The sequence below is a fragment of the Herbidospora cretacea genome (genome assembly GCF_001570605.1).
In the GTDB taxonomy this organism is placed as follows: domain Bacteria; phylum Actinomycetota; class Actinomycetes; order Streptosporangiales; family Streptosporangiaceae; genus Herbidospora; species Herbidospora cretacea.
Genome location: NZ_BBXG01000008.1, coordinates 285,341 through 341,718, shown reverse-complemented (window position 1 = coordinate 341,718; position 56,378 = coordinate 285,341). Strand labels below are relative to the sequence as shown.

Annotated in this window: 51 protein-coding genes (2 of these 51 running past the window's edge); 39 read left to right on the top strand and 12 right to left on the bottom strand. The window is 72.1% G+C overall.

The window, feature by feature from the left end; genetic code table 11:
* The 4 genes in view from AW270_RS18440 to AW270_RS18425 are tightly spaced (at most 11 nt apart) and all read left to right on the top strand, a layout consistent with a single transcriptional unit that may run on beyond the window.
* On the top strand, window positions 1-358 hold the end of the coding sequence (locus AW270_RS18440; RefSeq protein WP_061295809.1) for an AfsR/SARP family transcriptional regulator. 629 nt of this gene lie to the left of the window's left edge; the window shows 358 of its 987 coding nt (coding positions 630-987); the start codon falls outside the window, past its left edge; the stop codon is at window positions 356-358.
* The gene (locus tag AW270_RS18435; RefSeq protein ID WP_061295807.1) at window positions 355-2,532 is read left to right on the top strand and encodes a hypothetical protein; all 2,178 of its coding nucleotides are present in this window, start codon (window positions 355-357) and stop codon (window positions 2,530-2,532) included. The genes AW270_RS18440 and AW270_RS18435 overlap by 4 nt, the downstream gene beginning before the upstream one ends.
* Window positions 2,529-3,332 carry a hypothetical protein gene (locus AW270_RS18430; protein WP_061295803.1) on the top strand — a complete coding sequence of 268 codons (804 nt, stop codon included), beginning with the start codon at window positions 2,529-2,531 and terminating at the stop codon, window positions 3,330-3,332. The genes AW270_RS18435 and AW270_RS18430 overlap by 4 nt, the downstream gene beginning before the upstream one ends.
* Before the next feature lie 11 nt (window positions 3,333-3,343).
* Window positions 3,344-4,105: a zinc ribbon domain-containing protein gene (locus AW270_RS18425; protein WP_157522181.1), complete on the top strand. Its 762-nt coding sequence runs from the start codon at window positions 3,344-3,346 to the stop codon at window positions 4,103-4,105.
* Here the strand turns inward: AW270_RS18425 and AW270_RS18420 are convergent.
* The 3 genes from AW270_RS18420 to AW270_RS18410 are packed head-to-tail and all read right to left on the bottom strand — an operon-like array spanning window position 4,102 to window position 6,027.
* Window positions 4,102-4,875 carry an SDR family NAD(P)-dependent oxidoreductase gene (locus AW270_RS18420; protein WP_061295796.1) on the bottom strand — a complete coding sequence of 258 codons (774 nt, stop codon included), beginning with the start codon at window positions 4,873-4,875 and terminating at the stop codon, window positions 4,102-4,104. The genes AW270_RS18425 and AW270_RS18420 overlap by 4 nt on opposite strands.
* Window positions 4,872-5,069: a CDGSH iron-sulfur domain-containing protein gene (locus tag AW270_RS18415; RefSeq protein WP_061295791.1), complete on the bottom strand. Its 198-nt coding sequence runs from the start codon at window positions 5,067-5,069 to the stop codon at window positions 4,872-4,874. Before AW270_RS18415 ends, AW270_RS18420 begins: the two co-directional genes overlap by 4 nt.
* The gene (locus tag AW270_RS18410) at window positions 5,059-6,027 is read right to left on the bottom strand and encodes an iron-containing redox enzyme family protein (RefSeq protein ID WP_061295787.1); all 969 of its coding nucleotides are present in this window, start codon (window positions 6,025-6,027) and stop codon (window positions 5,059-5,061) included. The genes AW270_RS18415 and AW270_RS18410 overlap by 11 nt, the downstream gene beginning before the upstream one ends.
* Before the next feature lie 128 nt (window positions 6,028-6,155).
* Here AW270_RS18410 and AW270_RS18405 point away from each other — a divergent pair, with 128 nt between their 5' ends.
* The 14 genes from AW270_RS18405 to AW270_RS18340 all read left to right on the top strand — a co-directional run bounded on the left by AW270_RS18405 (window position 6,156) and on the right by AW270_RS18340 (window position 21,812).
* Window positions 6,156-7,073, top strand: coding sequence for an N-acetylglucosamine kinase (locus tag AW270_RS18405; protein ID WP_245674755.1), 918 nt, complete (start codon window positions 6,156-6,158; stop codon window positions 7,071-7,073).
* Window positions 7,063-8,538: a glycoside hydrolase family 3 N-terminal domain-containing protein gene (locus AW270_RS18400; protein WP_061295779.1), complete on the top strand. Its 1,476-nt coding sequence runs from the start codon at window positions 7,063-7,065 to the stop codon at window positions 8,536-8,538. The genes AW270_RS18405 and AW270_RS18400 overlap by 11 nt, the downstream gene beginning before the upstream one ends.
* Window positions 8,535-9,425: a MurR/RpiR family transcriptional regulator gene (locus tag AW270_RS18395; RefSeq protein WP_061295775.1), complete on the top strand. Its 891-nt coding sequence runs from the start codon at window positions 8,535-8,537 to the stop codon at window positions 9,423-9,425. The genes AW270_RS18400 and AW270_RS18395 overlap by 4 nt, the downstream gene beginning before the upstream one ends.
* Before the next feature lie 109 nt (window positions 9,426-9,534).
* Window positions 9,535-11,322, top strand: a complete 1,788-nt coding sequence (locus AW270_RS18390; protein ID WP_061295773.1) for an ABC transporter substrate-binding protein — start codon at window positions 9,535-9,537, stop codon at window positions 11,320-11,322.
* Window positions 11,319-12,323, top strand: a complete 1,005-nt coding sequence (locus tag AW270_RS18385) for an ABC transporter permease (protein WP_061295770.1) — start codon at window positions 11,319-11,321, stop codon at window positions 12,321-12,323. The genes AW270_RS18390 and AW270_RS18385 overlap by 4 nt, the downstream gene beginning before the upstream one ends.
* A complete protein-coding gene (locus AW270_RS18380) occupies window positions 12,320-13,216 on the top strand; it encodes an ABC transporter permease (RefSeq protein WP_061295767.1) in 897 nt (298 codons plus the stop codon). The genes AW270_RS18385 and AW270_RS18380 overlap by 4 nt, the downstream gene beginning before the upstream one ends.
* A 5-nt stretch (window positions 13,217-13,221) precedes the next feature.
* Window positions 13,222-14,232, top strand: coding sequence for an ABC transporter ATP-binding protein (locus AW270_RS18375; protein WP_061295764.1), 1,011 nt, complete (start codon window positions 13,222-13,224; stop codon window positions 14,230-14,232).
* Entirely contained in the window at window positions 14,229-15,230 is a 1,002-nt protein-coding gene (locus AW270_RS18370) for an ABC transporter ATP-binding protein (protein ID WP_061295761.1), read from the top strand. The genes AW270_RS18375 and AW270_RS18370 overlap by 4 nt, the downstream gene beginning before the upstream one ends.
* Window positions 15,227-15,991 (top strand): GNAT family N-acetyltransferase, encoded by a 765-nt coding sequence (locus tag AW270_RS18365; protein WP_061295756.1) that lies wholly within the window; start codon window positions 15,227-15,229, stop codon window positions 15,989-15,991. The genes AW270_RS18370 and AW270_RS18365 overlap by 4 nt, the downstream gene beginning before the upstream one ends.
* Entirely contained in the window at window positions 15,988-16,884 is an 897-nt protein-coding gene (gene murQ / locus AW270_RS18360; protein WP_061295752.1) for an N-acetylmuramic acid 6-phosphate etherase, read from the top strand. The genes AW270_RS18365 and murQ overlap by 4 nt, the downstream gene beginning before the upstream one ends.
* Window positions 16,877-18,085, top strand: coding sequence for a serine hydrolase domain-containing protein (locus AW270_RS37805; protein ID WP_061295747.1), 1,209 nt, complete (start codon window positions 16,877-16,879; stop codon window positions 18,083-18,085). Before murQ ends, AW270_RS37805 begins: the two co-directional genes overlap by 8 nt.
* Before the next feature lie 30 nt (window positions 18,086-18,115).
* Window positions 18,116-18,625: a PadR family transcriptional regulator gene (locus AW270_RS18350; protein ID WP_061295744.1), complete on the top strand. Its 510-nt coding sequence runs from the start codon at window positions 18,116-18,118 to the stop codon at window positions 18,623-18,625.
* Window positions 18,622-19,314, top strand: a complete 693-nt coding sequence (locus tag AW270_RS18345; RefSeq protein WP_061295741.1) for an ABC transporter ATP-binding protein — start codon at window positions 18,622-18,624, stop codon at window positions 19,312-19,314. The genes AW270_RS18350 and AW270_RS18345 overlap by 4 nt, the downstream gene beginning before the upstream one ends.
* Window positions 19,311-21,812 (top strand): FtsX-like permease family protein, encoded by a 2,502-nt coding sequence (locus tag AW270_RS18340; RefSeq protein ID WP_061295739.1) that lies wholly within the window; start codon window positions 19,311-19,313, stop codon window positions 21,810-21,812. Before AW270_RS18345 ends, AW270_RS18340 begins: the two co-directional genes overlap by 4 nt.
* Before the next feature lie 103 nt (window positions 21,813-21,915).
* On the opposite strand, the gene AW270_RS18335 is transcribed toward AW270_RS18340, so the two are convergent.
* Window positions 21,916-22,695, bottom strand: a complete 780-nt coding sequence (locus tag AW270_RS18335) for a carbonic anhydrase family protein (RefSeq protein WP_061295734.1) — start codon at window positions 22,693-22,695, stop codon at window positions 21,916-21,918.
* A gap of 601 nt (window positions 22,696-23,296) precedes the next feature.
* Between AW270_RS18335 and AW270_RS18330 the strand changes: the two genes are divergently transcribed.
* The 4 genes from AW270_RS18330 to AW270_RS18315 all read left to right on the top strand — a co-directional run bounded on the left by AW270_RS18330 (window position 23,297) and on the right by AW270_RS18315 (window position 28,265).
* Entirely contained in the window at window positions 23,297-24,286 is a 990-nt protein-coding gene (locus AW270_RS18330; RefSeq protein ID WP_157522178.1) for a hypothetical protein, read from the top strand.
* A 416-nt stretch (window positions 24,287-24,702) separates the two neighbouring features.
* Entirely contained in the window at window positions 24,703-25,254 is a 552-nt protein-coding gene (gene thpR / locus AW270_RS18325) for an RNA 2',3'-cyclic phosphodiesterase (RefSeq protein ID WP_061295726.1), read from the top strand.
* A gap of 646 nt (window positions 25,255-25,900) precedes the next feature.
* A complete protein-coding gene (locus AW270_RS18320) occupies window positions 25,901-27,514 on the top strand; it encodes a condensation domain-containing protein (RefSeq protein ID WP_061295723.1) in 1,614 nt (537 codons plus the stop codon).
* 73 nt (window positions 27,515-27,587) lie between these two features.
* Window positions 27,588-28,265, top strand: a complete 678-nt coding sequence (locus AW270_RS18315; RefSeq protein WP_061295718.1) for a DedA family protein — start codon at window positions 27,588-27,590, stop codon at window positions 28,263-28,265.
* Here the strand turns inward: AW270_RS18315 and AW270_RS18310 are convergent.
* Together AW270_RS18310 and AW270_RS18305 are read right to left on the bottom strand one after the other, a co-directional pair.
* A complete protein-coding gene (locus AW270_RS18310; RefSeq protein ID WP_218009264.1) occupies window positions 28,253-29,716 on the bottom strand; it encodes an alkaline phosphatase PhoX in 1,464 nt (487 codons plus the stop codon). The genes AW270_RS18315 and AW270_RS18310 overlap by 13 nt on opposite strands.
* Window positions 29,717-29,849: 133 nt before the next feature.
* Entirely contained in the window at window positions 29,850-30,683 is an 834-nt protein-coding gene (locus AW270_RS18305; RefSeq protein ID WP_061295712.1) for a helix-turn-helix transcriptional regulator, read from the bottom strand.
* A gap of 149 nt (window positions 30,684-30,832) precedes the next feature.
* Between AW270_RS18305 and AW270_RS18300 the strand changes: the two genes are divergently transcribed.
* A complete protein-coding gene (locus AW270_RS18300) occupies window positions 30,833-31,594 on the top strand; it encodes an SDR family oxidoreductase (protein WP_157522175.1) in 762 nt (253 codons plus the stop codon).
* A gap of 4 nt (window positions 31,595-31,598) precedes the next feature.
* Here AW270_RS18300 and AW270_RS18295 read toward each other — a convergent pair whose 3' ends face one another.
* Both AW270_RS18295 and AW270_RS18290 read right to left on the bottom strand, forming a co-directional pair.
* Window positions 31,599-32,942 (bottom strand): extracellular solute-binding protein, encoded by a 1,344-nt coding sequence (locus AW270_RS18295; RefSeq protein ID WP_061295706.1) that lies wholly within the window; start codon window positions 32,940-32,942, stop codon window positions 31,599-31,601.
* A complete protein-coding gene (locus AW270_RS18290; protein ID WP_061295701.1) occupies window positions 32,939-34,864 on the bottom strand; it encodes a hypothetical protein in 1,926 nt (641 codons plus the stop codon). Before AW270_RS18290 ends, AW270_RS18295 begins: the two co-directional genes overlap by 4 nt.
* A gap of 54 nt (window positions 34,865-34,918) precedes the next feature.
* On the opposite strand from AW270_RS18290, the gene AW270_RS18285 reads away from it, so the two are divergent.
* Together AW270_RS18285 and AW270_RS18280 are read left to right on the top strand one after the other, a co-directional pair.
* Window positions 34,919-35,659 carry a VOC family protein gene (locus AW270_RS18285; RefSeq protein WP_061295697.1) on the top strand — a complete coding sequence of 247 codons (741 nt, stop codon included), beginning with the start codon at window positions 34,919-34,921 and terminating at the stop codon, window positions 35,657-35,659.
* A gap of 23 nt (window positions 35,660-35,682) precedes the next feature.
* A complete protein-coding gene (locus AW270_RS18280; RefSeq protein WP_082801636.1) occupies window positions 35,683-36,411 on the top strand; it encodes a helix-turn-helix domain-containing protein in 729 nt (242 codons plus the stop codon).
* Here AW270_RS18280 and AW270_RS18275 read toward each other — a convergent pair.
* Together AW270_RS18275 and AW270_RS18270 are read right to left on the bottom strand one after the other, a co-directional pair.
* The gene (locus AW270_RS18275) at window positions 36,393-36,971 is read right to left on the bottom strand and encodes a dihydrofolate reductase family protein (RefSeq protein WP_061295694.1); all 579 of its coding nucleotides are present in this window, start codon (window positions 36,969-36,971) and stop codon (window positions 36,393-36,395) included. The two genes, AW270_RS18280 and AW270_RS18275, sit on opposite strands and share 19 nt — an antisense overlap.
* 79 nt (window positions 36,972-37,050) lie before the next feature.
* Entirely contained in the window at window positions 37,051-38,238 is a 1,188-nt protein-coding gene (locus tag AW270_RS18270) for an ROK family transcriptional regulator (protein ID WP_218009263.1), read from the bottom strand.
* Between the two features lie 198 nt (window positions 38,239-38,436).
* Between AW270_RS18270 and mmsA the strand changes: the two genes are divergently transcribed.
* From mmsA to AW270_RS18255, 3 genes are all read left to right on the top strand, one after another.
* Window positions 38,437-39,984 (top strand): multiple monosaccharide ABC transporter ATP-binding protein, encoded by a 1,548-nt coding sequence (gene mmsA, locus AW270_RS18265; protein ID WP_061295685.1) that lies wholly within the window; start codon window positions 38,437-38,439, stop codon window positions 39,982-39,984.
* A complete protein-coding gene (mmsB, locus tag AW270_RS18260) occupies window positions 39,981-41,276 on the top strand; it encodes a multiple monosaccharide ABC transporter permease (RefSeq protein ID WP_061295682.1) in 1,296 nt (431 codons plus the stop codon). Before mmsA ends, mmsB begins: the two co-directional genes overlap by 4 nt.
* Window positions 41,277-41,340: 64 nt before the next feature.
* Window positions 41,341-42,462: a substrate-binding domain-containing protein gene (locus tag AW270_RS18255; protein WP_082801635.1), complete on the top strand. Its 1,122-nt coding sequence runs from the start codon at window positions 41,341-41,343 to the stop codon at window positions 42,460-42,462.
* Window positions 42,463-42,516: 54 nt separating this feature from the next.
* Here AW270_RS18255 and AW270_RS18250 read toward each other — a convergent pair whose 3' ends face one another.
* The gene (locus AW270_RS18250; RefSeq protein ID WP_169807331.1) at window positions 42,517-44,643 is read right to left on the bottom strand and encodes an AfsR/SARP family transcriptional regulator; all 2,127 of its coding nucleotides are present in this window, start codon (window positions 44,641-44,643) and stop codon (window positions 42,517-42,519) included.
* A gap of 187 nt (window positions 44,644-44,830) precedes the next feature.
* Between AW270_RS18250 and AW270_RS18245 the strand changes: the two genes are divergently transcribed.
* The 11 genes from AW270_RS18245 to AW270_RS18195 all read left to right on the top strand — a co-directional run bounded on the left by AW270_RS18245 (window position 44,831) and on the right by AW270_RS18195 (window position 55,700).
* Window positions 44,831-46,240 carry an aspartate aminotransferase family protein gene (locus AW270_RS18245; protein WP_061295675.1) on the top strand — a complete coding sequence of 470 codons (1,410 nt, stop codon included), beginning with the start codon at window positions 44,831-44,833 and terminating at the stop codon, window positions 46,238-46,240.
* Entirely contained in the window at window positions 46,228-47,232 is a 1,005-nt protein-coding gene (locus AW270_RS18240) for an NAD-dependent epimerase/dehydratase family protein (protein WP_061295671.1), read from the top strand. The genes AW270_RS18245 and AW270_RS18240 overlap by 13 nt, the downstream gene beginning before the upstream one ends.
* 11 nt (window positions 47,233-47,243) lie before the next feature.
* Window positions 47,244-48,185 (top strand): UbiA prenyltransferase family protein, encoded by a 942-nt coding sequence (locus AW270_RS18235; RefSeq protein ID WP_061295669.1) that lies wholly within the window; start codon window positions 47,244-47,246, stop codon window positions 48,183-48,185.
* A 10-nt stretch (window positions 48,186-48,195) separates the two neighbouring features.
* Window positions 48,196-49,146, top strand: a complete 951-nt coding sequence (locus AW270_RS18230; protein ID WP_245674754.1) for a glycosyltransferase family 2 protein — start codon at window positions 48,196-48,198, stop codon at window positions 49,144-49,146.
* Window positions 49,143-50,150, top strand: coding sequence for a glycosyltransferase family 2 protein (locus tag AW270_RS18225; protein ID WP_061295664.1), 1,008 nt, complete (start codon window positions 49,143-49,145; stop codon window positions 50,148-50,150). Before AW270_RS18230 ends, AW270_RS18225 begins: the two co-directional genes overlap by 4 nt.
* Window positions 50,147-51,088, top strand: a complete 942-nt coding sequence (locus AW270_RS18220; RefSeq protein ID WP_169807330.1) for a lysylphosphatidylglycerol synthase domain-containing protein — start codon at window positions 50,147-50,149, stop codon at window positions 51,086-51,088. The genes AW270_RS18225 and AW270_RS18220 overlap by 4 nt, the downstream gene beginning before the upstream one ends.
* Window positions 51,085-52,050 (top strand): class I SAM-dependent methyltransferase, encoded by a 966-nt coding sequence (locus AW270_RS18215; RefSeq protein ID WP_218009262.1) that lies wholly within the window; start codon window positions 51,085-51,087, stop codon window positions 52,048-52,050. The genes AW270_RS18220 and AW270_RS18215 overlap by 4 nt, the downstream gene beginning before the upstream one ends.
* Window positions 52,047-53,255, top strand: coding sequence for an endonuclease/exonuclease/phosphatase family protein (locus AW270_RS18210; RefSeq protein WP_061295659.1), 1,209 nt, complete (start codon window positions 52,047-52,049; stop codon window positions 53,253-53,255). The genes AW270_RS18215 and AW270_RS18210 overlap by 4 nt, the downstream gene beginning before the upstream one ends.
* Before the next feature lie 4 nt (window positions 53,256-53,259).
* Window positions 53,260-54,276 (top strand): glycosyltransferase family 2 protein, encoded by a 1,017-nt coding sequence (locus AW270_RS18205; protein ID WP_061295655.1) that lies wholly within the window; start codon window positions 53,260-53,262, stop codon window positions 54,274-54,276.
* A complete protein-coding gene (locus tag AW270_RS18200) occupies window positions 54,273-55,283 on the top strand; it encodes an endonuclease/exonuclease/phosphatase family protein (protein ID WP_061295652.1) in 1,011 nt (336 codons plus the stop codon). Before AW270_RS18205 ends, AW270_RS18200 begins: the two co-directional genes overlap by 4 nt.
* Window positions 55,284-55,403: 120 nt before the next feature.
* Window positions 55,404-55,700 (top strand): hypothetical protein, encoded by a 297-nt coding sequence (locus tag AW270_RS18195; RefSeq protein WP_061295647.1) that lies wholly within the window; start codon window positions 55,404-55,406, stop codon window positions 55,698-55,700.
* Between the two features lie 270 nt (window positions 55,701-55,970).
* Here AW270_RS18195 and AW270_RS18190 read toward each other — a convergent pair whose 3' ends face one another.
* Window positions 55,971-56,378, bottom strand: partial view of a phosphodiester glycosidase family protein gene (locus AW270_RS18190; protein WP_082801632.1) — the 3' portion only. 3,030 nt of this gene lie beyond the right edge of the window; the window shows 408 of its 3,438 coding nt (coding positions 3,031-3,438); its start codon lies beyond the right edge, outside the window; the stop codon is at window positions 55,971-55,973.

Sequence of the window (56,378 nt, the reverse complement as noted above, 5' to 3'; positions counted from 1 at the left end):
AGAGGCGCTCACCGAACTGGAGCACGCCCGCGACCGCGTCGGGGAGTACGGCGGCAGGCTCGACCGGCGGCTCAAGACCCTGTTCCAGGACATCCGGTCCGCCAACCCGGTGCTTGACCTTCCCCACCAGGCGGCACACCCCGTGGCCGTCCGTTCCCCTCAGGGAGTCCCCGTGTCAGACGAGCAGCAGCCCACCCCGCCCGAGCAGCCCATCCCGTCGATCGGGAAGCTCGACTTCCTGATCACCGGCCCCTACGCCCAGGTCACCGGCACGCACTTCACCATGAGCGGACCCGACGCCACCGTCAACCACGCACACGAGATCAACATCCACGAGCCGACGGCAGACGGGCCATGAGCGGCCAGGACGGAGACCGGCCCGACCCAGCGGGCGGAGCCCCCCGTACGGACGACGACAAGGACGACAAGAAGGACGAGGAGCTCAAGTACGAGGATGACGGCCGTCTCGACGAGAGCGGCGCGTTCAGCGCCCGGGAACGCGAACAGCGCCAGGAGAACCTGCGCCGCCTGCACCAGGCGGGCGGCTACATCGGCGCCAACTTCACGATGCCGGGCGACGGCGCCCGGGCCTACTCCGCCGACAACATCAACATCTTCGGCGCCGGCCCCGAGGAACGACCGCAGAGCATCCTGCTGTCCCAGGACGAGCTCGATCGGCTGGCCCCCGAGCACGTGGCGAGCTGCGAGACCCTCGTGGCCCTCGACACGCTGGTCCCCGGCGCGGTGCTGGGCACCTGGGGCCCACCGGGCTCCGGCCGGAAGACCGTCGCGCTCGCCGGGCTGGTCCGCTTCGCCCGGCGCCAGTCCGGCGGGGCGAACGTGGCGCTGCTCCACGTGGGCGACAACCCGCGGCGCCTGCGGGCCGGTGATCTGACCGCCGGCACGGCCTACCTGGTGGACGCCGGCAGCGCGGAGTGGACCAGGACCCGCAACGAGGCGATCTTCCTCCACCTGGTGCGGCTGGCGCAGCAGACGAAGACCGCCATCGTCGTGGTGCTGTCCGACCGGGCTCTGCTCACTCCCGAGCAGCGGGCCAGGTATGTGCACGCCCATGTCGCCCCGTCCGCGATCGAGGTCTTCGAACGCTGTCTGGTCTTCGGCCTGCGCCACGAGGACCCGCGGGTCGCGGCGGCGGCGCGGACGCTGGCCGCGAACCCGCGCGTCCGGGCGGAGCTCGGCCCCGACGCGCGCCCGGGTGAGGGCGCGGCGCTGGCGCATGCCTTCCTCAGCCGCATCCGCGCCGGCGCACGGCCGGAGGACATCCTGGACGACGTCCTCGACGAGCAGCCGCAGCGCCTGCGGGAACGGGCCGCCGGGCTGCTCCGCGGCACGGACCCGCAGGCCGGTGAGTCACCCGCGCACCACCACCGTCGCCTGGTCTACCAGCGGAGCTTCCTGCTCGCGCTGGCGGTGCTCGACCGCATGCCGTTGACCGTGGTCAACACGGTCGCCGTCCGGCTGGCGGAGATGACCGCCGTCCCCGCGCCGGAACGGCTGACCGGAGACGAACTCTGGTCGGCCTTCGACCAGATGTCACCCGACTGGCTCAAATACGCGCAGGCGGAGATCGACGACGGCTGGGGACCGTGGGACCGGCGGGTGCGCTTCCGCGACGCCCACCTCGGCGGCAAGATCCTGGAGGCGGCCTGGCAGGACCACCCGCTCCTGCGCGAGCCGTTCATGGTCCTGCTCGAAGGGCTGTGCCAGAACGCCGACCTCGACGTGCGGATGGCCGGCGCGCAGGCCGTCGGCAAACTCGCCACCTTCGACTACGCGGAAGTCGAGGCGAGATTCCTGCGCCCCTGGATCGCCTCGAACCGGGTGCTGTCGCACTGGTCGGCGGCCTGGGCGCTGGAGTCGGCCGCGTTCGAGCCGAGGTTCGCCGTGCGGGTCAAGCGGCAGTTGCTCTCCTGGGCGACGGAATCACTCGCCCGCCGTTCGGTCGCGGTGCGGGCCTTCGGCACCACGCTCGGCCTGACGTTCATCGACGACGCCCTGCTGGGACTGCGCCGCATCGCGGCCTCACCGGCGTTGTCGCGGGCCGTCGTCCAGTCTCTGCACGAACTCTTCGTGGCCGGAGCGCACGTCCAGGTGGTGACCGAACTGTCCTCCTGGGCGAGGTCGGGTGACGAACGGCTCGCGGGAGTGGCGGCCGAGACGTTGCGCTGGCTGGCTCCCGCCCGAGCCGGAGCCGGCGACGAACTGCCCCTGCTGCTGACGATGCTGGCCGACGGGGACCGCCCGGAACTCGTGGTCCACCTGTGGCGCAACGCCATCGCGGAGCCGCTGCTGCGCGGCCGCACCTGGACGGCGCTGCTCGAATGGGTCGGGATCGCCGACGACAACCCCCATCTGATCGGGGTCGTCGGCGGCCTCGTCGCCGACCTGGCCCAGGACCCGCCGGTCCGGCACGCGCTGCGCTTCTACATGACCTGGTGGGGGACTCGCGCGATTTCCCGGCAGACCACCCTCACCCTGCTCGCCTACCTCGATGGAAGAGACCTCCGATGACGTCCGTATCGACGCGCCCGACCGGCCGGTTCCGGTCGTGGTTCCAGTCACCCGAAGAGGTGGTCGACCCCGTCAGCATCCACCGCATCGACGATCCGTTCACCTTCCAGACCCCGGCCGAGCACGACACCCTGCCCTTCGGGGCGGCGGTCCGCCTCCAGTGGGCGGCCACCGGGCCGCGGACGGAATCCGCGCTGGAGCAGGAGATCGGCCGCCATCGCGAGCGCTGGCGCTGGTTCGTCGACGACACCGTCCGGGGGATCACCCGGGGGCACCCGCCGCACCACGCCGAGGCGGCGGAGGCCGAGGTGAACCGGCGGCTGCGCGGCCTGCGGGTGTTCGACGACGGCGTGCAGATCGACTGTACGGCGGTGACCCGGCTGACCCCGGCGCCGCCCATCCTCGAACTCCGGCAGACCGCCTGGCTGGCCCGCATCCAGAAGGAGGACGAGGCCACGGAGATGCGTCAGACCGTGCAGACGATGAACGAACTGCGACGGCTCTGGCGCGACTTCCTGCACGACGGCCTGGGCGACTGGCTCACCCCGTACGCCGTCGACCTGGCGGAGAGGACCGCCGGGGCCGGTCAGACCACCACCGCCCTGCTCAAGAACCGGCGAGAGGAGACCGAGCGGCTGTTGAGGGTGATCAGGGAGGTGATGGACGCCCAGCAGACCACCGACGTCTACGAGTTCACCGTGCGGAGCGAGACCGTGATGCGCAAGACGCTGGAGATGATGGGGCTGCCGGTGCCCGATCCCGTCGCCGGGTCCATCTTCGACGAGCCGGCGTCGGCGTGAGGGGGTCACCGATGTCGATCGTCACCCAGGAGTGGTTGTGCGGACGCTGTGGCGTTCCGGCTCCCGCCGACCGCTGCCCGGCCTGTGACGCCATGCTGTCCGGGGAAGTGCGCCCGCTGGTGCGGCACGGCGTCGCCCCGGCCGTGCCCGCCCTCGTGGTCATGCTGGTCATGGTGCTGGCGGGGACGGCGTGGTGGGCCTCCGGGCGGACCGCGCCGCGGAACGCGGCGGCGCCGGTCCAGGTCACCCCGGCCGCCCAGGCGGTGCCTGTCACGGAATCACCGGCCGAGCAGGTCGAGTCGCCGACGCCGATCGTGCAGCAGGCCGTCGCCGGGCCGACGGCGAGAGATCAGGCACTGGCGGTCGACGTCTTCCTCTCCCACAGCCAGGCCGCGCGACGGAACCTCGGCGACGCGATCTCCGCCGTGCGGGACCGCTGCGCATCCAGTGGCCTCTCCGTGATCGACGAGGTCACCGAGGCCCGGCGAAGCCAGCTGAGGGAGGTGGAGACCCTCGAGGTGAGCCTGGTCCCTGACGGGACCGCGCTGAAGCAGACGCTCACCGACGCTCTGCGGGCGTCCTACAACGCCGACCGCGAATACCTCAAGGCCGCGCGTGGCTACCTGAACCGGAACTGCACGGGCGGCCTGAGGCTGGCCCCGGGAGAGGCGTACTCGCGATCGGCCACTGTCGCCAAGGGGCGGTTCATCGAGCTGTGGAACCCGCTCGCCGCCGACCACGGGCTGGTGACCCGGACGGCCGACGACATCTAGGGCAGGATCGCGTCCACGTAGCCACCGTCGACCCGGAGCGCGCCGCCCGTCGTGGCCGAGGCGAGCGGTGAGGCCAGGTAGGTCACCATGTTGGCGATCTCCTCCGGCTCGATCAGCCGCTGGATCAGCGAGTGGGGCCGGTGCAGGCGCATGAACTCGCGCTGCGCCTCGTCCCACGGCAGGTCGCGGCTGACCAGGCCGTAGACGAAGTCCTCCACGCCGCCCGTGTGGGTCGGCCCGGCGATGACGCTGTTGACGGTGACGCCCGTCCCGGCGGCCTCCTTGGCGAAGCCGCGCGACACGGCCAGCAGCGCCGTCTTCGACATGCCGTAGTGGATCATCTCGGAGGGCGTCACCACCGCCGAGTCGCTGGCGATGTACTGCACCCGGCCCCAGCCGCGCGCGGTCATCGCCGGCAGGTAGGCGCGGGTCAGCCGGATCGCCGACAGGACGTTGGCGTCGAAGACGCGCCGCCACTCCTCGTCGGTGATCTCCATCGCGGGCCGCGACTCGAAGACGCCGAAGTTGTTGATCAGGATGTCGACGTCCGGCAGGGCCTTCAGCACCTCGTCGGCGCCCGCCACCACGTCGGCGACGACCGGCACGACGTCACCGCCGACCTCGGCCGCCGCCTTCTCCACCCGCTCCGCGCTGCGGCCGTTCACGCCGACGCGGGCCCCGGCGCGGGCCAGGCCGGTGGCGATGGCCAGGCCGATGCCCTGCGTCGATCCGGTGACGAGCGCGGTCTTCCCGGTGAGATCGATGTTCATGACTCTCCACGTCGGTGTTTCGGGCGGTGACTGGTGTCGCAGAACGGAAAGGTCTTGCTGCGGCGGCAGGCGCACAGGGCGACCACGAAGCGGTCCGACCGGACCACCCGGCCGTCGTCGAGGGTGATCTCCACCGGGCCCTCCACCAGGATCGGCCCGCCGGTCACCATCGTCACGCGCCGCTCATCCGGCATGCGGGGCCTCCAGCAGCGAGGTCCGCCCGGCGTCCCACGCGCCCAGCAGGTGGGCGCCGAAGCGGCCCTCGACCAGGTCGGTGGCCTGGAGGCCGAAGACCACGTCCCCGGTCAGCTCCGGTTCCCGCCGGAGCAGGTCGCCGATGACGTCGCGGCGGAGAACCTGCTCGTGCACGGCGTCGGCCTCCACATGCTCGGTGAAGAACACCGTCTCCGCCACCCCCAGGCGCTTGAGGGCCCGCGTCATCCGGGCGGCGCCGGGCGAGGTCGTGATCTCGGCCGCGGCGAAGTGGCCCACCAGAGCGCCGCGCAGCGACCGGTGGAGGCCGAACATCGACATCATGTTGACCACCCCGAGCATCGGGGCCGGGGCCTCGTCGAGGTAGGCCAGGTAGGAGTCGTCGAGGTCGAGCGCCCGCATCAGGCCGCGGAACAGCGTCGAGTGCATGTGGTCGGCCCGGCCGCCGCCGTACTCGTCGTACTCGACGGCGACCATGGAGGCCTTGGCCTGGCCGGTCAGCCGGGGGATGACCCAGGCGTGCGGGTCGGCCTCCTTGTGGTGGTAGATCGAGCGGTGGACGACGTACTCCCGCAGGTGCCAGAGCTCGCCCTTGTCCTCCAGGAAGTGGGAGACCCCGCCCGGGGCGTCGATCATCAGTTCCTCGACGACCGGGTCGACGTCCGCGCCGCCGGCGACGCCGTCGCGCAGGGCCGCCAGGTAGACGCGTTCCAGGTCGCGGCGCAGGCCCAGCAGGGCCGGGTCCCACTCCCACTCGGGGTCCACGGCGTCGAAGCCCTGGTAGTGGAGTTCGTAGCAGACGTACAGGGACAGGTGGAGATCGTCCCCGAACGGGTCGGGGGTGCCGGCGGACGGAAGCGTGGCGCGCGTGTCACCACTGGTCAGCGCCGAGATGATCCCCTCGGAGATCGGGCCTCGCGGCTGGGGTATGTGTCCCATTTTCTCCCCATACCCGACCTGTCGCCGATAACCACGGTCACCGAAGTGACGAGGCTAACAGCGCGGTCGTTGTAGGAAATCTTCATCCTCTTGTACCTTCTTGGAAGGTATTTCCAGGGGGATGAGCTGTGACAGCCTTGATCATCGGAGTCGACGGCGGGGGCACCAGCACCCGGTGCGTCGTCGTCAGCGAGCACGGAGAGGTCGCCGGACGCGGCCTGGCGGAGGGCGCGAACGTGGTCTCCGCCGCCGACCCGGCCGGCAACCTGCTCGCCGCGCTCCGCGACGCCATGCGCGGGCTCGACCCCTCACGGGTCGTCGGCGGCGTGTTCGGCCTGGCCGGATCGGGGGCCGGACGGGCCGGGAAGATCGTGGCGGAGGCCTGGCGCTCGGCCGGGCTGCCCGGCCGCCCCTATGTCGTGGCCGACGTGCTCGTGGCCTTCGCGGGGGCGACCGCCGAGCCCGACGGCGCGGTCCTGCTCGCCGGGACGGGCGCGGTCGCGGCCCGCATCACCGGCTGGGACGTCGCGAAGGTCGTCGACGGCCACGGCTGGCTCGTCGGCGACGAGGGCTCCGGCGTCTGGATCGGCAGGCAGGCCGTGACGGCGGCCCTCCAGGCCGTCGACGGCCGGGGCGTCCGCACCGACCTGGTCGACCGCCTCGACCTGGGCGCCACCGCGACCGAGATCGTCTCCCGGGTCTACGCCATGGTCGCCGACCAGGGCCCGGCCTCGCTCGGCCGGTTCGCCCCCGTCACCGACCAGGCCGCCCGGGACGGCGACGAGGCGGCCCTCACCATCGTCATCGACGCCGCCCGCCGCCTGACCAGGTCGGCCCGCGCGCTCGGGCCGTTCACCGGCCCGCTGGTCCTCGCGGGGTCGCTCCTCACCCGGCCCACCGAGCTGTCCCGCCTGGTCCGCCAGGAGTTCGGCGACGCCATCCCGGCCAGGGACGGCGCGGCCGGGGCCGCCGCGCTCGGGCTGCGGGTCGCCTTCCCGTCGGCCGACGCCCACCGCCGGTTGATCGGGGACGCGCATGCGGCTTGAGCGGATGGCGATGAGCGTGCTCCAGCCGGGGTTCGACGGCACCGAGCCGCCCGACTGGCTGCGCCGGGCCCTCGGTGACGGGCTCGGCGGGGTCGTGCTGTTCGCCCGGAACCTGCCCGACCAGCGTGGGGCGGCCGATCTGGTGGCCGCGATCCGGGCCGAGAGCCCCGACGTCGTCGTGGCGGTCGACGAGGAGGGCGGTTCGGTCACCCGGCTGGAGGCCCGGACCGGCAGCTCGTGGCCGGGCAACCACGCCCTCGGTGTCGCCGACGACACCGCCGTCACCGAACACGTGGCCCGGCGCATCGGCAGGCTGCTCGGCACGACCGGGATCAGCCTCGACTACGCCCCGGTCGCCGACGTCAACGCCAACCCGGACAACCCCGTCATCGGCGTGCGCTCGTTCGGCGCCGACCCGGAACTGGTCGCCCGGCACACCGCGGCCTGGGTCGACGGGCTCCAGGGCGCCGGGGTGGCGGCCTGCGCCAAGCACTTCCCCGGCCACGGCGACACCGTGGCCGACTCCCACGTGGAGCTCCCGACCGTCCACGCGTCGCCCGAGGTCCTCACCGAGCGGGACCTGCGCCCCTTCCGGGCCGCCGTCGACGCCGGGGTGCGGGCGGTCATGGTCGGCCATCTGCTCGTGCCCGCGCTCGACGACGTGCCCGCGACGCTGAGCCGCACCGTCACGACCGGCCTGCTCCGGGGGATCCTGGGGTTCCAGGGCCTGATCGTCACCGACGCCATCGAGATGCGCGCCGTCGCGGCCCACTGGGAGCCCGAGGAGATCGCCGTCCGCGCCCTGTCCGTCGGGGCCGACGCGGTCTGCGCGGGCATCTCCTCTCCCGACGGATCTTCGGTGTACGCCCTCCGCGACGCCATCGTGGCCGCCGTCCGCGACGGGCGGCTCCCCGAGGAGCGCCTGGCCGAGGCCGCCGGGCGCGTTCAGGACCTCGTCGGCTGGCACGCCGCGCAGGCCCCCGCCAGGCGGGCGGCCGCCGCCGAACCCGACGACGACCTCGGGCTGACGGCCGCCGCCGCGGCGCTCCACGTGGTCGGCGAACCCCGGCTCGACGAGGCCCCGCTGGTCGTGGAGATCGTCGCCCGCCCCCACCAGGCCGCCGACAGCGGCACCCCGCCCGGCGTCGCCCGCGCGCTGGCCGAACTCCTCCCCGGCACCCGGGCGATCACCGTCACCGTCGGCGACCCCCTGCCCGACCTGGGGGACGACCGGCCCCTCGTGGTCGTCGTCCAGGACGCGCCCCGGCACGCCTGGATCAGGGAGGTCCTCCACCGCGCGCTGGCGGCCCGGCCCGACGCCATCGTGGTGGAGACCGGCCTCCCCGGGCCGCCCTCCGGGGCCGGATACGTCGCCACGCACGGCAACTCCCTCGCCTCCGCCCGGGCCGCCGCGCGCCGGCTGGCCCACCGACCCCCCGTACCGGAGAAAGAGAGCCCCCCATGAGCGGACCGACGGCCGCGAACCTGGTGGCGAGCGTGCGGGCCGTGCTGCCCTCGCTCACCCCCTCGGTCCGGTCGATCGCGCGGCTGATCCTCGACGATCCCGCGATGGTCGCCCGGAGCACGATCACCGAGCTCAGCGCCACCTCCGGGGCCAGCCAGGCCACCATCGTGCGGACCGCCCGCGCGCTGGGCTTCTCGGGCTACTCCGAGCTGCGGCTGGCGCTCGCGGCGGTCTCGGCGCAGACCCAGTCGCAGCAGGGGGCCGACCGGCTGGTCCCGGGCGGCCTGGCCCCCTCCGACCCCCTCGCCGACGTGATCGCCAAGGTCACCCGCGCCGAGTCGGACGCCATCGCCGACACCGCCGCCCAGCTCACCCCCGAGCAGCTCGGCAGGGTCGTGGACGTCCTGACCACCGCCCGCAGGGTCAGCATGCTCGGCGTAGGGGCCTCCGGGCTGGTCGCGGCCGACATGGCGCAGAAGCTGATGCGCATCGGCCTGGCCGGGCACCCGTTCACCGACGTCCACCTCGCCCTGACGGCGGCGGCGCTGGCCACGTCCGACGACGTCTGGGTGGCGGTGAGCTGCACCGGCGAGACGGCCGACGTGGTCGAGCCCGTCAGGACCGCCCGCGCGGCCGGCGCGGTCGTCGTGGCGATCACCAACAATCCCCGTTCGACCCTCGCCGGGCTGGGCCACCACGTGCTCGTCTCGGCGGGCCGGGAGACCGAGTTCCGGCCCGGCGCGCTCGCCAGCCGGATCAGCCAGCTCCTCATCGTCGACTGCATCTTCGTCGCCGTCGCGCAGCGCACGTTCATCGCCTCCGACGCCGCCCTCCGGGTCACCAAGGACGCCTTGGACACCTACGGTTCACGTCGTCTTCGCAGCTAGATGCCGCTTGGTAAAAATTAACTCCACATCCGTCGCCACGGGTGAAAAAAATTGACCTCTCCGGGACCCGCCCGTATCGTCCAGGGAAACCGGCAACCAGGAGAAGTTCATGAGACGACTCGCGGCGATCGCAGCCGTGGCGGTGATCGCGACCGCCACGGGCACCGCGTGCAGCGGCGTGGGGGGGTCCGAAGCGGGCGTCTACACCACGATCGACGGAGCCAAGCAGATCGACGCCACCGCGCCGATCAACCCGTTCAACCCGCAGGGCAACACCTTCCTCGGCTACGACGCCATGTCGCTGGCCTGGCCCAAGAACGACCCGGTCGACCCCAACCTGTTCTACCCGGGGATCGCCCAGAGCTGGACGACCACGCCCGACCAGAGCGAGGTCGTGATCCACCTCCAGCCGAACGCGAAGTGGTCCGACGGCAAGCCCGTGACCAGCCAGGACGTGAAGACCTCGATCGGCCTGGCCTACACCCAGGGCGGCACGGCCTACGCCGTCGACCCGAAGGCGGCCGGAGCGGCGGCCGACGTGGTCGTCGTCGACGCCCACACGGTCAAGGTCACCCAGGGCGCCAACAAGAGCAACACCTTCCTGCGGAACGTGCTGTCCACGATCGTCGTGCCGGCCCACGTGTTCGGCTCGCTGCTGCCCGCCGACTTCTGGACCCAGCTCAAGCTGGCCAGGGGCAACGGGCCGGCCGCCGAGAAGGCCAAGGCCACGATCACCGGGCTGGCCCAGAAGGTCATCTCCTTCGCCCCGGCCAAGGACGTCTCGGCCGGCCCCTTCGTGCTGGAGCGGGTCAACCCGGGCGAGGCCCTGCTGGTGAAGAACAAGCACTTCTGGGCCAGCGACAAGATCGCCCCCACCCGGGTGAAGGTGCTCAACTACACGGGCAACCAGCAGATCTGGAACTACCTGATCGCCGGGCGGCTCGACAGCGCGCCCTTCACGGCGGTCCCGTCCGGGGTGCTGAACCGGATCCGGCAGACCGACGGCAACGAGGTCGTCAAGGGGTTCTCCCCGGTCGCCGTGTCGATGGCGTTCAACCAGACGAAGGCGCCCTACGACAACGTGCACGTCCGCAAGGCGCTGGCCTACCTGATCGACCGCTCGCAGGTCACCAAGGTCGCCTCGCCCGAGGGCGGGACCCCGTCCCAGACCACGACGGGCATCCACGCCGAGTCGGCCAAGTCGTGGCTCGGCGACGGGATCAACAGCCTCGACCAGTACCACCACGACCCGGCCAAGGCGGCGCAGGAGCTCAAGGCCGCCGGGATGAAGCTGGTCAACGGCACGTGGACGATGCCCGACGGCTCGCCGTGGGTGGTGGAGCTCCATGTGCCCGCGTCGTTCTCCGACTGGGTCGCCGCGGCCAAGGCGATCACCAGCCAGCTCAACGACCACGGCATCCAGGCCTCGGTCCTGACCTCGGCCGACTACACGCTCTACCTCGACGAGCTGGCGGCCGGGAAGTATGACGTCGGGCTGTGGCTGATGGCCCTCGGCCCCGCGCCGTACAACATCTACCAGCGCATCTACGGCTCGGCCAACGGCTGGCAGCTGCTCGCCGGGAACCTGACCCACGTGCCCCCGGGCACCCAGGGCAACTGGATGGGCGGACCCCAGACCCTGAACGGGATCGACCCGGGCACGCTCACCAACCAGCTCAACGCCGCCGACCCGGCGCGGCAGAAGCAGATCGTCGGGACGCTGGCCGAGGTCACCAACCAGAACCTGCCGGTGATCCAGCTCTACGACTACGTCAACACCCAGTTCGTCAACAACTCGCGCTTCACCGGCTGGCCGCCCAACGACAGCGACGTGCTGCGCCTGTCGGCCGGGGTCTGGATGCAGCTCGGCCTGATCAAGGAAACGGGGGCCCGATGAGAAGCGTCGTCCGGCGGCTCTCGGGCCACCTGGCCCGGGGCCTGGCGATGATCTGGGTGGTCATGACGCTCAGCTTCCTGATCATCCGCAACATCCCGGGTGACCCCGTCAGGGGCCAGTACGAGAAGCTCATCGAGCAGGGCATGTCACCCGACGCGGCGGAACGTTCCACCGCCGCCCTCTACGGCTTCCTGCCGAAGGGCAGCCTGTGGAGCCAGTACGTCGACTACCTGAACGGCCTGATCCACGGCAACCTGGGCCAGTCGCTCAGCACGCCCGGCACCGGCGTCGCGACCATCATCGCCTCGGCCGCCAAGTGGACCGTCCTGCCGGTCCTCGGCGGCACGCTGCTGAGCTTCCTGCTCGGCGTGACCCTGGGCGTCTACGCCGCGATCAAGCGGTCGGGCAAGCTCGGCGACGCCCTGTCGATCTCGGGCTCGCTGCTCCACGGCGTCCCGCAGTACGTCATCGCGCTGCTGGTCGTGGCCGTCTTCTCCACGCTCTGGCCGATCCTGCCCTCGGGCGGCCCGGTCGACATCATGTTCACCCCGGGCTTCAACGGTCCCTACATCGCCTCGCTCATCCAGCACGCCACACTGCCGGTGCTGACCTACGCGCTGGCCAGCTACGGCGGCTGGATCCTGGCGATGAAGTCGAGCGTGGCGACCGTGCTGGGCGACGACTTCATCATGGCCGCCGAACTGCGCGGCATGAGCCGGGGCATCCTGTTCCGCTACATCGCCCGCAACGCGATCCTGCCGCTGTTCACGATCCTGGCCCTGTCGCTGGGCATGCTCTTCGGCGGCGCGATCTTCATCGAGTCGATCTTCAACTACCCGGGTCTGGGCCTGTTGCTCGTCAACAGCATCGGCGCCCGCGACTACGCGCTGATGGGCGGCACCTTCCTGGTCCTCACCGTCGCCATCGTGGTCGCCAACATCGCGGCCGACCTCCTGTACGCCGTCATCGACCCCCGGGTCAGGAAGGGAGAGGCGGCATGACCGTCGTCGAGGGAATGCCGGCAACGGTGACGCTGCGCCGCAACTTCTGGCGCGGGGTCGGGCGGGTCATGCGGCGCAAGCCGAGCCGCATGGTCGGCGTCGGGATCGTCGTGCTGTTCGTGTTCATGGGGATCTTCGGCCCGCTGCTCTACCCCGACCCACTGCCGCGCGACGACAACGCCCTGTACGCCTCGCCGAGCTGGGCCCACCCGTTCGGCACCGACTTCGAGGGCACCGACGTGCTCGCCCTGGTCGTCACCGGAACCCGCTACGTGCTGCTCGCGGGCCTGACCACGGCCGTGATCACGGTCGCGCTGGGCACCGCGATCGGCCTGCTGGCCGGGTTTCACCGGGGGCGCTGGGACACCGTGCTCATGCGGCTGACCGACCTCCAGCTCACCATCCCCGGGCTGCCGCTGCTGCTGGTGCTGTCCACGGTGTGGAAGTTCACCAGCCCGGTGGAGATGGGCGTCGTGCTCGGCCTGCTCGGCTGGGGCGGCATCGCCCGGGCCGTCCGGTCGCAGTCGCTCTCGCTGCGGGAACGCGGCTTCATCGAGGCGGCCAAGGGCCTGGGGCTGTCGACCCGCCACATCATCGGGCGCGAGCTGCTGCCGTCGATGGCGCCGTACATCGCGATGAACATGCTCATCGCCGTCACCGGCGCGATCTACGCGCAGGTCGGCCTGTTCTTCCTGGGCGTGCTGCCGTTCGACGCCAACAACTGGGGCGTGATGCTCAACCTGTCGGTCTTCGGCGGCGGCGCGCTGTCGAGCACGGCCGCGCTGCCCTACCTGCTGGCGCCGCTGCTGGCGATCCTGCTGCTGACGCTCGGCATCGTGCTGGTCGTCGACGCGATGGACGAGATCTTCAACCCACGGCTGCGTGAGGAGTAGGCCAGATGACCAGAACTTCCGCGCCCGGCGTGCGCATCGACGATCTCACCGTCGTCTACAAGACCCCCGCCGGGGAACTCCCGGCGCTCGGGGGCGTGTCCCTGTCGCTCGCCCCTGGCACGATCACCGGCATCGTCGGCGAATCGGGCTCCGGCAAGTCGACCCTGGCGCTGTCGCTGCTCAACGCGGTCCAGCCGCCCGGCCGCATCAGCGGCGGCACCGTCGAGATCGACGGCCTCGGCAACGTCGTGGACCTCCAGGGCGAGGAGCTGCGGCGGGCCCGCGGCCGTCAGGTCGGCTACGTCTTCCAGGCGGCGCAGAACTCCCTGAACCCGCTGAAGACGGTCGGCAAGCAGCTGCTCGACCTCGGCCGCTCCCACGACTTCGACGACCTGCCCGCCCTGCTGAAGGACGCGCGGGCGCTGCTCGGCCGGATGGGGCTCGACGGCGGCCGGGTGCTCGACTCCTACCAGCACGAACTGTCCGGCGGGATGCGCCAGCGGGTCGGGATCATGTTCGCCCTGGTGCTCAACGCCCATCTGGTGGTCCTCGACGAACCCACGACCGCCCTCGACATGATCACCCAGGCCTCGATCCTGCGGATCGTCCGCGACGTCCACCACGAGCGCGGCCTGACCACGCTGATCATCACCCACGACATGGGGGTGGCGGCCGAGGTCACCGACAGCCTCGCGGTCATGTACGGCGGGCGCGTCGTCGAGCACGGTCCCACCACCGAGGTGCTGGGCGCGCCGCGGCATCCGTACACGCAGGGCCTGATCAGGGCGATCCCGCGCCTGTCGGGCGACATCGACGAGGCGCGGGCGCTGCCCGGCCGGCCGCCCACCCTGGGCACCATCCCCAAGCAGGGATGCGTGTTCCGGGAGCGCTGCCCGATCCGGATCGCCGTCTGCGACACCGTCGACCCCGTGCCGGTCACCCGGGACGCCAGGACCGTGGCCTGTCACGCGGTCGGGCAGCCCGCCACCCCGGTCACCCCTAAGGAGTTCGCGTGATCACCGCGAGTGGCATCGTCAAGACGTACAAGCAGCGCGGGAACATGCTCGGCGCCCGCGCGGTCCCGGCCCTGCGCGGGGTCGACTTCGCGATCCCCCGGGGCGGCGCCGTCACGTTCATCGGCGAGTCGGGCTGCGGGAAGACCACCCTCGGCCGGATCGTCGCCGGGCTGGAGACCTACGACGCGGGCGAGATCGTCATCGACGGCACCCCGATGTCGTCGCTGAAGCCCCGGCACCGCGAGCCGTTCTTCCGCCGGATCCAGCTCATCCACCAGGACCCCTATTCGGCGCTCAACCCGACCCGCACCATCCACCAGACCCTCGCCGCGCCGCTGGCCCTGCGCGCCAAGCAGACCGGCCGCGACAAGGCGTGGATGGAGCAGCGGGCCGCTGAGCTGCTGGCCCTCGTCGGGATCGACCCCGGCTACGTCCTGCCGCGCTACCCGCACCAGCTGTCGGGCGGCATGCGGCAGCGCGTGGTGATCGCGCGGGCGCTGACCGTCGACCCCGAGGTGCTGGTCGCCGACGAGTCGGTGTCGATGATCGACGTGTCGCTGCGGCTCGGTGTGCTGTCCCTGCTGAAGGACCTGCGCGAACGGCTGAACGTCAGCGTCCTGTTCATCACCCACGACATCGCCACCGCCCGCTACATCGGCGGCGACGGCGAGCTCTACGTGATCTACCGGGGCCAGGTCGTCGAGAGCGGCCCGACCGAGAGCGTGATCTCGGGGCCGATCCACCCGTACACCCAGTCGCTGCTGTCGGCGATCCCCGTCCTGCACGGCGTCGAGCGGCCGGGCCCCGAACGGGTCGTCCCGACCGAGGCCCTCGACGAGTCCCACGCCGACAGCGGCTGCCTGTTCGCCCGCCGCTGCCCGTTCGCCACCGACATCTGCACGGCCGAGCCGCCCGCGCTGGTGCCCGACGGCGACCAGGCGCACGCCTGCCACCACCCGCGCCGGCGCAGCGTCATCCCGGTGGAGGCCGTCGCGTGAAGCTCCGCGAGGCCCTGACCTGGGACGCCGACGCCGCCGAGGCGCTCGTCGACCGCCTGGTCTCACCGCCGGAAGACCGCCGCTGGACGTCCTTCGCCTTCGACGACGGGGTCGTGTTCACCTCGATGTCCGGCGACGTCGGGCATGTCGACCTGCTGGCCGTCGATCCGGCGGCCCGCCGGCGCGGGGTCGGCCGGAGACTGGTCCTGGAGGCCGAGCGATGGGCCCGGTCCCAAGGGGCGCGGGAGATGCGCTTCGCCGGGAACCCGCCCTGCTACGCCTGGCCCGGCATCGACGTGCGCTACACGCCGGCCCTGTGTCTGGCGGAGAGTCTCGGGTACGAGAGGTACCAGACGGCCTGCAACATGACCGTCGACCTCTCCCAGGACTTCTCCGGTGATCTCCCGGTCGCAGATGACCGGGCCGGGGTCGCCGAGTTCGTCCGGGAGAACTGGAACGAGGCGTGGGCCTGGGAGGCCGTGAACGCCGAAGGCTGCTACCACGTCGAGCGAGACGGGAAGATCGTGGGCTTCGCCGCCTGGGGCACCCGCCCCTCGTGGTTCGGCCCCATGGGCACCGCGCCGGAGGCGCGCGGCCTCGGCGTCGGCGCCGCCCTGCTGCGGCGCTGCCTCGCCGACATGGCCGCGACCGGCCTGACCAGCGCGGAGATCGCCTGGGTCGGCCCGATCGCGTTCTACGCGAAGGCCGTCGGCGCCCGGGTCGAGCGGATCTTCTGGCTCTATCGGAAGGAGTTCTCATGACACAGTCGCTGGGCGGCCTGGTCACCGAACAGAGCGACCCCCGGCACCGCCGGATCGACGAGCTCCCCACCGGGGAGATCGCCCGCCGCATGAACGCGGCCGACGCGACCGTCCCCGGCGCGGTGGCCGCGGCGATCCCCGCCATCTCCGCCGCCGTCGACGCCGTCGCGGCGCGGATGGCCCGGGGCGGCCGCCTGATCTACATCGGCGCGGGGACCTCCGGACGGCTCGCCGTCCTGGACGCCTCGGAGTGCCCGCCCACGTTCGGCACCACCCCCGACCAGGTCTGCGGCATCATCGCCGGGGGCGAGGCGGCGCTGGTCCGGTCGGTCGAGGGGGCCGAGGACGACGCCGACGCGGGCGCCCGCGCGGTCGGCCACGTGGGACCGCTCGACTCCGTGGTGGGGATCTCCGCCAGCGGCCGGGCCCCCTACGTGGTCGGGGCCGTCGCCGAGGCGCGACGCCGGGGGGCGCTGACGGTCGGGCTGTCGTGCAACGCCGGGGGACCGCTGTCCGCCGCGGCCGACCACGCCCTGGAGGTCATCGTGGGCCCCGAGGTGATCACCGGGTCCACCCGCCTGAAGGCGGGGACGGCGCAGAAGCTCGTGCTCAACATGATCTCGACCATCACGATGGTGCGGACCGGGCGGACCTACGGCAACCACATGGTGGAGATGTCTCCCACCAACTCCAAGCTCGCCGACCGCGCCGCCCGCATCGTCAGCGACATCACCGGAACCGGCCTGCACGAGGCGCGCAGCGTCCTGGAGGCGGCCGACCTGGAGCTCAAGACGGCGGTCATCATGATCGAACGCGCCGTGGCGGCCGACCAGGCCCGCGCCATCCTGGCCGACTCCGGCAACCGCCTGGACACCGCCCTGCACCATGCTTGACCGCCTCCTGGCCGCCGCCGTGCCCGGGGTGGCCTCGGCGGCGGTCGCCCTGATCGCCGTCGACGGCGATCAGGTGGCGGCGGCCTCCGCCGGAGAACTGGTCCGGTACGCGGACCCCGCCGAGACCCTCGCTCTTGATCGGCCTGCCGTTTCCTTCGACAGCGTGTTCGACCTGGCGTCGCTGACCAAACTGTTCACGACGGTGGTGGCGCTGTCGCTGGCCGAAGCCGGCGCCCTGGGCCTGGAGGAGCCGGTGGCGACGTGGCTGCCCGCCCACTACGGCGCGCGGCCTTCGGTGACCGTGCGGCACCTGCTCACGCACACGTCGGGGCTGCCGCCGGGGCGGCGTCCCGACGGGGTCGCCCCTGAGGCGCGGTGGGACTTCCTGCTGTCCGCTCCACTTCAGAGGCCGCCCGGTTCGGCGTACGAGTATTCGGACGTCGGGATGATCACGCTGGGCCGGGTCTGCGAGATCGCCTCCGGGACGTCGCTGGACGCGCTCGTCGGGCGGGTCGTCACTGGGCCGCTGGGGCTCGCCGACACGTGCTACCGGCCGGGACCCGACCTGCTGCCGAGGATCGCGGCCACGGAGTTCAAACCCCTGTCGGGGCGGGCCGGCGAGACCGCGCCGACGCCAGGAGACCGCGTGGTCGGGCGGGGTGCGGAGGCAGCGATGTCCGAGGGCGGCCCGCCGCGCGGTGAGGCCGCACCGATGGCGGCCGCGTCCACCCTTTCGGGTGGGGCGGCCGGTCGTGCCGAGGCCGCGTCGCCGCCGGGGTCCGGCGTGATCGTGCGGGGCGAGGTGCACGACGAGACCGCTCATGCGCTGGGCGGGGTGGCCGGGCATGCCGGGCTTTTCTCGACCGCGAGCGATCTGCTGCGGTTCGCGGAGATTCTGCGGACAGGCGGCGCGGGGGTGCTGTCGGCGGAATCGGTCGCCGAGATGACGCGGGACCAAGGGGTCACCGGGGCGTCGTTCCGGCAGGGGCTCGGGTTCCGGATCGGAGACCCGGCGATCGTCGGGCCGTTGGGCGACGCCCATGGTCATTCCGGGTTCACCGGGACCTCTCTGGTGATGGACGCGGCGAGCGGGCTGACCGTCGTGCTGCTCACCAACAACGTGCATCCGCTGCGCGGGCGGGCCGGGATCCGGGATCTCCGCAACGGCGTGGCCGCCTTCGCGCACTCGCTGATTTGCTGAGTACATACTGAGTATGCATACTGAGTAACTATGTCGATCAGGCACGGGTTGCTCGCACTGCTGAGTCGAGGGCCCCGGCATGGCTACCAGTTGCGGGTGGAGTTCGAGGCGTCCACAGGGGCGACCTGGCCGCTGAACGTTGGCCAGGTCTACACGACGCTGGCCCGCATGGAGCGCGACGGCCTGGTCGAACCGGGGGAGACCGACGACCAGGGCCGGGTCGTCTACGCGATGACCGACGCCGGTCGGGCGGAGATGGAGCGGTGGTTCACCACGCCGGTCGTCCCGTCCGACCGGCCGCGCGACGAGCTGGTCATCAAGCTCGCCATGGCCGTCGAGGCGAAAGAGGTCGAGGTCGCCGAGGTCATCCGCCGGCAGCGCACCGCCACGATGCGCACGCTCCAGCAGCTCACCCGGGCCAAGCGCGACAGCGCCGAGGGGGCGGCCCGGCTGCTCGTCCTCGATTCCATGATCTTCCAGGCCGAGGCCGAGCAGCGGTGGCTCGACCACTGCGAGGCCGTTCTCAAGGAGGCACGATGACCGTCTTAGCGCTGGCCGGGGTGACCAGGGTCCATGGAGACGGTGAGACGGCCGTCCATGCCCTCAAGGGGGTGAGCCTCCAGGTCGGCGAGGGCGAGCTGGTCGCGGTCATGGGGCCGTCGGGGTCGGGCAAGTCGACCCTGCTCAACCTGGCGGGCGGCCTCGACCGGCCGACGTCGGGCGCCGTCCACGTCGACGGGCGGGATCTCGCGACCGTCCGCGACCTGGCGGCGTTACGCCGCCGCAGCGTCGGCTACGTCTTCCAGGACCTCAATCTGATCACCTCGCTGACGGCGGCGGAGAACGTGATGCTGCCCCGCGAGCTCGACGGCGTCCGGTCCCGGCGGGCCCGCGCCGAGGCGATGGCCGTGCTGACCGAGATCGGCGCGGAGTCCCTCGCCGACCGGTTCCCCGACGAGCTGTCCGGCGGCCAGCGCCAGCGGGTCGCCATCGCCCGCGCCCTCGTGGGGGAGCGCCGTCTGCTGCTGGCCGACGAGCCGACCGGCGCGCTCGACACCCCGACCGGAGACGAGATCCTCCGGCTGCTGGCCGCCCGCTGCGCGGCGGGCGCGTCGGTCCTGCTCGTGACCCATGAGCCCCGATACGCCGCCTGGGCCGACCGGGTGGTCTTCCTGCGCGACGGCGTGATCGCCGACGCCACCGACGTGCCGATGGCGAGCGCCCGATGAGCGCCCTGACGGCGGCGCTGCGCCTCTCCCGGCGCGGCGTGTGGCAGGCCCGTGGCCGCAGCGCCCTGATCATGCTCATGATCGGCCTGCCGGTCCTGGTGATCACCGGCCTCCTCGTCGCCTACGCCACCAGCACCCTCTCTCCCGAAGAGGGGATCGGCTCCCGTCTGGGCACCGCCGACGCCGCGCTGGTCCAGCTGCCCCCGGGCACGACCGTCCAGGAAGGCCCTCAAGGCGGCTCGTGGTCCAGCGGCGGCGACTCGCCCCGTCCCCCGGCCGAGCCCGCCGAGATCACGGCTCTCCTCGGCGCGGGCACCCGCCTGACCCCCTTCGCGACCGGCAGCATCCGCCTGCCCTCCGGCCTGGTCACCGCACTGGAGACCGATCTGAGCGACCCTCTCACCAGAGGGATCCTGACGCTGGGCGAAGGCAGGCTGCCCGGCGCCGGCGAGGTCGCGGTGACCCCCGCCCTCGGCCTGCGGCCCGGCGACCTGCTGCGCCCGGCCGGCGGCCCGCCGCTGAAGGTGAGCGGCATCGTCGACCACCCCCACCAGCCGACGATCCGGCAGGTGGCCGGCCCCGACCTGCCGCTCGAGACCTCCCGTGGACTGAGCGCGCTCACCACCGAGGGCCCCGGATGGCTCGCCGACACTCCGAGACCCGTCACCTGGGACGACGTGACCGCGCTCAACAAGCTCGGCCTGTCCGTCAGCTCCCGGTCCCTGCTCCTCAGCCGGCCGTATCGTCCGGGCCTGCTCTGGAACACCCCCGCCACGATCGGCGTCGCGGTCGCCGTGATCATGGCGATCCTGGTGCCCGTCCTGCTCGCCGGGCCCGCCTTCGCGGTCGGCCTGCGCAGGCGGCGCCGGGAACTGGCCGAGATCGCCGCCCAGGGCGGCTCGGCCGGGCACCTGCGGCTGATCGTGCTGGCCGACGGGCTGGTCCTCGGCGGGCTCGCCGCCCTCACCGCGACTGGGCTGGGCATCGCGGGCGGGCTTGTGGCGGTCCCGGTCATCGCGCGGTGGGGAGGACAGATCGGCCCTCCCGACATCCCGTGGGGCGAGCTCCTCCCCATCGCCGCCGTCGGGCTGTTCATCGGGGTGGTGGCGGCGCTCGTCCCTGCGCTGCAGGCGGGCCGCCAGCACACCGCGACCGTGCTGGCCGGGCGCGCGCCCGCGACCGCCCGGCGCGCCTGGCCCCTGACCTGGTCCCTGATCGGCGCGGCCCTGGTTCTCGGCGGCCTGGCCGCCAGCGTGGCGGCGCGGCGGCAGAGCGAACTGGTGTGGCCGTTCGTCGCCTCGCTGCCGATCCTGCTGGGGCTGGTGGCCCTGACCCCGTTCCTGGTCTGGTTCGCCGGCCGGATCGCCCCGCGCCTGCGGGTCCCGCTGCGGGTCGCGGTCCGTGACGCCGTCCGCAACCGGTCGCGTACGGTCAGCGCCGTGGCCGCCGTCCTCGCGGTCACCGCCCTGGCCGTGGCCGTCGGCATCGCGACGGAGAGCCAGCGGCGGGACTACCGCGACTCGTTCACCTCGGCCCGGCCGACCGGATCACTCGCCATCTGGGGCGGCACGATGCCCGACCCGACCTGGGCGAAGCTGCGCGCCGAGGCGGCCCGCCGGCTGCCGGGTGTGAAGCTCGCCACCGGCTACCACGTCCACGACGCCGAGGGCCGCCGCTACGCCATGCGCTACACCACACGCTGGAACGGCGTCCGCGTCTCCCGCACCGCCGCCGTCGGCGACCAGGATCTGCTCCGTTTCCTCCAGGGCCGCGACGACCCGGCGGCCGCCGCGGCACTGGCGAGCGGCAAGGCGGTGGTCTTCGACGCCGCCAACGTACGCGACGGCAAGATCACCCTGCGGGCCAGCGTCGCCAACCACCCCGACCGCCGGATCGAGGTCCCCGCGGTCGTCGCCACCCCCGCCGACGACCACCAGGGCGGCGCCCTCCTGCCCCGCGCCTTCCTGGAGCAGGCCGGATTCACCACCACGCCGCGCGCGCTCTACGGCGTGCGCGCCCCCGCCTTCGACGACCCGCTGTGGGGCGCCCTCGGCAAGGTGACCAACCGCGTCACCGTCACCGTCGAGCCCGGCCCCCAGGAGGGGAGCGGTCCGGTGTGGTTGTGGGTCTGGCTGGGCGCGGCGGTGATCCTCGTGGTCGGCGGCACCTTCGCCGCCACCAGGTTGGCGGCGGCCGACATGCGCCCCGACCTGGCCGCCCTGCTGGCCATCGGCGCCTCCCCCTGGACGCTACGGGCGGTCGTGGCCGGTCAGACCCTCTTCATCGCCGGTCTGGGCGCCGCCGTCGGCCTGGCGGCGGGCGCGGTGACCGGGATCGCGCTGAGCCGCCCCATGACGACCCACGGCACGGGCGACCCGGCCACCATCGCCCTCCCGTGGCCGTTCCTGATCACCCTGGTCGTGGGCCTGCCGCTCCTGGTCAGCGCGCTGGCCCTGATCACCAGGGCCCGGCCCGTCCTCGTGCGGAGACCCGCGTGATGTGCCGGCCGGGCTCGACGCCCCCATGAGAGCCGGGGGAGCCGTGAAACGGCCACGCCGGCCGAGGCAGACCCCGGCCGGCGTGTACTCGGAACCGCTGCGCTCAGTGGTAGGAGTAGATGTTCGCCGCGGGGTGGTTCTCCTGCAGCTCACGGAAGTTGCCCTCCGCGCCCCACAGGGAGCGGTAGTGGAAGACGTTGAGGGCGTGCGCCTTGGCGTGGTGGTCGAAGACGACCCAGTTGACCGGCTGGAAGTAGGTACCGACCTCGTCCGGGGTGGTCAGCGAGCCGGTGTAGCGGAAGGTCGCGTGGTTCGCGGGCAGCATGTCGTTCAGGTGGATGCCCGTGATGGCCTTCGACGCGCCGAGGGCCGGCGGCGACACGAGGAGCTTGTCGTGCTCCGTCTGGCCCAGGAACGTCTTGGCGTCGATCATCACGCCGAAGACGACATAACCGGTGCCGGTCGCCTTGGTGTGCACGAAGTGCGCCTCGAGCGGAGCGGTCGCCTGACCGGCGAACTTGTGCTCGGCGTGCCCGTGGAAGTGCACGTTGTTCAGGTTGTAGCGCTCGCCGCCGTAGGTGATGTACGGCTGGGTGCCGCCGGTGCCGATGACGAACCGGACGTCGTCGTGCTCGCTGATCTCACCGACCGGAGCCTTGTCCTGGAACAGGAGCGTTCCGCTGACGGAGGCCGGGTAGTGGATCGCGATCGCCGGGCCGGACCCCGGGCACGCCTTGGAGCGGTCGATCTGGATCGGGCTCTGGACGGCGGCGTCAGTCCCGGTGCCATGGCACTTGACCTGGGCCTGAGCCGGAACCGCCTGAGCGACTAACGGAAGGGAGAGGAGAGCAGCAGCCGCAATGGGCGCAAGACGGAAACGCACCGTTCGCCTTTCGTGCGAGGGATGCCAGGGATACGCCGCCGACGGACCGCCAATTGGGCTTTGTCCGCTTTAGGGGCGACATAAAGGCATTGGCGAGGATAGCCGAAAGAAGTGAACCGTCGCCGGGCGGGGTAGTGGCCAAAATGACCAAAAGGAGAACCTTTGGCACCGCCCCGGCTGCGGCGTCCGAAGCGTCCACCGAGCTGCACGGATCCTCCGGCACCGCGGAGCGGATGAGCGTGCGTGGGCGATCTGGGCGGCTTGCGGTCTGCTAGGTGAATTGGTGGTTATTGAAACGATTGTCGATTTCGCGTGATCGATGGTCTCGTGGCTTCCGGCCCATGGTCTTCACGCAACGAGGGAGAGGCGAGACCTCCGTCGGAGGAGGACTTCCCGGAGTCGGACGCGCGGAGGAAGGGCGGCCCGACTCCAACACTGAGGGCGCCGGCCGGCGAACCGCATCCCGACTGGCCCTTCAACCGCAGGTGACAAGCGCGCCGTGGGCCTTACCACCGTGGAACGGTGTCCGGGCTCGTCGGCGGGGGTGCCGTCTGGCAGGCGAGGAGTGCCGTTCAGGGTCGCGGAGCAATATTCTGGACGGATGCGGGCAATCATCGCGGTCTTATTGGCGGCCTCCGCCTCCCCCTGGCAGGTCGCCCAGGTCGTCCACTCTCCGGGCGACGACGTGTTCGCCGACGTCGCGGTCACCGCCGACGGCACCGTCTGGTCCGCCGGGCACCGGTACCTGAACGGCCGCCGCCAGGGGTTCGTGCAGTCACTCAAGGGCAAGGCCAGGAAGACGCTGCCCGGACGGCTGCCTGAGCTGTCGGCGGTCGCCGCCACCACGAGCCGGGTCTGGGCCTTCGGGCCCAACCGGGCCTACGCCTGGAACGGGCGCGCCTGGACGTCGTGGTCGCTCGGCACCTTCCACGCCGCCGACGCCGAGACCGTCTCCGCCCGCGACGTCTGGGCCGTCGGCGGGAACACCTCGCGGCGCTGGACCGGGTCGTCGTGGAAACGCCACCCCGTCCCCGGCGCCGCCCAGGCCGTTGACGCCGGAGGCGGGCAGGTCTGGGCCGCCGGGAGCGGCGTCTTCCACTGGTCGGGCAAGGCCTGGCGCAAGGTGAAACTGCCCGCGATCCCGCTGCCGACCGAGGACGCCACCGCCACCTTCATCGACGTCGCCGTCGTCAGCGCGCGCAACGTGTGGGCCGTCGGCGGGGTCAGCTGGGAGGGGGCCAACGCCGAGGGCGACGACGCGACCTTCTCCCGGCCGCTGGCCATGCACTGGAACGGCTCCCGGTGGCGAATGACGCTCGGGGCGACGCAGGGGCAGCCGTACACGGAGGCGGAGCCCGACGGCAAGGGCGGGGTGTGGATCGCGCAAGGCGGCTGGAACCCGCAGCTGTGGCAGGTCAGAGGCACGAGCTGGACGAGCACGCTGCTGCCCAGGCCCACCGGCTACGACGCCTCACTGGCCGCCGTGGCACGCCGGCCGGGCACTTCGCAGGTGTGGGGCAGCGGGTTCACCTCGCCGGAGGGCGACCCCGACGACCCCGGAGCCAACGCCACGCTCTGGCGCGTTTCCTGACATCGGCGCCATGACGGTCAGCCGCCCGCCGATCGGGCGCGGGCTGACGCGGCCATGAACAGTCAGGCAGGTCATCGAAAAGCATTCCGGCGTGCCGGGACACTCATCGCTTCTCATTCGATACGGGTGGAAGCCCTGAAGGTGGTTCGGTGCGCCGTTTTGCTCTGCCCGGCGCATGGGCTGGCCGTTCGGCGTCTGCACCAGACTTCGCGGAGGTCGACGGAGACGATTCACGTCAGCGCTTGAGACGCCGAATGAGCCCATACGTATCAATTTGTGATGTGCCATCGTGGAACGGCGCGGAAGCCAGACCCGGCCCGGCAGGCCCTGCTGGCCCTGGCCTACCTGCTCGAAGCGGCGAGACGGAAAGCCGGGCGCTCTCCCTGGCGGGAGCGGTGGCTCGGGATACTGCGGTCATGAGCCGGATGTTCGTCGCGCTGGTCCCGTCTCCCGCCGTGCTGAGCGAGGTCGAGCGGGCCGTGGCCCCGCTGCGGGCCGCATGGCCGCACCTCACCTGGGTCGAGCCCGCGAACTGGCACATCACCCTTGCCTTCCTCGGTGAGGTGCACGACGGGGTGCGCCCGGAGTTGAGCGTCCGGTTGGCGCGGGCGGCGCGTCACCACGCGCCGTTGCCGTTGGCCCTGGGCGGGGCGGGCACGTTCACCGGTCGGGCCAGAGCGAACGCCCTGTGGCTGGCGGTGCGCGAGCCGGGCCGCTTGGGGCGCCTGGCGGGCTCGATCGCGGCGGGAGCGCGGCGGGCCGGGGCGGGGGAGCTCGACGGGCGTCCCTATCGGGCCCACTTCACCCTCGTCAGAAGCCGTAAGGGCGCCGACCTGGCACCGCTGGCCGAGTCGTTGAGCACTTTCCAATCAGCCTTCTGGACCGCCGACCACGCCGAACTGTTCGTCAGCCACCTCGGCCCGCCCTTGCGATACGAATCCGTCGAGACCTACCCCCTGGGCACGTGACGACGAAGATCACGGGCCTGGGCCAAGACTTGCTCACCAGGCGCGCCACCGGAATTCGGCTGGGCGCGAGGTGAGCAGGGTGAATCTGGCGCGCTTGGCGGCCTCAAAATGTCCAGACGCGCCAGTACGCCTAGCGCCTCCCCAATGGCGATCCATGACCGCGATTCATGATGCGCCACGGATGGTGCATGCCCGCTCGGTCGCGATGACTGTTGGTCGCGATGCGCCTCGGACGGTGCGTGCCCGCTCATGCCTCTGCCCCCGATGACCGAGAGTGAGGCCAGACCCGCCGCTCGAAGCGCCAGCCGGCGAGATCCGCCTCCCCACACTCCCGCTCCGCCTATTCGAACAAGCTACTGTCGGTTTTCCTGACTTCAATGAGCAGAATGGGCCGCTTAGCGGCCAAAGGCCGTCCGAAAATACACGCCAGCGACAAACAGAAAAATGCACCCAAGGACCGCTCCTTACCCGTGCCAGCCCCTTCTCAACAGGTGAGACACCGCTTAGACAGAAAAGCGCAATGAAAGTTACACGCCACCTTGACGCCCCATTTCGCGCTCCTTAACCTGCTCCCACCGATATCGAGAGACCTCTCTCCATAGGGCCAAAACAATTTCTCCAGTGCCATAGGTGCGAAGGAGCAGGCTTGAACGAGCCGTTCGGTCACAGCGACGGGATCGACTCACCACAGCCGGCGACCTCGCCCCCCCAGGGCCCAGGCCTCACCATCCCCTTCAAGGCCGCCGGCCGCTCCGGCGCCTGGCCCCTCACCGTGGGCCAGAAGAACGTCCTGGAGTGGATCAGGAAAGACCACCCCGGCCCGGCGGACATCCTCTCCGCCGTGGTCCGGCCTCCCAAGGGCACCACGATGCCCATGGTCGTCGACGCCCTGAGCGCCCTGGTCACCCGCCACGAAGCGCTGCGCACCCTGCTGGAAAGCGGCAAGCAACACGTACAGGCGGAAGGAACGCTGTTCGCCGAGGTGGTCGAGGCCACCGGCGCCGACCATGACTGGCATCTGGCGGGAAACAGAGTGTTCGACCCCGCCGCCGACCTCCCCATCCGAGCGCGTGTGGTCACTCGGGGCGGGGCGCCGTTCCTGGTCGTCGTCCACGTCTCCCACGTCGCCGCCGACCTCTCGGCCATGACCGTGTTGAGGGCCGAGTTCGCCGCGCTCCTGGCGGGACGCCCGCTCGAACCCGCCGGCCACCACCCCGCCGACCGCGCGGCCTACGAGCACAGCCCTGCGGGCAGGCGGCAGCTGGACAGCTCCATCAAATACTGGGCCCGTCACATGGCCGAGCGGCCGCTGTGCTCGCTCGGGCTGCCGGTGCGGTTTCCCGAGGCCACGGGGCATCATCATCTCCTGCTCGGCTCCCGGCCCGCCGCGAAGGCGGTCGCCGACGTCGCGGCCAAGACGGGGGTGCGGCCGCTGGCCGTCGTGATGGCCGCGTTCGCGACGCTGCTGACGGGGTGGACGGGCAGTCAGGGCTGCCTGCTCAACTGCCTGTGCAGCAACCGGTTCTCGCCGGAGCTGCGGGACTACGTCGGGACGATCTCGCAGGAGACGATGATCCCGTTCACCTCCTCGCCGTCGTTCCTGGAGTCGGTCGCGCGGATGAACTCGGCCGCGCTGGCCGCCTACAAATACGGCCGGTACGACTCGGCCGAGCTCAACGCCGCCATGCGCGCGGCCGAACGGGCCCGGGGGATGCCCTGCCACCGCGACGTCGTGGTCAACAACACGACCGGCCACTCCCGGGCGATCCTGCCGGCGGCCGGGGTGGAGCCGGGCACGGCCGACCGGGTGTTCGACGCGCCCGTCACGTTCGACGTCTACCGCCTCGACGGCAAGCTCGGCTGCGGGCTCGGGCTCGACGCCCGGCTGGCCACCGCCGACGAGGCCGCCGGGCTGCTGGGCGGGGTCGAGGAGCTCATCGTGGCAGCCGCCGGCGGTGACGTCGATCCGGCGGAGTTCGGGATCCCCCAGGTCGAGCGCGGGACGGGGTGGGTGCGGGCGCGGTCGTGCTGGGTCGACCTGCCCGCCGTCCAGGCGGTGGCCGATCTCGCGCTCGGGCCGGGGGTCGTCCAGGTGGGCGCCGACGGGGAGCGTCTGGTCGGGTGGCTGCGGCAGGGCGCCGACGCCTCCAAGGCGGCCGAGGCGGTGGCGGCCGTGGTGGCGCGGGAGACGCGGCACGGCGTGGTCGCGCCGGGCGACTACGAGCCGCAGTTCATCGGCGCAAGGTTAGCGGACGGTTAACGCCGCGCTCATCGGACGCTGATCTTCGGCCCCCTAGCGTGGACGGAGCCGGAATCCGAGGGGGATCTTCTTCATGAGCAGCGACCTCGGCGGCATCGCCGGGTGGGTCATGGGCCTGATGGAGACGCTCGGGGCGCCCGGCGCCGGGATCGCCATCGCTCTGGAGAACCTCTTCCCGCCGCTGCCCAGCGAGGCGATCCTGCCGCTCGCGGGCTTCACCGCGTCCCGGGGCGACCTGTCCCTGTGGGCGGTCCTCATCTGGACGACCGCCGGTTCCGTCGTCGGCGCCGCCGCCCTCTACGGCCTGGGCGCGCTCCTCGGCCCCGAGCGGCTGATGCGGCTGGCGGCCAAGGTGCCGCTGCTGAACGTGTCGGACATCGAGAGGACGCAGGCCTGGTTCGCCCGCCACGGGCGCAAGACGGTGTTCTTCGGGCGCATGATCCCGCTGTTCCGGAGCCTGATCTCCATCCCCGCCGGGGTCGAGCGCATGCCCCTGCCGGTGTTCCTGCTCCTCACGACGCTCGGCAGCGCGATCTGGAACACCCTCTTCGTGCTGGCCGGCTACTACCTCGGCGAGAACTGGTCCCTCGTCGAGGGCTACGCGGGCATCGCCTCGAACGTCGTCATCGTCGTGGTCGCCCTGGCCGTGGTCTGGTTCGTCGTCGCCCGCCTCGTCCGGCGGCGCCGAAATGGGACAGACCCCGGGGCGGACGCGCCCCAGGGCCTGTCGGAGACGGGTTACCGCAGGTAGTCCTGCCACGGGCCGGTGATGGCCAGCTGGATGCCCGGGGTCTGGATGTTCACGAACAGGACCTTGCCGTCGGGCGAGAAGGTCGGGCCGGTGAACTCCGAGTAGGTCGGCGCGCCGTTGGTGGTGCCGATCTGGACCTGGTTGCGGGCGATCGCGTAGGTCGGGCCGCCGGGGACCGAGCTGAGCACGTGGGAGGCGCGGACGCCGTCCTCGGCCAGGACCAGGGTGCCCCACGGGGTGACGGTCACGTTGTCGGGGCCGTCGAAGGTCATGTCGGCGTACTTGGGCGACGGGCCCTCGCCCTCGGCGAATCCGTTGTGCGGGAAGTACGTGACCAGGGTGATGGTCTCGTCCTTGTAGTTGTAGAACCAGACCATGCCGTCGTGCTTGGCGGCGTCCGGGGGCAGGTCGGCGGTGGCGAAGGCGTAGCTGTTGACGATGTAGCAGCCCTCGCCGTTGCTCCAGACACCCTCGAACTTCTTGCCGCGGGTGACGGTGCCGTCGGCGAACTGCTGGCGGGTGGGCACGGTCTTCGCGTCACGGTCGGGCACCGCGATCCAGGTCACCTGGAACGGGCGGCCGAGCTGCGCCGAGGTGATGTAGGCGACGTCCGGGACGATGGTGCCGTCGTCCAGGCGGATCTGCATGGCCTCAAGGGTGCCCTCGGTGTCGCCGAGGTGCTCGGCGAAGCCCTTCTCCAGCTTGCCGCTGCTGGCGGTCCAGCGGTAGAAGAGCCCGTTGGGGCCGCTGGCGTCCTCGGAGAGGTAGACGCGGCGCTGCTTGGGCTCGACCGCGAGGGCCTCGTGGTCGTAGCGGCCGAACGCCTTGATCGGCTTGGGCAGCTGCGCCGACGAGGCGTCCGGGTAGACCTCGAAGACGTAGCCGTGGTCCTTCTGGTAGACGCCCGACTGGCCGCCGCCCGACCAGGAGCTGCCCGCCTTGTTCGACGACTCCTCGCACGTCAGCCAGGTGCCCCACGGGGTGACGCCGCCGGCGCAGTTGCGGATGGTGCCCGAGATGCCGACCCACTGGCTGAGCAGGCCGCCGTCGGGGTCGGTGTTGACCACGGTGCAGCCGCCGGACATGGGCGCGCCCGGGTCGTAGACGGTGCCGGGGATGTGCGGGACGCCGTTGGCCGAGCCCGGGCCGAGCTCGTGGTTCAGGATGAGGGTGTAGCCGGCGTGCTTCTGGCCGACGACGCCGGTGCCGTCGTGCAGGCCGGGCGTCTTGCCCTGACCGAACGCCATGTCGGTCTGGCCCTCACGGGTGACGATCCGGTAGGAGAAGCCCTCGGGGAGCGCGAGGATCCCGTTGGGGTCGTCCTTGAGCGGCGGGAACGGACGCAGCGGGCGGCCGGTGGTCCCGGTGGACGAGGCGGCCGAGGCGGGGGTCGCGGCGAGGCTGGGCAGCACTCCGCCGACAGCCAGCCCAACGGCCGTGCTTCCGAGCATTTGACGACGAGAGAGGCTCATTCATAACTCCTGCGGTACGCCCGAAGGCGGTGTTTCCCCGACCGGAAGAGTGTTGGAGTCTCACCTGAACCGCAGGCCAACGGCCCGTGGCCACAGAATGTTCATCGGACGATCACTTTGGGGGCGACAGCAGCCGCAGCCCCCGCTCGGTCGGCGAACCCGGCTCCACGTTGAAGACGCAGAGCGACTGGTCGTCGTCGCCGGGGGCCTGGAGACACTCGTAGAAGAACTCCAGCTCACCGGCGACCGGGTGGCGGAACCGCTTGGTGCCGTGGGTGCGCCGGAGCACGCGGTGGTCGTTCCACCAGCCGGTGAACTCGGGGCACTCGACGGCCAGTTCCTCCACGAGCTCGGCCAGGAGCCGGTCGTCGGGGTGGCGGCCGGCCTCCAGCCGCAGCATGCCCACGGTCTCGACGGCGCACCGCTCCCAGTCGATCAGCCGCTCGCGCGCCTCCGGGTCGAGGAGGCAGTGGCGGGCGATGTTGCGCCGGGGCGCCGGGAGGGCCTCGAAGTCGGTGATGACCGCGCGGGCCAGCCGGTTCGAGGCCAGGACGTCGGTCCGGCGTCCCATGACGAACGCCGGCACCTGGTCGAGCGTCCCCAGCATCATGTGCAGCCCCGGCCGCACCCGCTGCGGCGCGACCGTCACCCGGCGGGGCGCGGACGTGCGGGTCAGCAGCAGGTCGGTGAGGTGCTCCTGCTCGGACGGGTCCAGGCGCAGCGCCCGGCCCAGGGCGGCGACCACCTCGGGGGAGGGGTGGCCGCCCCGCCCCTGCTCCAGGCGGGTGTAGTACTCCGTGCTGACCCCGGCCAGCCGGGCGACCTCGTCGCGGCGCAGGCCCGGCACCCGGCGGATCCGCCCGTCGCCGGGCAGCCCGGTGGAGTCGGGCCGTAGCCTGGCCCGGCGGTTGCGCAGGAAGTCGGCGGTCTCATGGCTGCGGTCCATCCCCCCAGTGTCACCGCGCCCGCCCGATGCCCGAGCCGCCAGGGTGGCCCTGCGAGTACCAGCCGGACCCGGGCCACCTGTACGCCGCCGGCCACCCGTCCGCCCTGGTGAGCTGGGAGGACGAATCCCTCTCGACGAAGGCGAGACGAATGATGTCCTCCTTGGACGGCCGCGTCGCGGTGATCACCGGAGCCTCCAGCGGCATCGGCGAGGCGACCGCCGGGCACCTGGCCGCGCTGGGCGCCCGGGTCGCCCTCCTGGCCCGCCGCTCCGACCGGCTCGACGACCTGGCGGCCCGCATCGGCGAGAACGGCGGCCACGCCCTGCCCCTGGTGACCGACGTCACCGACGCCGGGGCGGTGCTGGCCGCCGCCGACCGGGTCAGGTCGGAGTGGGGCCCCGCCGACCTGCTCCTCAACAACGCCGGGGTGATGCTGCCCGCGCCCGTGGAGGAGCTGGCGGTCGGCCAGTGGCGGCGGCAGATCGACCTGAACGTCTCGGGGCTGATGAACGCCGTCGCGGCGTTCGTCCCCCATCTCGTCGAGGCCGCCGCGGCCCGGGGCGTCGCCGACCTGGTCAACACCTCCTCCATCGCGGCCCAGAGCATCCTGCCCCGCTTCGCCGTCTACTCCGGGACCAAGGCGTACGTGACGCATCTGTCCCGGCACCTGCGCGCCGAGCTGGGCGCGAAGGACGTGCGGGTCTCGGCGATCGAGCCGGGCATCGTCGGCACCGAGCTCGCGGGCCATGTCACCGACCAGGACGTCCAGGCCTGGCTGGAGAGCACCAAGGGGGTGATCGAGTGGCTGACGCCGCAGGACGTGGCGGAGACGGTGGGCTTCCTCGCGGCCCTGCCGCCCCGGGTCAACCTCCAGCAGGTGACGATCATGCCGACCCGCCAGCCGGGCTGAGGCGTCAGCGGCAGACCCCGCCGCCCTCGGTCAGCCGCCCGGTGACCGCGCGCGACAGGGCGTCGGAGAAGGTGCGGTAGTAGTCGTCGCCGGGATCGGTCACCGCGCCGGTGACGATGGCCCGCGCGCACCGCCGGAAGACCTCGCTGAACCTGCTGTAGTGGGGGATCGGCGGGCGCAGCTTCGCGTCGGCGACGGCGGCGCGCACGGTGGTGGCCAGAGTGCGGAAGTCGGCGCGGTAGGTCGCCGCGTCGGGGGAGTCGCCGAGGTCGAGGCAGCCGTCGGCGACGGTGAACCCGAGCGCGGCGAAGGTGTCGAGGTCGTAGGACTCCGACAGCACCGGGGCGTAACTCCCGCAGGTGAACAGCTCGGCCTGGGTCTGCGGCAGGGTCAGGTGGCCGATCAGCGCGCGGGCCGCCTCCGCTCGGGCGTCGTCGAGGCCGCTGGAGATCGCCAGCACCGAGCCGCCGAGCACCCCGCCGGGCACCGGCTGGATCGTGAACGACAGGCGGCCGTCGTCGGTGCGGAACCGGTCGGCGGCGGCCAGCGCGCCGAACGACGACGGCCAGTTGCGCATCACCACCGGCCCGGGGGACAGGCGGAACTCCTCGACGCTGTCGCGCTCCTTGAACTCGGCCGAGGCGCGCATGCCCGGGTTCTCCCGGTAGAGGCGGGCCCACCGGTCGAGGCCCGGCTGGAAGGCCCGCCGCAGCGCGGCGGCGTCCGGCACCTCCTGGCCGAAGTTGGCGAGATTGGCCAGGCCGATGGCCTCCATGAGGTTGACCGAGGCGCCCTCGTAGTCGTCGTCGAGCTGCACGATGACCGTGCCGGTGACCGGGCTCCCGGTCACCGGCTCACGTCCCCACGCGCGCCGGACGAGCTCGGCGGTGTCGCCCCGCGAGTAGAGCAGCGGTACGTCGGCGGCGAACGGCACGCCGTACTGACGGCCCTGGTAGGCGCCCGCCTCCACGGTCCGGGGCAGGAACGAGCGGCCGGCCGGCAGGGTCACCTCGCTGATCGCGCCGGAGGCGGCGAACTCGGCCAGGTGGGCCACGTCGAGGATCAGCACGTCGAACGGGCAGTCGCCGGCGGAGGCGGCCATCTCGACCCGCTTCTCGTCGGTGACGGGGGAGATCTGGGTGAAGGAGGCCCGGTAGCCGTTGTGGCTCCAGGCTCCGATGATCCGGGCCCGCTGCTGGTCGACGCTCTCGTCCCAGCCCGCCGCCACAGTCAGGACTCCGGCGGGGGAGGCGCAGGCGGACGTGCCGGAGGACCGCCAGGGCGGTCCGAAGGCGAGCCAGCCGAGCACCGCGCCCACCAGGGCGCCGGCCAGCAGACGGCGGATCATGCGGACCTCGCCCAGGTCAGCAGGCGCTCGACGTCGAGATCGGCGAGCCGGACACAGGTCACCGAAGCGTCCTGGTCTCCGGGTTCGGGCAGGGCGCCGGGACAGGGGGAGGGGCCGACGTTGACGATGGCCAGCCGTGCCTCGGTGGCCAGCCCGCTCACCCGCCGCTGGAGGCCGGACACGGTGCCGCGCAGGTCGGCGGCGGTGCCGGGCGCGGTGTCGGTGACGGCCACGAACACGTCGGCGTCGGCGCGGGCGGCCGCCAGCAGCCCGACCGCGGTGTCGAGGTCGAGGTCCCAGGCGCGGGGCGTCCACTGCTGCACGTACCGGCGGATGTCGTCGGCCTGGAGTGCGGCGGTCTCCAGCGCGTACTCCTGCCGGATCTCCGGCGGTCCGTCGCCGCCCGCGGCGAGACGGCGCGGCACGGTGAGGGAGACCTCGTCGGTCGACCGCAGCGCGTCGAGGATGTCCTCGACCGCGCCGACCCCGCCGGGCAGGTGGGCCCGCATCGACCCCGACCCGTCGAGCAGCAGCGCGACGGCGACGCTGCGCTCGGCCCGCACGGCGGCGGCCAGCGCCGTGCGCAGGTCGGCGAGCGTCTGCGACGGAGAGGGCCCGGCGGGCGCGGGCGGCCCGAAGTGGCGGCTCCCCAATCGCTGCTCGGCCGCCAGCCACAGCGCCAGCCTCCGCACCGCCGCCGCACGGGCCGCGCCCCGCCGGTCGGGCCAGGTCAGCAGCACCGCCGGGTAGTCGAGGCGGCCCAGCGGCGCGACCAGCGGCAACTGCTCCCACTGTCCCTGACCGAGCGGGGTGGCGCAGCGGTCGCGCAGCCCGTCCTGGTACTGCCGGCGAAGATGAGCCGGTACGACCAGAGCCGACCTCCGCAGCTCCTCACTGGTGGCCGTGGTGGTCGCGGGCCCGAGCATGGTGCCGTCCCGGAACCGGCAGAGCAGCTCCAGCGGGTCGGCGTACCGGCTCGTGTCGGCGGCCCGCAGCCTGCTCTCCGCTTCTGCCGTCGACCCGAAGACGGCCGACTCGCCGATCATCGGCATCGCCGCCAGCCCCGTGCCGGACATGAGCGGGTCGGCCCGCCGGACCTGCCTGCCCTCCTGGGTGAAGTGACGCAGCAGCAGATCCCGTGTCTCCGCCGGCCCGGCGGCGGCCGCGCCGGCGAGGGTGTCCTGCAGTCGGCGGCGCTGCGCCTCCGGCACCGCCAGCACCAGGTCGTCGGTGGCCACCGACCCCAGCCGCTGCGCCGCCACCCCCTGAGCCACCCCGGGAACCGTCAGCACGGCGTCGGCCACCGCGGTGCTCTCCGCCACCCACATGTCCGGGCGCGGCCCCAGCAACCGCGCCCCGTCGCCGGTACGCCACCCGGCCGCCATCGCCCCCGCCAGCCGCGACACCGGCGGAGCGGGCCGCACCCCGACCCGCACCAGCGGGCACCCGGCGACGGCCAGCCCGGCCTCGTGCTCCCGCGCGAGCGCGTCGAAGTCGCCGACGTCCTCGGGCGGGACCATGACGGTCAGTTCGAGCGGCGGCGCGCACGGGTCGTTCCGCAGCGCCAGCCAGCGGTCGAAGGTCAGCCCCAGCGACACCACGCCCATGGCGGTGACCACGACCAGCAGCCACAGCAGCCCCGGCCAGGCCTTCCGCCAGAGCCCGACGAACCGGTTGCGGATCCCCCGCCGGCTCATCAGCCACCCCACCGTGAGCCCCACCAGCAGGACGAACCCGCCCGCCGTGGCGAGCTGCGCCGCCCACGGGTCGTCGCCGACGAGCTCCTTGAGGATCGCGTTCCCGCCCGCGACCAGGGTGGTCAGGGCCGCGACGACCGCCGCGGCGGCCTCCAGGAAACGGACCGCCTTGGTGAGCCGCGTCGGCCGTTCCTCGCCCTCGGCCGGGGGCGTGGACTCGGTCATGATTCCATCCTGCCCCGGGAGACGCGGGTGAGGCCGGTGCATAGGATCGCCGGTATGGCATTGCGACCTGTCCAGGTGAACGTCAAGGCGGTCGATGCCCCGGCGGTCGGCCGGTTCTGGGCGCAGGCGCTCGGCTGGACCGCGTACAGCCCCGGCGTGACAACCTACGTCGGCCCCGCCGGTGGCCTCGTCTGGCCCCACCCGGTCTTCCTCGGCGTCGACGTCGTCCCCGTCCCCGAGCCGAAGACGGCCGCGAAGAACCGGGTGCACCTCGACCTGGCCACCACCTCCGAGGCCCACCAGGCGGAGCTGGTCGCGCGCCTCCGGCAGGCGGGCGCGACGCCCGTCGACATCGGCCAGGGCGAGGTGCCGTGGACGGTCCTCGCCGACCCGGAGGGCAACGAGTTCTGCGTGCTGGAACCCCGGGAGGTCTACCGGGACACCGGCCCGATCGCCGCGGTGGTCGTCGACTGCGCCGACCCACGGGCGACGGCCCGGTTCTGGGCCGGGGCGACCGGCTGGACGCCCCACCGGGTGACCGACGCGTACGCGACGCTGCGCTCGGCCGAGGGCGCCGGCCCCTACCTGGAGTTCCTCCGCGTGCCGGGCGGGAAGACCGGGCCCGGCCGTCTCCACCTCGACCTGCTGCCCTCACCCGGCGACGACGGGGCGGCGGAGGTGACCCGGCTGCGGGACCTGGGCGCGAGCGACTTGGACCTGGGGCAGGGCGACGTCCCGTGGACGTGCCTGACCGACCCGGAGGGCCACGAGTTCTGCGTCCTGGCCGGGCCCTGACGGTCTGCGCCTATCCTTCTCGGGTGAATCTGCGGTTTGCGAATCGCGCGTCCGACTCGCCCTGGATCGACACCGTGTGGACGTGCACGAGCGAGCGGGTGTCGGAGATGACCTCGGTGGCGGCGGTCTGCTGGGGCCTGGTGTTCCACGAACGCGACGGCGGGACGTACGCGAGCGTCACCGGCCCCGAGACCCGGACCGGCACCGCCCCCGTGCCGGAGGGCGCGACCTTCGTCGGCATCGAGTTCGCCGTGGGCACCTGGCTCCGGGCCGCGCCCGCGCCGACCCTGGTCGACGGCGGCCTCGAACTCCCCGGCACCACCCGCACGACGTTCCGCCTGGACGGCCACCGCTGGGACATCCCCGGCCCCGACGACGCCGAGGCCCTGGTCGACCGGCTGGTGCGCGCCGGATTGGTGGTCCGCGACCCGCTCGTCGCCGAGATCCGCCGGGGCCACCGCCCCGAGGTCTCCGACCGCACCGTCGAACGCCGTTTCCGCGCCGCGACCGGTCTGACCCGGGGCGCGGTCCGCCAGATCGAACGCGTCCGCGCCGCCGCCGCGCTGCTGGCCGCCGGCACCCCGGTCGCCGACGTCGTCACCAAGTTCGACTACTTCGACGAGCCCCACCTGGCTCGCGCCCTGCGCCGCTACGTGGGGCGTACCGCCGGGCAGCTCCGCGAGGGCACCGGCGGCGCGATCGCCCTGAACCTGGACCTGGACCTGAACCTGGATCAGCCGACGACGTCGTAGAGCAGCTTGACGATCCCGTTCGGGTAGGACTCCGACGCCCGCAGGCGCAGCGTCCGCTTGTCGATGTCGGCGTCGCTGAACAGGCTCTTGCCCGCTCCGAGCAGCACCGGGAAGACGAGCAGGTTGTACCGGTCGATCAGACCGGCCTCCGACAGCCGCCGGGCGAGCTCCGCGCTGCCGTGGATGAAGATCGCGCCGCCCTCGCCCTTCTTGAGCTCGGCGACGTCCTCGGCCGACCGCAGGATCGTCGTCGGCCCCCACCCCTCGACGAGCGCCGAGTCGGGCAGCGTGGCGGAGACCACGTACTTGGGCAGCTCCTTGTAGGGGGCGTGGTCGTCGGAGTCGCGCCAGGTGGGGGCGAACATCTCGTAGCTGCGCCGCCCGAACATCAGCGCCGTCGTCTCCTCCAGCTCCTCGCCCTTCAGCGAGAACGCCTCGGGGAGGAACTCGATGTCCTTGACCACCCAGCCACCGCTCCGGTGGTCCTCACCCGGCCCGCCGCCGGGGGAGTCGACCTTGCCGTCGAGCGAAACGAACGCGGTGTACACGAGTTCACGCATGCGTAGTTCTCCTCAGTGCCGGGACGGTGCTGCCCGGCAATGCTAGGAAGCGGCCGTGCGCCCGTCTTGTACGGAAACGTCAGTGGGACAGGAAGTCCGACAGCTGCGGCGAGTACGTGGTGTGCAGGACCAGTGTCGCCGCCCCGATCACGGCCGCGTCCGCGCCCAGCGGAGAGGCGGCCACGTCGACGACCCGGACGTGCCGGGACAGCGGCCGGGTGGACAGCGCGGCGGCGACGGCCGCGACGAACCGGTCCTCGACGTGCTCGATGCCGTGGCCGCCCAGGACGATGAGGTCGACGTCGACGAAGTTGGCGACGCTGACGGCGATCGAGGCGACGTGCCGGGCGGCCTCGTCGACGACCTCGACGGCGAGCGGGTCGCCCTGCGCCGCCGCGAGCAGGATCGCGGCGTGGTCGACGGAGGCCGGGTCGATACCGTAGGGGCCGGACAGCGCGCCGGCGCGTCCGGCGGCGAGCCGCTCGTGCACCTGGGCGACGAGCGCCGACGGGTTGACGAGGCTTTCGAGGCAGCCGTGGTTGCCGCAGTAGCACTCGGGTCCGTCGGCGAGGACGGTCGAGTGGCCGAACTCGCCGGCGTTCAGCGAACCGCCCCGGTAGACCTGGTGGTTGAGGATGAGGCCGCCGCCGACGCCGGTGCCGAAGAAGAGGTAGGCGAAGTGGGCCACCCCCTTGCCCGCGCCGGACCACCGTTCGCCGACGGCGGCGGCGGTGGCGTCGTTGTCGAGCGTGACCGGCAGCCCGGTGGCCTCGGCGAGCATGCGCTGCACCGGCACGCGCGTCCAGTTCGCGAGCTGGGGCGGGGCGACGATGAGGCCGAGGTTCTGGTCCAGCGGGCCCGGCGCGGCCAGCCCGACGCCCAGCACCCGCTCGGCGGGGACCCGCGACTCGGTCAGCACCTCGCCGACGAGCGCGGCCATCGCGGCGACGACGTCGGCGGGGTCGGTGCCCGGGGCCACCGGCCGCCGCCGGACGGCCAGCGGCCTGCCCATGAGGTCGACCACCGTGCAGGTGAGTTTCACCGGGTCGAAGTGGACGCCGATCGCGGCCCGCGCGTCGGGGTTGAGGCGGAGTGTGGTGCGCGGCTTGCCTCCGTTGAGGACGCGGCTGGCGCCGTCCTCCCGCACCATGCCCTCGTCGATGAGCCGGCGGACGATGCCGGAGACGGTCTGCGGAGTGAGCCCGGTGCGTTCGGCGATCTCAACCCGGCTGATGCCGTCGGCGAGCTGGATTTGGTCCAGCACCACTGCCTGGTTGTATCGTCCCACTTTGGGAAGGTTTGTACCTGCCTGTCGCACTCATGGTCCTTCCTGCTCGTCTGACGGGTCACAGTCTGCACCAGAGCGTTGACTTAGTAAATCCATTGGATTTATTGTCCTTCGGATAGTTCTAACAACTAAGTCATGAATCAAGTGAGGAAAAGCTGTGACCACGGAGACTCGGACATGAGGAGTGCTCCGGTCCTGCTGGAGATGCGGTCGATCACCAAGACGTTTCCCGGTGTCACCGCGCTGGCCGATGTGAACCTCGAGGTCCGGCAGGGCGAGATCCACGCCATCTGCGGGGAGAACGGCGCCGGCAAGTCGACGCTCATGAAGGTGCTCAGCGGCGTCCATCCCCACGGGACCTACACCGGCGAGATCGTCTACCAGGGCGAGCCGGTGCGCTTCTCCGACATCCGCGCGAGCGAGCACGCGGGCATCGTCATCATCCACCAGGAGCTCGCGCTGGTGCCGGGCATGTCGATCACCGAGAACATCTTCCTCGGCAACGAGCCGCGCAAGCGGGGCGGGATCGACTGGAAGGCTGCGCAGCGGCGCGCGCTGGAGCTGATGGCGGAGGTCGGGCTCCAGGAGGACCCCGACACCCTCGTCAAGGACATCGGCGTCGGCAAGCAGCAGCTCGTCGAGATCGCCAAGGCGTTCGCCAAGGACGTGAGACTGCTCATCCTCGACGAGCCCACCGCGGCGCTCAACGAGGCCGACTCCCGGCACCTGCTCGACCTGCTGCGCGGCATCCGCGGGCGCGGGGTGACCTCGATCATCATCTCCCATAAGCTGAACGAGATCGAGGCCGTCGCCGACACCATCACCATCCTGCGCGACGGCCGCACGATCGAGAGCCTCGACGTCAAGGCCGACGGCGTCAACGAGGACCGCATCGTGCGCGGCATGGTCGGCCGCGAGCTGCACAGCCGCTTCCCCGACCACACGCCGAACATCGGCGAGGTCTTCTTCGAGGTGCGCGACTGGACCGTCCGCCACCCCATCTCGGCCGACCGGCTGGTGTGCAAGGGGTCGAGCTTCAACGTCCGGCGCGGCGAGATCGTCGGGTTCGCCGGCCTCATGGGCGCCGGGCGCACCGAACTGGCGATGAGCCTGTTCGGCCGCTCCTACGGCGTCTACCTGAGCGGCCAGATCTTCAAGGACGGCGAGGAGGTCCGGCTCCGCACGGTGTCCGAGGCCATCGACCACGGCCTGGCCTACGTCAGCGAAGACCGCAAGGCGATCGGCCTCAACCTGCTCGACGACATCAAGACCTCGATGGTCGCGGCCAAGCTGCCGAAGGTCGCCCACCACGGCGTCATCGACCAGGTGCGCGAGTACCGCTACGCCGAGGAGTACCGCCAGAGCCTGCGGGTCAAGACCCCCAGCGTCGACGAGGGCGTCACCAAGCTGTCGGGCGGCAACCAGCAGAAGGTCGTGCTGGCCAAGTGGATGTTCACCGACCCCGACCTGCTGATCCTCGACGAACCCACCCGCGGCATCGACGTGGGCGCCAAGTACGAGATCTACGGCATCATCCAGCGGCTGGCCGACCAGGGGAAGGGCGTCATCGTCATCTCCTCGGAGCTGCCCGAGCTCATCGGCCTGTGCGACCGCATCTACACGGTCTTCGAAGGCACGGTCACCGGTGAGGTCCCCCGCGCCGAGGCCGATCCGGAGCACCTCATGAAACAGATGACCTCTACCAAGAAGACGCCGATCCGATGAGCCGAATCAAAGACCTCCAGAAGAACCTGTTCGGGGGCACCACCTCCAACGCCCGCCAGTTCGGCATGATCTTCACCCTCGTGGCCATCGTGCTGCTGTTCCAGATCTGGACCAACGGCCTCACGCTGACCTCGGGCAACCTGATCGCCGTCGTCAGCCAGTACTCCTACATCCTCATCCTGGCCATCGGCATGCTGATGGTGATCGTGGCCGGGCACATCGACCTGTCGGTCGGCTCGGTCGCCGCCTTCACCGGCATCGTGGTGGCCAAGGCCATGCAGGAGTTCTCCCTGCCCTGGCCGGTGGGCATCCTGCTCGGGCTCGCCGTCGGCGCGCTGATCGGCGCCTGGCAGGGCTTCTGGGTCGCCTACGTCGGCGTGCCGGCGTTCATCGTGACGCTGGCCGGCATGCTGCTGTTCCGCGGCGGCAACCAGTACATCGGCAACGCCGACACCGTCCCGGTGCCCGAGGGGTTCCGCGCGATCGGGGCCGGGTTCCTGCCCGAGGTGGGCCCGGACACCGGCTACAACAACCTGACGCTGCTGCTCGGCCTGGCCGCGTGCGCGGCCGTGATCTGGCGGGAGCTGAAGTCGCGCCAGACCCGGCGCGAGATGAACGCCGACGTCGCGCCGATGTGGATCTCGGTGCTGCGGATGGCGGTCATGGTCGGCGTCATCGTGTTCGCCACCCTGCGCTTCGCCGGCGGCCGGGTCGGCACCAGCCTGCCGATCTCCGGCATCATCCTGATCGGCCTGGTGCTGGTGTACTCCCACTACACCCGCAACACCATCGGCGGCCGGCACATCTACGCCGTGGGCGGCAACTCCCGCGCCGCCGAACTGTCCGGCGTGAAGCTGAAGCGGGTCAACTTCCTCGTCATGATGAACATGTCCGTCCTGGCCGCGCTGGCCGGGATGATCTTCGTGGCGCGGTCGTCGGCCTCCGGCCCCCAAGACGGGCTGAGCTGGGAGCTCGACGCCATCGCGGCCGTCTTCATCGGCGGCGCGGCCGTCTCCGGCGGCCTCGGCACCATCAGCGGGTCGATCGTCGGCGGCCTGGTCATGGCCCTGCTCAACAACGGCCTGCAGCTCGAAGGCGTCGGCTCGGACATGGTCCAGATCATCAAGGGCCTGGTCCTGCTCCTGGCGGTCGCCTTCGACGTCTACAACAAGAGCCAGGGGCGGTTCTCGATCATCGGGACGCTGATGCGGCCCTTCCGCCGCGACGATCCGCCCCCACCGACCGGCACGACCTCCCTGACGGACGCCGGCAAAGCGCCGGTCTCCGGCTGACCCATCCCCCGGGCGCGTCCCCACGCGCTCGTGACATCACCTCTGAAGAAGGGCTCGTTCCACCATGCGGAAATATCTGACCAGGAGCGTCGCGATGATCGGCGTCGCGGCGCTGCTCACGCTGAGCGCCTGCGGCTCCGAGCGCGAAGGCGCGGCCCCCGCCGACGCCGGCGGCAGCGCGGCCCCCGCCAAGGGCTTCGCCGCCGACGCCCTCATCGGGGTGGCCCTGCCGTCCAAGACCTCCGAGAACTGGGTCCTCGCCGGCGACCTGTTCACCAACGGCCTCAAGGAGGCCGGGTTCACCTCCGACGTCCAGTACGCGGGCGCCTCCACCACCGTCGCCGACCAGCAGGCCCAGATCTCCGCCATGGTCACCAAGGGCGCGAAGGTCATCGTGATCGGCGCGACCGACGCCGCGCAGCTCACCACCCAGGTCAAGCAGGCCAAGGAGGCCGGCGCGACGGTCATCGCCTACGACCGGCTGATCACCAACACCCCCGACGTCGACTACTACATCGCCTTCGACAACTTCAAGGTCGGCCAGCTCCAGGGCCAGGCGCTCCTGGACGGCATGAAGGCCAAGAAGCCCGAGGGCCCGTGGACGATCGAGCTGTTCTCCGGCTCGCCCGACGACAACAACGCGGGCGTGTTCTTCAACGGCGCGATGGACGTGCTCAAGCCGCTCATCGACAAGGGCGACGTCGTGGTCGGCTCCGGCCAGACCGACGTCAAGCAGACCGCCATCCAGGGCTGGAAGGCCGAGGGCGCCCAGCAGCGCATGGACTCCCTGATCACCTCCACCTACAACGGCGACAAGAAGCTCGACGGCGTCCTGTCCCCGAACGACACCCTGGCCCGCGCGATCATCACCTCGGTCAAGGGCGCCGGCAAGGACATCCCCGTCGTGACCGGCCAGGACTCGGAGGTCGAGTCGGTCAAGTCGATCATGGCCGGTGAGCAGTACTCGACGATCAACAAGGACACCCGCAAGCTGGTCGCCGAGACGATCGGCATGGTGAAGTCGCTGCAGGCCGGCAACGAGCCGACGATCAACGACAAGGAGTCGTACGACAACGGCGTCAAGGTCGTGCCGTCGTACCTGCTCCCGCCGGTCATCGTGACCAAGGACAACGCCGCCGAGGCGTACGCCAACGACCCGAAGCTGGCCCCCCTGACCCAGGGCTGACACAGGGCTGACACAGGGCTGAGTTCGGCGGACCGCCCGATCCGCGCCTCCCGTTCACGCGTGGCCCGGGCGGTCCGTCCCCACCATTTTCAGAGCGCGTTCGAAGTACTCCGCGGCCGGGCCGAAGCGCCCCTGCGCCAGGTGGTCGTCGCCCAGGTCGCACAGCGCCGCGATCGCCCGCGCCGCGTGGACCGCGGTCCGGTGCAGGACCCGCGCGTCGTCGTACCGCGCGCACTCGTGCAGGTGCCGGTGCAGGGTCGCCGACAGGTCGAGGGCGTGCGCGGGCCAGCCGTGCCGCGCGGCGTGGACGGCCACCGCGAGCAGGTTGACCAGATCGGTCTCCACCACCGTCGACGCCGTCTGGACGTAGTGGTCGAAAAGGCGCGTCAGCGCCGCCTGGCGGTCGTGGTCGGTGTCCTCGTCGGCCAAAGTGGCGCTCGCGTGCGCGCGGGGGAGGTCGTGGAAGCGGTAGCGCCCCGGGGCCGGTTCCTGGAGCAGGTGGACGTCGACCAGATCGTCCAGAAGACGGCCCGCGTGCTGGACGGTGGTGCCGACCAGGGCCGCGGCGGCCTGACGCTCGATGTCGGGGCCGGGGTGCAGGCCGAGCAGGCGGTACATGTCCTGCTGGCCGGGGGTGAGGTGGTGGTAGGACAGGTCGAGCGCGGCCGCGATGCTCAGCGGGCCCACCTCCAGTTCGCCCAGGCGGTGCTGGTGGTCGCGCATGCGGTCGGCCAGGTGGGCGGGGGTCCAGCCGGGGCGGACCCGCAGGCGGGCGGCGGCGATCCTGATCGCCAGCGGCAGCCGCCCGCACAGCTCCACGATCTCCGCGAGCAGGCCCGGCGCCTCGCCGCTGACGCGCTGCTCCCCGGCGGTGCGGGCGAACAGGGTGACCGCGTCGGGGCGGGGGAGCACGTCCAGCGAGAGCGGGCGGACGTCCTCCAGCCCGGCCAGCCTGCGGCGGCTGGTGATCAGCACCAGGCAGGCCGGCGACCCCGGCAGGAGCGGGCGGACCTGCGCCTCGGTGGCCACGTTGTCGAGCAGGACCAGGACGCGGCGGCCCGCCAGCCGGGTGCGGTAGAGGGCGGCGCGCGCGCCGGGGTCGTGCGGGATGCGGTCGCCGGGGACGCCGAGCGAGCGGAGCAGCTGGTCGAGGGCGTCGCCGGGGTCGACCGGCGCGCCGCCCCGGGTGAAGCCGCGCAGGTCGACGAAGAGCTGCCCGTCGGGGTAGCGGTCGGCCAGCCGATGCGCGACGTGCACGGCCAGCGTCGTCTTGCCGACCCCGGCCATCCCGTCGACGGCGCCGATCATCGGGGAGCCCTGCGCGGCGGCGTCCAGGAAGGCGATCTCGGCGGTCCGGCCGGTGAAGCTGGCGATGTCGCGCGGCAGCTCCCGGGGGACGACGGGCGGGATGCCCGTCGGGGCGGCCAGGTCGGTGTGGCCGCCGAGGATCTGGTGGTGCAGGCGCTGCAGCGGCGGGCTCGGCTCGATGCCCAGGTCCTCGGCGAGACGCCGCCGCAGTTCGCGGTAGGCCCGTAACGCCTCGGCCTGGCGGCCCGAGCGGTAGAGCGCCAGCATCCACTGGGCGTGCAGGTGCTCGCGCAGCGGCTGCTCGGCGACGAGGCCGCCCAGTTCGGCGAGCAGGTCGTCGTGGTGGCCGAGGGCCAGTTGCGACTCGATCCACGTCTCCTGGGCGGCCAGCCTGCGCTCCTCCAGGCGGATCAGCTCGGGTTCGAGCCGGGGATCGAGGGACACGTCCTCGAACGGGCGGCCCCGCCACAGCCCGAGTGCGCCGCGCAGCCGTTCCGAGGCGAGGCCCGGCCGTCCCGCCGTCAGGGCGCGGCGGCCCTGGGCGGCCAGGTCCTCGAAGGTCAGCAGGTCGAGGTCGGCCGCCGTCAGGCGGATCTCGTAGCCGCTGGGCACGGTCGACAGCAGCGGCGTCTCCGCCCGCCCGGCCAGGCCGAGCACCTGGCGCAGCGCCGACACGTAGGTCCGCAGGGCCACGGCGGCGGTCCGGGGCGGGCGTTGCGGCCACAGGGCGTCGACGAGCCGGTCGACGTGGACCGGCCGGTTGACGTGCAGCAACAGAACGGCCAGCAGAACCCGCTGCTTGGCCGCGCCCAGCCGGACCACGCGGTGGCCGTCGGAGCGGACTTCCAGTGTGCCGAGGACACGAAACCGCATAGACCGGCAATACCACATATTGTTCACATACTGGGATTTTGGTTCCATTCTTCAGTTCAGGCACTTGGGGCCCGGCGGCGTCCCCGGATTTCGCGCCCTACACAAACCGGGTTTCCGGACAGAATTTCCGAACTCTGTCAAGTCGCGCCTTTACCCGTCCTTTATGGATCACCCGCAAAGTGGCCGCATGTCTGATCTGATCAGCGTCGACGCATGCGAGCGGCTCACCCCGGAACACGTCCACGACCTCTACCGCCGGCACGTCAACCGCAGCCAGGTGTCCCTGATGACCTCGTTCGGCTTCGGCCGTGAACTGGTCGAACGGGCCGAGGGGGCGTGGCTCTGGACCCGGTCCGGCCGGCGGATCCTCGACTTCACCGGCGGCGTCGGCGTGCTCAACCACGGCCACAATCACCCCCGGATCCTGGCCGCCCGAAAAAGGTTCCAGGACCTTCAGCGGATGGAGGTGCACAAGACCTATTTCTCTCCGTACGTCGCCGCGCTCGGCCACAATCTCGCCCAACTGCTGCCGGGCGATCTGAACATGTCCTTCTTTCCCAATTCAGGTGCCGAGGCGGTGGAGGGGGCGGTGAAACTCGCCTACAAGTACCATCGCGGGCGACGGCACCGGATCCTGCGCGCCGACATCGCCTTCCACGGCAGGCTGCTCGGCTCCGGCAGCCTCACCGGGGCCCACCAGAACTTCACCTTTCCCGGCATCCCGGGCGTGGAGGTCTTCCCGTACGGCGACCTCGACGCCGTCCGGAGACTGGCCGGGAAGGACGTCTACGCGATCCTGATCGAGCCGTTCAGCGCGTCGACCATGACGGCCTGCTCGGAGGAGTTCCTGCGCGGGCTGCGCGAGCTCTGCGACGCCCACGACATCGTCCTCATCTTCGACGAGATCTACACCGGCTGGGGCAAGACCGGCAGCCTCTTCCACTTCATGCGCTACCCCGGCCTGGTCCCCGACGTCGTCACCACCTCGAAGTCGTTCGGCGGCGGCAAGTCGTCCATCTCCGCCTACATCGCCCGCGAGCCGGTGTTCCGCAGGGCCTACGACAACCTCGGCGACTCCCTGATGAACAGCACCAGCACCACCTACTACGGGTTCGGCGAGGAGACCGCCACCGCCCTCGAAGCGGTCAACATCGCCGTCGAGGACGACTACCCGGCCCGCGCCCGCGCGATCGAGCGGGTCCTCGCCCCCGGCCTCGACCGGATCAGGAAGACCTACCCGGACACGGTGGCCCAGGTCAGGGGGGCCGGCGCACTCTACGGGATCTTCCTGGACGGCGGCCCGAAGCTCCTCGACCGGGTGGCGAGGCTGGCCCCCGTCGGGCTGGCCCGCGACCCCAACTTCCGGGTCAAGCTGATCACCTGCGCCGTGATCGACGCCCTCTACCGTGACCACGGCGTCTACGCCTACTACACCCTCAACGGCGCCAACCCGCTGGTCGCCGCCCCGCCGCTCGTGGTGGAGCCGGCCGACGTGGAGTACTTCCTCGACAGCCTCGACCGGACCCTCGCGCAGGGACTGCTCCGGCTGACGACCCGATTCGTCAAGGAGAAGGTGGCGCCGCGATGGGGATCGTAGTCACGGGCAGCGCGGGCATGCTGGGCTCGACCCTGCTCCGCCGCCTCCACGAGACGGGCCGCCCGGCCCTCGGCGTCGACCTGAACCCGGCCGACGGCGAGGCCGCCGACATCCGCGACACCGCGCGCATGACGGAGCTGTTCCAGGGCGCCGACGCCGTCGTCCACTGCGCCTCGGCGCTGCCCAGCTACCCCGACGCCGAGATCCACAGCGTCATCGTCGAGGGCACCCGCAGCGTGCTGACCGCCGCCCGGGACGCCGGGGTCGCGCGCGTGGTGCACATCTCGTCCACCGCCGTGTACGGCCTGCCCAAGCTGGTCCCCACCCCGGAGGACCACCCCCGCGAACCCGTCGATCCCTACAGCAGGGCCAAGGCCGCCGCCGAGGAGGTCGCGGAGAAGTTCCGGGCCGATGGGCTGTGCGTGCCCGTCGTCCGGCCGAAGACCTTCCTCGGTCCCGGGCGGATGGGCCTGTTCGCGATGCTCTTCGAATGGGCGGAGGAGGGCCACGGCTTCCCGATCCTCGGGAAGGGCGGCGCGCGCATCCAGATGCTCGCCATCGACGACCTGGTCGACGCGATCCTGCTGGTCCTGGACGCGCCCGACGACGTCGCGAACGACACCTACAACATCGCCGCCGCCGAGTTCGCCACCCTGCGCGAGGACTTCCAGGCCGTGCTCGACGCCGCCGGGCACGGCAGGCGGGTGCGCTCGGTGCCGGCCGGGCCGGCGCTCGCGGTGCTCAGGACGCTCGGCCGCACCGGCCTGTCCCCGGTGTACGACCGGCTGCTCTACAAGCTGCTCGACGACTCCTACGTGGACATCGCCAGGGCGCGCGACCGGCTCGGCTTCGCGCCGCGCCACTCCAACCGGGACGCCATCCTCGGCGCCTACGCGTGGTGGCGGGAGCACGCCCGGACCAGGGCCGCCGGGCGCACCAGCCGGGACGCCTGGCGGCAGGGCGCCCTGTCCCTCGTCAAGTTCCTCTTCTGAGGGCCGCCGCGATGGGTGTCATCGAGGCGGATCTCGCCACCCGCGCGCGGCCGGGCCGGATCGGCGACCTGCTCGCGCTGCTCCGGCCGCTGCACAGCGTCAAGAGCCTGCTGCTGGTGCCGCTGCCCCTGCTGGAGGCAGGCCACTGGACCCTCACCGCGCTCGCCCAGGCGGCCTGGGCGGTGGCCGGGTTCGTCCTGGCCGGGGCCTGTGTCTACATCGGCAACGACCTGGCCGACCGGCACCGGGACCGGCTGCATCCGGTCAAACGGCACCGGCCGATCGCCGCCGGGCGGGTCTCGGTGCGGGCCGCCCACCTCTACCGGACCCTGCTCGTGGCGCTGCTCGCGCTGATCGCCGCGGCCGGACCGGGCCGGCCCTACTGGCCGCTGCTGGCCTACCTGGTGCTCAACGTGGCCTACAGCCGGTCGCTCAAGCACGTGCCGCTGGTCGACGTCGGCGCGGTCGCGCTGGGGTTCGTGCTGCGGGTCGTCGGCGGGTACGCCGCGATCGGGGCGCCGATCTCGGGATGGCTGGTGGTGACGGTGTTCTCGCTGTCGCTGCTGCTGATCGTCGGCAAGCGCCGCCGGGAGCTGCTGGAGAGCGGCCCGGACCACCGGCCCGCGCTGCGCGGCTACTCGGTCGAGCTCACCGACCACCTCCTCCAGTTCGCCGCCGTGCTGTCGGCCGTCGCCGGGCTCGTCTACGTGCGGACCGAGGCGCCGCTCGGGCCCTACGGACCTGGGGCGCTGGTGCTGGCCACGCCGTTCGTGCTCTACGCGCTGTTCCGCTACCTCCAGGTGGTGCTCGTCGACGGCGGGGGCGGTGACCCGGTGCGCGGCCTGCTCGGCGACCGGGGACTCGCCGTCACCGCGCTCTGCCTGGCGATCGTCCTGGGGACCGCCTTCGTGCTGGCCCGCAACCCCGCGCTGGCCGCCGCCCTGCTGCGCTGAAGGAGACCCGATGACCCTCGTGTCCGTCGTCATCCCGGCCTACAACGCCGCCAAGACCCTCCGGCTCTGCCTGGCCTCGGCGCTGGCCCAGACCCACCGTCCCCTCGAAGTGATCGTCGTCGACGACGCCAGCACCGACGGCACCGCCGAGACGGCCGCCGAGTATCCCTGCGTGGTGGTGCGGCAGCCGTACAACCAAGGGGTGTCGGCGGCCCGCAACAGCGGGGCGGCGCGGGCGAGCGGCGAGATCCTGTTCTTCCTCGACTCCGACGTCGCGCTCGCGCCCGACGCGGTGGCCGCCGCCGTGCGCCTGCTCGCCGCCGACCCCGGCTGCGGCTGCGTCTACGGCGTGTACGACCGGGAGCCGCTCATCGACGACGGCCCCGTCGAGGTCTACCGCACCCTGCACCTGCACCACGCGCTCAGCCGTGGGGCGGGCCCGACGGCGACGGCGGTCTTCGCCCTCGCCGCCCTGCCCCGGACGGTGTTCGAGGAGGTCGGCCCGTTCGACGTCACCCTGCGCGCGGCCGAGGACGACGAGTACAGCGAACGGCTGCTGGCCGGTCACCGCATCCGGCTGTCCGGCGCGATCACCGGCCGCCACGACGAGGCCGACCGGCTGCTGCCGCTGCTCGCCGAGCAGTTCCGGCGGGCCCGGCTGCTGCGCCGGTCGGCCCGCAACCGCCTGCGCAAGGACGCGCTCGTGGTCAACCGGGTGAGCGGGATCCTCGCCGCCGCGCTCACCCTCGCCACCCTCCCGCTCGGCCCCTTCGCCCCGCTGCTGCCCGCGTTCTTCCTGCTCGCGTTCGCGTTCGCGGACCCGCCGCTGGCCCGGTTCGTCTGGCGCGAGCGCGGGCCCGCCTTCCTCGTCTACTTCGTCGCGGTGCACTTCCTCGTCCACACGGCCCTGCTCGCCGGGGCGGCGGCCGGAATGCTCCCCAGAAAGGCCGGTGACTCATGAGACCGCTGGTCTCCGTGATCATCCCCAACTACAACTACGGATACGTGCTCGGCCAGTGCCTGGAGGCGGTCCGCGCGCAGACCTACCCCGACGTGGAGATCGTCCTGGTGGACGACTGCAGCACCGACGACTCCGTGGCCGTCGCCCGCGCCCTGGGGATCGAGCCGCTCAGCACCCCCCGCAACGGCGGCGTGTCCGTCGCCCGCAACCTCGGCGTCGAGCACGCCAGGGGCGAGATCCTGTTCTTCCTCGACTCCGACGTCGCCCTCGCCCCCGACGCCGTCGCCGAGGCGGTCTCGATCCTGGCGGCCGACCCCGCGATCGGCGCGGTCTGCGGCAACTACGAGGCGATCCCGCTCAACCGGGTCAGCCTGGTGCGCGAGTACCGCAACCTCTACCGCCACTACTGGTACCTGGTCGCCGAGGGCCCGATCACCGGCTTCCTGCCGGTCGCCATCATCGCCTTCCCGGCCCGCGTCTGGGCCGAGGTCGGCCCGTGGACCGACGCGCTCACCCAGTCGGAGGGCGCCGACGTGGGCGAACGCCTCACCGACCGCGGCTACACGGTGATGCTCACCTCGGCCGTGCGCGGCCGGCACGACGACGACGCCCAGGTGCGCACCGCGCTCTGGAAGGTCTTCACCCGCACCCGCGTGCACGTGCCGTTCTTCCTGCAGCGCCGGTACGCCGCCGGCGTGGTCGGCTCGCCGGAGTCCGGCGCCAGCCTGGCCGCCGCCCTCAGCGCGGCCACCCTCCCGGTGCCCCTGCTCACCGGCCTGGCCTGGACCGCCGTCCTGCCCGCCCTGCTGCTGCTGTCGTGGTTCTGGATCGACCGCCGGATGTACCGGTTCGTGCTCTCCAGCCGTGGCCTGGCCTTCGCGCTCTACTTCGCCGCCATGCACTTCCTGATCAACCTGACCATCGCCGCCGGCGCGGGCGTCGGCATCCTCCAGTGGCTCACCTCCCGCTCCTTCCGCCGCCTGTACGCCCGGGTGCCCGCGTGACCCGGGGACGCGTGTTCGCCCTCCTGCGCTGGGCCGCCGTCGTGCTCGTGCTGGCCTTCCTCGGCTGGCAGCTCTGGCGGGTCCGGCACGGCGTCGGCGACAGCCTGCGCCAGGTCGGCTGGTCGACATCTGCCCTGGCCGCCGTGCTCGCGGCGGTCGGCGGACTGCCCGGGTTCTTCGCCTGGCGGCTGCTGCTCGCCGGGCTGGGCACCCGGCTGACGCTGCCGGTCGCGGCCCGCGTCTTCTTCCTGGCCGGGATCACCCGGTATCTGCCCGGCGGGGTCTGGCCGGCCGTCGCCCACGCGGCCATGGCCCGGCCGCTCGGAGCGCCGCCCGCCCGGCTGGCCGGCGCGTTCGTGGCCACGCAGGGGCTCGGCGTGGTGTCCGGGCTGCTGGTGGGGCTGATCGCGCTGCCGTGGCTGGTGGCCGCCGGGCCGGTCTGGTGGGTGCTGCTGCCGCTCCTGGGCGCCTCGCTCGTCCCGCTGCTGGCGCCGCGCCTGCTGGAACGGCTGCTCGGCACGGCCCAGCGGGTGCTGCGCCGGGGCGGGGGAGAGCCGGTGACCCTGCCGGGACGGCGCACGCTGCTCACCGTCACCGGGCTGCTGTCCGTCGGCTGGCTGATCAGCGGGCTGCACGTCGGCGTGCTCGCCGTCGCGCTCGGGGCCTCGCCCGCCGGGGCGCTGTCGGTGGGGATCGGCGGGTTCGCGCTCTCCACCGTGGCCGGGATCTTCACCCTCGTCATGCCGTCGGGGCTCGGCCCGCGCGAGGTCGTGCTCGGGCTCACCCTCGCCACCCTGCTGACCGGGCCGGGCCTGATCACCCTGGTCGCGCTGAGCCGCGTGCTGATCACCGTCGTCGACGTCGTGTCGACCGCCGTCGTCCTGGCGGCGCTGTCCCGGACCCGTATCGCCCCTCTCGCCGAAGGAGTGTCGTCATGACGTCTCAGCTCAAGCACCTGACCCGGCAGGTTCCGGCCGGGCCGGTGTCGGGGGCGCTGCTGCGGATGATCAGCGCCGTGCCGTTCGCCGACCGGCCGTTCGCGTGGCTCGAACGGCACCCCGGCGTGCACGGGGCCGTGCTGTCGGCCTTCGGGCTGCGCCGCCCGATCTTCATCGACCACCCGATCGACCCCGAGCCGAGGTTCGGCCACGGCAGGCCCGCGCACGGCGAGCTGTCCGCCCTGATCGACCGCAACCGCGACCGCTACGCCGACCGCCTGACCAGGTTCGCGGACCTGGCCGGCGCGCTGGCCGCGATCCCCGTCCGCGACCGGCCGTCGGGCACCACGCCCTACTGGGACAACGGCTGGCTGCCCCCGCTGGACGCCCTCGGCCTCTACGGCCTGCTCACCGAGACCGACCCCGCCCGGTACGTCGAGATCGGCTCGGGCAACTCCACCAAGTTCGCCCGCCGCGCCATCGCAGACCACGGCCTGCGCACCCGGATCACCTCGATCGACCCGGCCCCCCGCGCGAACGTCGACGCCCTCTGCGACGTGGTGGTCCGCAGCCCGCTCGAACGCGCCGACCTGAGCGTCTTCACCGGCCTCGAACCCGGCGACGTCGTCTTCCTCGACGGCTCCCACCGGGTTCTCATGGGCTCCGACGTGACGGTGTTCTTCTTCGAGGTGCTCCCGCTGCTGCCGCCCGGCGTGCTGGTGCACCTGCACGACATCATGCTCCCCTTCGACTACCCGCCCGAGTGGCGCTGGCGGCACTACTCGGAGCAGTACCTGCTGGCCGCCTTCCTGCTCGGCGACCCCGGCCGGTACGACGTCGAACTCCCCAGCGCGTTCGTCCAGCACGACCCGGAGCTGCGCGGCCTGCTGCGACCCCTGTGGGACAGGCTCGGCGTCACCCAGCACTACCTGCCCGCCTCGTTCTGGTTCCGGCGGGCATGATGCTCGATGCTCCCGGGGCGGTCCGGGTCGTCCGGTGGGCGGTGGTCGCCGTGCCGGTGGCCTGGCTGGCGGTCACGGTCGTCAACTGGCTGAGCGGGGACTTCTGGTGGTGGGGCGGCGGCGCGCCGCTGGTGGTGTTCTTCGCCGTTCCGCTGCTGGTGGTCGCGGCCGTGCCGATGGTCGCGCTGCGGTGGCGGTTGCCGTCGCGGCGCGAACGGGCGCTGGTCAGCCTGGCGGCGGCGGCGCTGGCCCTCGTCGTGGCGCGCTCGGCGCTGAGTGGCCGGACCTGGCTCTGGGTCGTCCCCGACCTGGTCGTCCCGCCGCTGCTGTTCGTGGTGATCCCGGCGGCCCTGCTGCTGTCCGCGCCGCTGGGCGGACGGACCCGCTGGTGGACGGCGGCCCTCGCCGCCGGGGCGCTGGCGCTGGGCGCGACCCAGGCGGGCGTGCACCTCGGCGGGGGCGGCGCCCCGGTGCCGCGCGACGCGGTGCGGGTCGTCTCCTGGGACACCTACTGCTGGGACACCGACGACGACGCCGAACGGTTCCTGCGCTACCTCAAGAAGTGGCGGGCCGACGTCTACCTGCTCCAGGAGCACTCGGGCTGCGGCCCCGGCGCGCCCACCCCGATCGACGACGCCGACCTGTTGCGGCGCGAGTTCCCCGGCCACCACGTCGCGACCCTCGACGGCCTGCTCACCCTCTCCCGCTTCCCGGTGGCCGGGCAGTCGGCGGTGGGGGAGGCGCCCAACCCGTACGCGCCGAACTGGCGGCATGCCGCGCTGCGCACGGACCTCGCCATCGGCGGGCGGACCGTCTCGGTCTACAACGTGCACCTGTTCGACATGCTCTACCTGAGCGCCAGCCCCCTGTCCCCGCGCTTCTACCAGGCCATCGCGTCCCTCGACGACGCCCGGCGGGCGCAGTTCGACGCGCTCGCCGCCGACCTCGGCCGCAACCCCAACCCGGTCGTGGCCTCCGGCAACTTCAACGCCCTGCCCGGCATGGGCCACCTGCGCGCCCTCGACGGCCTGACGGCGGCCCAGGGCCCGCTCCTCCCGGCGACCCTGTCCTTCGCCGGTCTGCGCCTGTGGCGCATGGACTGGACCTTCACCTCCCCGGAGCTGGCCGTCCACGACTACGAGCTGCACGCGCCGGACGGCCTGTCCACCCACCACCTGCAAGAGCTGCTCATCTCGGAGGTGTGAACCGATGGATTCCCCCTTGGTCACCGTCATCGTCCCGACCTACAACCACGCCCGGTTCCTCCCGCTGGTCCTGACGGCGATCCGGGAGCAGACCCACACCCCGCTGGAGGTCGTCGTCGTGGACGACTGCAGCATCGACGGCTCGGCCGCCGTCGCCGCGTCGATGGGCGTGCCGGTGGTCCGCACCCCCGGCAACAGCGGCCCCGCCGTGGCCAGGAACCTCGGCGCCGCCCACGCCAACGGGGAGATCCTGTTCTTCGTCGACTCCGACGTCGCCCTGGCCCCCGACGCGGTCGCCACGGGGGTGGCGATGCTGGCCGCCGACCCGGCGCTCGGCGCGGTCTGCGGCATCGAGGACCCCGACCCGCTGATCCGCTCCACCAGGGTCGAGGACTACCGCGCCCACCAGCACCACTACTGGTCGATCGCGTCCGAGGGCGAGGTGTCGTTCCTGTGGTCGGCCATGTTCGCCATCCGCGCCCCGGTGTTCCGCGAGACCGGCGAGTTCAACCCGGATCTCCGCCACACCGAGGAGGTCGACTACGGCAGGCGTCTCAGCGATCATTACCGGGTGCGGATCACGCGCGCCATCCGAGGGCGCATGGGCCACGACCGCGAACTCCCGACGCTGCTGCGCAAACTGTTCCAGCGCGGCCGCCTGCGCGTCCCCCTCTACGCGCGGCAACGCCGCTTCGCCCAGGGCTACGAGACCCCCGCGCGGGCCCTCGCCTCCCTGGCGGCGGCGCTCGCCGTCGTCACCCTCCCCGTCCCGTTCCTGCTGGGCCCGTGGTGGGCGGCCCTGCCGGCCCTGTCCCTGGCCGCCTGGGCGCTCGGCGACGCCGGGATGTTCCGGTTCGTCTTCGCCCGCAAGTGCCCGCTCTTCGGCGCCTACTTCGTCGCCGTCCACTTCGTGGTCGGCCTCGCCATCCTCGCGGGCGTCGCGACCGGCGCCCTCCAGTGGCTGGCCTCCCCCTCCTTCCGGCGCCTGTACGACGCCCGCACCCCCGAGCCGGCCCGTTGAGGAAGGCGGCCGGGATCGCCTCCGCCGTCTGGCTGGGCTTCGTGATCCTCCACCACCTGCTCACGGGCCGGTTCTGGCTCTGGCTGATCCCCGACCTGATCCCGCCCGCCCTCTACCTGGCCGTCCCGCTGACCCTCCTGGCCGTGGCCGGGTGCCGGGGCCGGGCGGCCCTCCTGGCGGCGGGGTCGCTCGTGCTGGGCGCCACCCACGGCGGCCTCAACCCCGCCGCTCTGATCGCCCCGGGCGGCCCGCCGCCGCCCGGGGCGGTCCGGGTCTTCTCGTGGAACACCGAATACTGGCATCAGGACGACGACCCCCGGGCCTTCTACCGCTTCCTCACCGACCAGCGCGCCGACGTCTACGTGTTGCAGGAGTACCTGAACTGGGTCGGCGACCGCCCCCGCGAGGTCGCCGACCTGGCGGCCCTGCGGCGGGAGTTCCCCGGCTACCACGTCGCCGCCGCAGGGGAACTCGTCACGCTGTCCCGGTTCCCCGTCGTGGCCGCGCGCCCGGTCGTCGATCCGGGCGGCCCCTCCTGGCAGGCGGCCTTCGACCTCGCCAAGATCCTCCGCACCGACCTGCGGATCGGCGCCTCGACGCTGTCGGTCTACAACGTCCACATCCCGGCCCAGTACGTCTTGAACGAGAACCCGTTCACGGCCTCCTTCCACACCGAGCTCCGCAGCAGGGGCGAGCGGCGCGACGCCCAGTTCGGCGCCCTGCTGGCCGACCTCGCCGCCAACCCCTCCGCCGCCCTGGTCAGCGGCGACTTCAACAGCACCGGGGCGATGGGCGAGCTGCGTCCCCTGTTCGACCGGCTCACGAGCGCCAACACGGCGAACCGCTCGATCTACCCGACGTCGTGGTACGCGGGCGTGCTGCCGCTGTGGCAGCTCGACTGGACCTTCACGAGGGGGCTGAACGTCCACACGAGCGAACTGCGGGACCCGCGCGGCCTTTCCGACCACCGCGCCCAATCACTGACGATCAGCGTCGGCCGCATGTAAATTACACGCCCCCCACGAGAAACAGCATGATGAACCGAATGCCGGACAATGGCGTCTTCGCCTCGGTCCGGCGGAAATTTATCCTCAGGCGGTCGAATGATCCGTCCCTGGAGGAGAATCATGCGAGAAGTCACGCGGCTCTGCCTCGTCGCAGCGGCAGTGGCGGCGGGCCTGGCGACCGCGCCCGTGGCCGCACACGCCGACGGCTATGACACTCCCCGCAGCGCCACCGCCGTGGGGGCGGGCAGCACCTACGCGGCCGGGTTCGCGGCGGCCCAGCAGCGGGCCAGGGCGGCCGTCCTCGCGGCCGGCCATGACTGCGACGCCGGGACCTACGCCACCACGCAGACCTATGTCTCGCCAGGCGGCGGGACGTGGGTCTTCCAGTCCACGCACAACGCGATGTGCGTCGACTGACCAAGCCTGCGCCGTACAGGCGCACCGATTTCCGCCACCGCGCTCCGCATTCATTGAGTGACCTCCGTCAGGAAAGGCGCCGGAGACCGGCGTTCGATTTCCTGCGAATGCCGAATCCGGCTGGGACTTGTCAGTTCACCTCAGAGCCGGATGGCGTCGCGATCGCGTGAGCCGGCCGGGCAGCACTGAGGGCGAGCACGTGGGTGCTCGCCCTCAGCCAGGCCGTTCGGACCGCTCAGGAGCCGATCCGCGGGCCGATATTGGTGACGGTCACTTGCCGGGCAGGACCTGGATGGTCTTCGACGTCGTGATCGGCGCGAGCGAACTGTCGTCGGTGTAGGCGCGCATCGAGTCGTTCGTCACCGTCACGGTCACCGTGCCGGGGTTCAGCGCGGTGAGCGTCCGGGTCCGGGGGTCGAGGATCGCGACCCTGCCCTTGCGGAGGGCCGTGTCGACGGCGTCCTGCCCGCTGCCGATCGCCAGGTTGGACGAGCCGCTCCAGGCCACCGACATCGGGTAGCGCAATGGCACCACCCGCGTGCCCGCCGACACGCCCGACGGCTGCACGATGCTGCCCGAGAGCTGCGCCGTCTCGTCCACCTTGAGCGAGCCGGGGGTGGTGAGCGTGATCGACTGCGCGAAGGCGCGCACCTCGGCCTCGATCCACTGCTTGTCCGC

Excerpts from the sequence above, each read along its gene's own strand:
- AW270_RS18435 (WP_061295807.1), top strand. The coding sequence starts at position 355 with ATGAGCGGCCAGGACGGAGACCGGCCCGACCCAGCGGGCGGAGCCCCC.
- AW270_RS18430 (WP_061295803.1), top strand. The coding sequence starts at position 2,529 with ATGACGTCCGTATCGACGCGCCCGACCGGCCGGTTCCGGTCGTGGTTC.
- AW270_RS18425 (WP_157522181.1), top strand. The coding sequence starts at position 3,344 with ATGTCGATCGTCACCCAGGAGTGGTTGTGCGGACGCTGTGGCGTTCCG.
- AW270_RS18420 (WP_061295796.1), bottom strand. The coding sequence starts at position 4,875 with ATGAACATCGATCTCACCGGGAAGACCGCGCTCGTCACCGGATCGACG.
- AW270_RS18415 (WP_061295791.1), bottom strand. The coding sequence starts at position 5,069 with ATGCCGGATGAGCGGCGCGTGACGATGGTGACCGGCGGGCCGATCCTG.
- AW270_RS18410 (WP_061295787.1), bottom strand. The coding sequence starts at position 6,027 with ATGGGACACATACCCCAGCCGCGAGGCCCGATCTCCGAGGGGATCATC.
- AW270_RS18400 (WP_061295779.1), top strand. The coding sequence starts at position 7,063 with ATGCGGCTTGAGCGGATGGCGATGAGCGTGCTCCAGCCGGGGTTCGAC.
- AW270_RS18395 (WP_061295775.1), top strand. The coding sequence starts at position 8,535 with ATGAGCGGACCGACGGCCGCGAACCTGGTGGCGAGCGTGCGGGCCGTG.
- AW270_RS18390 (WP_061295773.1), top strand. The coding sequence starts at position 9,535 with ATGAGACGACTCGCGGCGATCGCAGCCGTGGCGGTGATCGCGACCGCC.
- AW270_RS18385 (WP_061295770.1), top strand. The coding sequence starts at position 11,319 with ATGAGAAGCGTCGTCCGGCGGCTCTCGGGCCACCTGGCCCGGGGCCTG.
- AW270_RS18380 (WP_061295767.1), top strand. The coding sequence starts at position 12,320 with ATGACCGTCGTCGAGGGAATGCCGGCAACGGTGACGCTGCGCCGCAAC.
- AW270_RS18375 (WP_061295764.1), top strand. The coding sequence starts at position 13,222 with ATGACCAGAACTTCCGCGCCCGGCGTGCGCATCGACGATCTCACCGTC.
- murQ (WP_061295752.1), top strand. The coding sequence starts at position 15,988 with ATGACACAGTCGCTGGGCGGCCTGGTCACCGAACAGAGCGACCCCCGG.
- AW270_RS37805 (WP_061295747.1), top strand. The coding sequence starts at position 16,877 with ATGCTTGACCGCCTCCTGGCCGCCGCCGTGCCCGGGGTGGCCTCGGCG.
- AW270_RS18350 (WP_061295744.1), top strand. The coding sequence starts at position 18,116 with ATGTCGATCAGGCACGGGTTGCTCGCACTGCTGAGTCGAGGGCCCCGG.
- AW270_RS18345 (WP_061295741.1), top strand. The coding sequence starts at position 18,622 with ATGACCGTCTTAGCGCTGGCCGGGGTGACCAGGGTCCATGGAGACGGT.
- AW270_RS18340 (WP_061295739.1), top strand. The coding sequence starts at position 19,311 with ATGAGCGCCCTGACGGCGGCGCTGCGCCTCTCCCGGCGCGGCGTGTGG.
- AW270_RS18330 (WP_157522178.1), top strand. The coding sequence starts at position 23,297 with ATGCGGGCAATCATCGCGGTCTTATTGGCGGCCTCCGCCTCCCCCTGG.
- thpR (WP_061295726.1), top strand. The coding sequence starts at position 24,703 with ATGAGCCGGATGTTCGTCGCGCTGGTCCCGTCTCCCGCCGTGCTGAGC.
- AW270_RS18315 (WP_061295718.1), top strand. The coding sequence starts at position 27,588 with ATGAGCAGCGACCTCGGCGGCATCGCCGGGTGGGTCATGGGCCTGATG.
- AW270_RS18310 (WP_218009264.1), bottom strand. The coding sequence starts at position 29,716 with ATGCTCGGAAGCACGGCCGTTGGGCTGGCTGTCGGCGGAGTGCTGCCC.
- AW270_RS18305 (WP_061295712.1), bottom strand. The coding sequence starts at position 30,683 with ATGGACCGCAGCCATGAGACCGCCGACTTCCTGCGCAACCGCCGGGCC.
- AW270_RS18300 (WP_157522175.1), top strand. The coding sequence starts at position 30,833 with ATGATGTCCTCCTTGGACGGCCGCGTCGCGGTGATCACCGGAGCCTCC.
- AW270_RS18295 (WP_061295706.1), bottom strand. The coding sequence starts at position 32,942 with ATGATCCGCCGTCTGCTGGCCGGCGCCCTGGTGGGCGCGGTGCTCGGC.
- AW270_RS18290 (WP_061295701.1), bottom strand. The coding sequence starts at position 34,864 with ATGACCGAGTCCACGCCCCCGGCCGAGGGCGAGGAACGGCCGACGCGG.
- AW270_RS18285 (WP_061295697.1), top strand. The coding sequence starts at position 34,919 with ATGGCATTGCGACCTGTCCAGGTGAACGTCAAGGCGGTCGATGCCCCG.
- AW270_RS18275 (WP_061295694.1), bottom strand. The coding sequence starts at position 36,971 with ATGCGTGAACTCGTGTACACCGCGTTCGTTTCGCTCGACGGCAAGGTC.
- mmsA (WP_061295685.1), top strand. The coding sequence starts at position 38,437 with ATGAGGAGTGCTCCGGTCCTGCTGGAGATGCGGTCGATCACCAAGACG.
- mmsB (WP_061295682.1), top strand. The coding sequence starts at position 39,981 with ATGAGCCGAATCAAAGACCTCCAGAAGAACCTGTTCGGGGGCACCACC.
- AW270_RS18255 (WP_082801635.1), top strand. The coding sequence starts at position 41,341 with ATGCGGAAATATCTGACCAGGAGCGTCGCGATGATCGGCGTCGCGGCG.
- AW270_RS18250 (WP_169807331.1), bottom strand. The coding sequence starts at position 44,643 with ATGCGGTTTCGTGTCCTCGGCACACTGGAAGTCCGCTCCGACGGCCAC.
- AW270_RS18245 (WP_061295675.1), top strand. The coding sequence starts at position 44,831 with ATGTCTGATCTGATCAGCGTCGACGCATGCGAGCGGCTCACCCCGGAA.
- AW270_RS18240 (WP_061295671.1), top strand. The coding sequence starts at position 46,228 with ATGGGGATCGTAGTCACGGGCAGCGCGGGCATGCTGGGCTCGACCCTG.
- AW270_RS18235 (WP_061295669.1), top strand. The coding sequence starts at position 47,244 with ATGGGTGTCATCGAGGCGGATCTCGCCACCCGCGCGCGGCCGGGCCGG.
- AW270_RS18230 (WP_245674754.1), top strand. The coding sequence starts at position 48,196 with ATGACCCTCGTGTCCGTCGTCATCCCGGCCTACAACGCCGCCAAGACC.
- AW270_RS18225 (WP_061295664.1), top strand. The coding sequence starts at position 49,143 with ATGAGACCGCTGGTCTCCGTGATCATCCCCAACTACAACTACGGATAC.
- AW270_RS18215 (WP_218009262.1), top strand. The coding sequence starts at position 51,085 with ATGACGTCTCAGCTCAAGCACCTGACCCGGCAGGTTCCGGCCGGGCCG.
- AW270_RS18210 (WP_061295659.1), top strand. The coding sequence starts at position 52,047 with ATGATGCTCGATGCTCCCGGGGCGGTCCGGGTCGTCCGGTGGGCGGTG.
- AW270_RS18205 (WP_061295655.1), top strand. The coding sequence starts at position 53,260 with ATGGATTCCCCCTTGGTCACCGTCATCGTCCCGACCTACAACCACGCC.
- AW270_RS18195 (WP_061295647.1), top strand. The coding sequence starts at position 55,404 with ATGCGAGAAGTCACGCGGCTCTGCCTCGTCGCAGCGGCAGTGGCGGCG.